Source organism: Propionivibrio sp., from assembly GCF_049316945.1.
Taxonomy (GTDB): Bacteria; Pseudomonadota; Gammaproteobacteria; order Burkholderiales; family Rhodocyclaceae; genus Propionivibrio.
In genome coordinates, this window is the sequence record NZ_JBMOJE010000020.1 from 1 (window position 1) to 53,419 (window position 53,419).

Sequence of the window (53,419 nt, forward strand, 5' to 3'; positions counted from 1 at the left end):
CGGGCGGTTAACTCAGCGGTAGAGTGCCACCTTCACACGGTGGAAGTCACTGGTTCGATCCCAGTACCGCCCACCATTTAATCAATGCGTTAATCTGTTTCCGTTGTGCCATTGTGGCGATGGGTAATGGGCTGAAAAGCCGCGCTGTTGCCAGGTATGACCATCAGGAATGGCACAGTTTTTATGCAATGCGAAAGTCGCTAGTTCAATCAAGAACAGCGTGCCAGTAAAGAGAAGGCTCACAGCGATGTGAGCTTTTTTTCTTTTACGGACAGGTTTTGTGCAGGGGCGCGTTGCTGCCACGGTGGATGTAGCCGCACCCTCTTCTCGGGTCTGCCGATCTCCTGATAACTTACAGCCTATCCCGGCACCCATCCGGGCAAGCGGCAGTCGCGAAGCTGGCCGAACCAACCGAGGCCCACCTGCGCCTGATGGGTTCTGGAGAAAACCGACCGGCCCGATCACGTTTTGAAAATGGCACGCTTGGCCATATTGAATCCGGGTAATCCAGGAACTGTTCAATCCGATCCGTGCTCCAAGATGAACAAAGGCGGTACGCGGCTGATGACGCCTAGCACGTTGATAGCGTTTGGCGCTCAGGCACGTTTCATTCGGTTGCTGAAGACATTTACATGGAGTGGGGAGAGATGAAGCGGAAAATGGAATCGCTTGGCAAGACGACCCGATGGGATGATTTGCCGGTGGGGTCATAGATGTGTGGGCGGTTTGCTCTAAAGGAAACTCGTGCCGAACTGATTGCACATTTCGGCCTGGACGAATGCGCCGGTTTTTCCGCACGTTACAACATACCACCAGGCGCCGACATCCCCGTGATCAGGCAGTCGCCGGAAGGTAAGCGCGTTCTGCGCCTGTTGCGCTGGGGGCTGGTTCCGCGATGGGCGGTTGACCCAGCCATTGGGGCCAGATTGAGCAATGCACGGGGCGAGACCGTCGCGGAAAAATTTGCGTTTCGGTCATCTTTTCAGTCTCGGCGGTGTTTGATTCCGGCGTCGGGGTTTTTCGAATGGCAGGCGCTGGATAGGATCAAACAGCCATTTTTCATCAGCCTGAAGTCAGGCGAACCGTTGGCGATGGCCGGACTCTGGGAATCCTGGAGGGCGCCGGATGGTTCGATTCTAAGAACCACGTGCGTCGTAACGACATCAGCCAATGATTTGATCGCACCGATCCATGATCGAATGCCTGTGATTGTTGCGCCCGAGCATTGGTGTGATTGGCTTGAAGGGACGGTTGAGAAGGCCTCGGGGTTGGTTGCTCCATTCTCGGCTTCGGAAATGCAGGCTTGGCCGGTACATCGGCGGGTGGGCTGGTCTGGAGAAAAAGAAAAGGAACTGATTGAGCCATTCGGCAGCAATCAGTCTTGTCCTGCCATTCCATTAATTTGAAACCTTTCGCATCACTTTTCAGAATTCACAGGGAACAGGCGGCTCGAATGATTCGCTCAGTCCTGGCTTCATCGAGTTCGGCGTGGCCCCCCAGGGCAGAATTCCCATGATTGCGCAACGCTTGCATGATGCGCGGAACGGCCCCGCTGTCGGAAATGTCGGTATCGCGCAAATGCAAGGGCATGTTCACGCTGCGGTACAGTGCTTCGATCGCGGCAATCGTTGCTTCGGCAGTCGGATTGCTCAAGCCGAACACGTTGCGCCCCATCTGCTCCAATTTGGCACCCTTGGCCCTGATCGTTTCGCGTAGCAGCGACGGCTGCAGGATCGACAGGGTGCGCGCGTGGTCAATGCCATAGAGCGCGGTCAACTCCACGGCCATGCGGTGGGTCGCCCAATCCTGCGGGACGCCGACCCCGATAATTCCGCAGAGGGCCTGGTTGGCGGCCCACATCAGATTTTGCGTCCAGCCAGTTTCACGGCGTTGATCAAAGCTGTCCGCCAGCGTCTTCAGTGCGCGCATGACCGCTTCGCCATATCCGTCCTGCACCAACGCCCCCACAGGGTAGGTCAGGTATTGTTCGCAGACATGAACGAAGGCGTCGACCAGACCGTTTTCCAACTGACGGTCCGGCAGGCTGGCCATGACCTGCGGATTCAGGATAGCGAAGCGCGGGCGAGCGGGCTGAACGTAAAATACCCGCTTTTCATGCGTCGCCGCACGCGTAACCACGGCGCCCGCATTGGACTCCGAGCCGGTTGCCGGCAGGGTGAGCACGACACCGACCGGCAAGGCCTTCTCAACCACATGCTTGCCGCTGACGATGTCCCATCCGTCCCCCTCGTAGAGCGAAGCCGAGGCAACGAATTTCGCGCCGTCACTGACCGATCCGCCACCAACAGCAAGAATGAAATCCAGATTTTGTGCACGGACAATGTCGACCGCCCGGTCAAGCGTTTCGAGCGTTGGATTCGCTTCGACACCGCCAAATTCGACCACTTGGTAACCGCTCAGAATTTGGGTGATCTGTTCGTAGATGCCATTACGTTTGATCGACCCAGCGCCGTAGAGCATCAGTACTTTCGCATTGCGCGGGATCAACTCACTCAGCTTGGCAAAGCTGTCAAGCCCGAAGTGAACCTGGGTCGGGTTGTGGTAGCAAAATTCGAACATGTGCTGCATGGAGAAGCTCCCTGTCACAGTTGTTGCAAACTCAGTCCCGCCGCTTTACCGCGGCTGCAGGTCAAGCCCGGAGCTGAAATAGGTCTGATTCCTGTTTACCGTGCGAATGGCCAGCATTAACTCTTCACCAACCGCCATCTTGGCGACGTAGCCAAGGGCGCCAGCTTCGATCATTTCGGCAATCCGTAGCGGGTCGACATGGGCCGACAGGCCGATGACTTTCATCTCGGGGTGGCGGGCGAGTAGTTGTCGCGTCGTTTCAATGCCGCTCAGGCCAGGCATGCTCAGGTCCATGCACACCACCTCCGGGCGGCTTTCGCCAATCGCTTCGAGGACGGCGTGGCCGTTTGCCGCTTCGCCGACGATTTCAATATCGGGCGCCATTTCCAGAACCATGCGTAGCGCACTGCGGAATATCATATGGTCATCGGCCAGCAGTATGCGTATTTTCATGGCGCTCTCCGCTCTGTTGCTTGAATGATGAAGGCCTGCAAAGCTTCAATCTGCAGTGGTTTGTAATGTACGGCGATGCCTTGGTCGGCCATGCTGCGGATCAATGCCGGATCGGTGTCGCCGGTAATCAGCAGTGCCGGCAGATCGCTACCAAAAGCGTCTCTGGCCGCCTCGATTACGGCGAATCCGGTTTCCGAGTTGGCCAGGCGATAATCCGAAATCACGATATCCGGCCTCCGATCCCCCAGGCGGTCAAGCAGTTCATTGCCGCTTGTTGCCGCCTCAACATCCACCAGACCAGCCCGCCCACCATCAAGCTCAGGAAAATCATGGCGATCAGCATGCGCTGCTGCATGCCGCGGATCGGTGCAAAGGCTTCTTCGGTGGGCATTACGGCAGACATGATCCAGCCTGCGGCGGGGATACCTTTGGCCGAAGCCAGCGTTTCCACACCAAGTGGATTGACGATGACGGCAGAGCCTTCATAGCCATTGATGAAGCGGTCGATCAAGGGGTTGATGCCGGGGGCGGGTTGTACTTCCATGATGCGGCTTTTGTCGGTTGCGGTGACAATCAAACGGTGCTGGGGATCGACAAGCAGATAACCGCCGGTTTTGGCGTAGCGGCTTGCCATAATGCCATCCAGAAAATTGGGACGGCCCAACTTGATCACGCCTTCGAGCGAACCGATGACTTTTCCCTGGGCATTGCGAATGGGCACCGCCAGGCCAATCAGCGGACTTTTCAGTTGGTTGTCAAGGAGTGGGCGGCTAATCGACGCTTTGCCTTCTTTGAGTGCGGTGGCTACATTTTCGGCGAACATATAATTGCCCCCGAGCCGTTGCGCCGACGCGGGATAATCTGCAATCGCCGTGCCATCAAGGCCATGGGCGATGATGCCGCCGTTAAACAGCGTGTGCAGCAGTGTGTGCTGGTCGATCAATGCCTGCATTGCCGCGGGCCCTTGCTGCATCGGTTGCATGGCCGAATCCGCCGCATTTTCCAGCGCTTTGAGGCGGTTATCCATTTCATTGTTAATCTGAGCAGCAATCAGGGACACGGTAGAGAACTGTTGTTCGCTTGACAGGCCCTCCATGTCCTTGCGCAACACCTGGGTGGAGTAAAACGACAGCGACCATAGGCACGCCAGAAAGATGGCCAGCGTGCCGAGGGCGATTCTGGTTTTAAGGGACTGCCTGGGAGGTTCAAGCGACGGCATGTTGTTTTCTCCTTTTTGATACCGCTTGCAAGAAGCTGGAACGTCATCAGTTTTCTGATCGGGTTAGTGTGAAAGTCGCCAGAGCGACTCTCGAACCTCCCCTCGCCCGCTGGGATAACCAGCGACTTGGCTGCCGTCTTTTGGCAGCTTAGTCGAGTGGCTAGTAGTTTCATCAGAGGGGTCGGGGGTGAGGGAAACGGGCAGGATTTTCATAATTTGGGGCGCCTTGCAAAGCCATGCCCGTTAGCTGCGGATGCGGACCAAAAACATGTATAAACTGTATAAATCCAGTCAGGTATTAGAAATACTTGTTAACTGGTATTTTATCGGAAAATGCCGATGGATTCTTAACGTGAAAGTCGCTAGCGCGACTTTCAAGGTAATGACATCGAATGCGCCTTGCCTCGTTTCAACCACCGTCGCAGAAAATGCCTGCCTTAAAAGCCTGGCGAGGTCATTATGAAGCCGCTTTACTTTCATCATATTGCTTTTGTATTTCAAGCTTGAATCCGCCATGGCTTTGCTTATACTGGAAATTCTTTAAATGACAGGAGGTTTTTCATCATGAAGAAAAAACATTTTTCTCCTCACGGTTATTCGGCAGGTCGCGCGATCAACCGCCGCGTCGATTGAGAGGGAGATCGTTATGGGACTTTTTTCTTTTATCAAGGAAGCGGGCGAGAAACTTTTCGGCCACGGCGAGGCGCAGGCTTCTCAGTCCGATCCGGCGGTCGCCAATGCGTCAGCGGCAAATGCCATCAAGGATTACATCGCCAGGATGAATCTATCCGCCGAGGAACTGTCCGTAGGGTTCGACGGTGCGAGCGGAACGGTTACCGTCGCTGGCAAGGTCGCCACCCAGGCAGTCAAGGAGAAAATTCTGCTGTGTTGCGGCAACGTGGCCGGCGTGGTGCAGGTAGAGGACCAGTTGACTGTTGCCGAAGCCGCTGCTGAACCGCAGTTTTACACCGTGGTGCGAGGCGACACCTTGTCGAAAATCGCCCGGGAATATTATGCTAACGCCAATGACTACATGAAGATCTTCGAAGCCAACAAGCCGATGCTTGCCCATCCGGACAAGATTTATCCCGGACAGGTGCTGCGCATTCCCAAGTAGGTCTATCTGCCGTTTGGCAACAGATACTTGATGCAGGAAGTTTTGTTGCTGTTTGAACCAAGGATTGGCCATGAGATGGCATGTAGCTTCCTGGGGGGCCAAGATCGTCAGTTGGCCTCTCAAGATCAAGCTGGCCTTGTTCGGCGTATTGATCTTCGTGCTCTGCATCGGCGCCCTGGCCTGGTATGTGGAGGATAGCCTGCGCGATGACTTCGAACAGTTGATCGCCGAAGAGCAGGCAACCGCGGCCGCCTACGTCGCTCGAACACTGGATGTCGAAGTTCGGCTTCGGATCGATACCCTTTCTGCCCTGTCCAGGCGGATCGCTCCGCTTCTCACAAAACCCGCGCCTGTTCTGGATGCCTACCTGACCGAACAGGTGGTGGCGATGAAGATTTTTACCAGGGACATCTTTGTCATTTCAAAGGCCGGGATCCGCATTGCCGAGGCGCCTATTCGCGGCAATGTCGGGAGTTCGTATGTCAATGCAAACTACTTCACGAAGATCATGGCGACCGGTAAGCCTGATGTAAGGGCTTTACTGGCCCGCTCTCCCCGTAAGCCATTCATTCTCGTGTGCGTACCCATTCCGGGGGATGGCAGCGCTGTCGCTGGAGTCCTGTGCGGAACGGAAATCATTGCCTCAGGTAGCCACTTTCATCTGGCCGAGGAGGTCCGCAATGGCAAGACCGGCGGCTTTCATGTCATCTCGCCCGAGTTGGGCATCTTCATTGCAAGCACCGATACAACGCGCGTCCGGCAGCCTATTCCATCGTCCGGCACCAATCAGCTATTCGACCGTCGTCTTCAGGGATATCTGGGGCCGGACATCGGCGCTGACTCGAAAGGCGTCGAAATCCTCAGTGCGGCCGCCCGTACTTCGGTGGCCGACTGGATCGTCGTGGCCTATTTGCCGACAGATGAGGCTTTTGTTCCGGTGCGCGGGGTGGCCGCTCGAATCTACGGCGGGGCCATGCTGATTGCGCTATTTGCCGGACTTCTTCTCTGGCTGGCGCTGAAGTATGAACTTGCGCCGCTCGAAGTTGCGGCTCGACGAATGGGGGAGTCAGGAAGTAACGCGGGAAGTAACGCAGGAAGTGATGCGGGTAGCGGCGCCGTCGTCCTGGAGCCGTTGCCGATTGAAGGCAGCGGAGAAATCCGTCTGCTTTTCGCCAACTTCAATCGTTTGCAGGCTTTCATTGCTGAACAGAACGACACCATCCGCCGCGAACGCGATCAGCTCGAAACGGCTGTTGCCGAACGAACCCGTGAACTCGTTCTGTCGAACGCCGATCTGAATGTCCGTTCGCAGGAGGTTGAGGATCTCTATAACCATGCCCCCTGCGGTTACCACGCACTCAACCCGGAGGGTATCTTCCAGCGCATCAATGACACAGAACTGGACTGGCTGGGCTATGCGCGCGAGGAACTGGTCGGCAAGATGCCCTTTACGCAACTGATTTCCTCGGCAAGCCAGAAGATGTTCACCACCTACATCGCGGCATTCAAGAAGACCGGTTCCGAGCGCAACCTGGAAATTGACCTGATCCGCAAGGACGGGAGCGTCATGCCCACGGTGTTGAGTGCGCGGATGATCCTGGATGGTGACGGGAATTTGATTTCCATACGCTCCACCCTCTTTGACAACACGGAAAGGAAAGAACTGGAGTCCGCCTTGCGCAAGAGCGAGGCGCTGCTGCACGGGGTGCTGGATAACACCCCGGCGCTCATTGGTTACTGGAACCGGGAACTGATCAACGAATTTGCCAACCATTCCTTCAAGGCAGTGTATGGCCTGCGGCCGGAGGAGGTCCGGGGCCGCCACTTGCGGGAGGTGGTCGGCGACACGGCCTTCGAACTGAGCCAACCCTTTATCGCCGGTGTACAGCAGGGACAACCCCAGTCCTTCGAGCGTGAACTTGTTGATTGGCGCGGCAAGAGCCACTGGGTCCAGGTCAATTACATTCCGGACCGGAGTGGCAATGCAATCAGGGGGCATTTCTCCCTTGTCTCCGACGTCACGCCCCTCAAGGACAAGGAAAGGCAGATTGCGGCGCTGAATGTTGAACTGGCGAGGCGTGCCGATGAGGCGGAAAGTGCAACGCGGGCGAAGAGCGTTTTCCTGGCCAACATGAGCCACGAAATCCGCACGCCGATGAACGCCATCGTCGGATTTACCCACCTGCTATGTCAGGAAGTTACCCTGCCTGACCAGGCCGACAAGCTCAGAAAGATTGCCGCCGCCGCCGATCATCTGCTGCGTGTGATCAACGATATCCTCGATATCTCCAAGATCGAGGCCAGTAAACTGGTTCTGGAAAGAATCGATTTCGATCCCGAAACGCTGCTCACCAACATTTCATCCATGGTGCTTGAACGCGTCCGCGAGAAAGGCCTGGAACTTGTCATCGAAACCGATCCCGGGCTTTGTCTCCTGAACGGCGACGCCAACCGCCTTGGCCAGTGCCTGCTGAACTATCTTGGCAACGCGGTCAAGTTTACCGAGCGCGGTACGCTGGTCTTGCGCACCCGTCTGGTCGAGGAAAGTGCCGATAATGTGCTGGTTCGCTTTGAGGTCCAGGATTCCGGTATCGGCATAACTCCCGAACACCAGTCGCGTCTGTTCCAGGCGTTTGAGCAGGCCGACAGTTCGACGACCCGGCGTTTTGGCGGAACCGGCCTCGGTCTGGCGATTTCCAGGCACCTGGTCGAGTTGATGGGAGGCGAGGTCGGGGTCGAGAGCAAACCCGGCGTCGGCTCCACTTTCTGGTTCACCGCACGGCTCGGCCGTGGTCAGGCATGTACGCGTCCCCTGTTGCCGAACCCCGATTTACGCGGTCGCCGAATACTGCTGGTCGATGATAACGACGCTGCCCGCGAGGCTCTGGGGTCGATGCTGCGCAGCATGAGCTTCAACGTCACGCCGCTGGCCTCCGGCACAGACGCCGTGGCTGAAGTCGTTCGCGCCGCGGCGGTTGACGATCCCTACGAGATCATCTTGCTCGACGAGAAGATGCTGGTCATGGATGGCCTTGCTACCGCCCGGGAAATCCGTCGTCTGGGCTTGGAGCCACCGCCTGGGCTGGTCATTGTCAGCACGGCGGGTGGTGACGAATTGCGCAAGTCGGCAGCGGAAGCCGGTATCGATGATGTCCTGGTCAAGCCGGTCAGTACCTCGCGCTTGTTCTCCACCATAATGCGCTGCCTGGGCGCCGAGCTTGACGAGTTGCCGGCCGCGCCCCTGACCGCTTCGCCGCTGGCGTCTCTGCTCGGGACGATCGCCGGCGCACGTATCCTGCTGGCCGAAGACAACGAGATGAACCAGGAAGTGGCGACTGAGTTGCTGACCAGGGCCGGCTTCGTTGTCGAAGTCGCGGCCAATGGCCGGATCGCTTTGGAAAAGTTGCAGCAGGCCGACTACGACATCGTCTTGATGGATATGCAGATGCCGGAGATGGACGGCATTACGGCGACGCTGGAAATTCGCAAATTGCCTCTTTTCAAGGACTTGCCGATCGTGGCCATGACGGCCAGCGCGATGCAGGGCGACAAGGACAAATGCCTTGCCGCCGGCATGCAGGATCACGTTGCCAAGCCGATCGAGCCGGATGATCTGTGGCGTTCCCTGTTGAAGTGGATCAAGCCGAGGGCTTCTTCTGTTTTGGCTTCGGCGGCAAAGGCTCCGGCTGCGCAGGTGTCGGCCGACAGTGCCAATAGCGGGGGCGAGATTCCGAGCCGGATCGCCGGACTGGATACAGTGCTGGGATTGAAGCGCGCGCTGGGCAAGAAGGCGCTGTACCTCTCCATGCTGCGCAAATTCATCAGCGTCCAGGCAGCGGTGCCTGCGCAGATCACCAGCGCTCTCGATGGCAACGACTGGCAAACGGCCGAGCGCCTGGCCCATACGCTCAAGGCAACGGCCGCGAACATCGGAGCGAGCGTGATTCAGGAAATCGCTGCGCGTCTCGAAGCCGCAATCAAGGCGCACGAAGTGCGCCCTCTGGTCGATGCCTTGGTGGTCGAGGTGGAAAAGCCGCTGGCGGCCATGGTGACGGCGATGGTGACAGGACTGCGGGAAAACCTTCCCGATGACGAGGCCGTTACTATCCAGGCCACCATCGATCCGCAACAGTTGCAGGAAGTCTCAGCGCGCCTTGCCGCCTTGCTTGCCGACGACGATTCCGCCGCGACGGATGTGCTTGAGAAAAACGCGGCGCTCTTGCGCACTGCGTTTGGCATTCACTTTCGTGACATCGACGCAGCGGTGCACCGTTTTGATTTCGAGGTGGCACTGAGCGCACTTCAGGCAGCGGTTGCGGTCCAAGCGCTGGCCAATCATGGTGAGGAGAATAAATGAATTCGCTCGACTATCCCGTCCGGGCAACCATCCTCGTGGTGGACGATACGCCGGAAAACCTGGACCTGATGAGTTCGCTGCTCAAGGACGACTACAAGGTCAAGGTCGCCAATGGTGGCGAGAAGGCACTGCGCATCGCCCAGGCCGAGAACCCGCCCGACCTTATCCTGCTTGACATCTTGATGCCGGGAATGGATGGCTACCAGGTGCTCGATGGCCTCAAGCACGACCCGCGAACACGCGACATCCCGGTCATCTTCCTGACCGCCAAGGCGGAAGTCGAGGACGAGAAGATGGGCCTGGAGTTGGGGGCCGTGGATTACATCACCAAGCCGATCAGTGCGCCCATCGTGCTCGCCCGCGTCAAGACGCAGCTTGCGCTCAAGGCCGCCGCCGATTTCCTGCGTGACAAGGCCGCGTTTCTTGAAGAGGAAGTCGCCAAGCGCACTCGCGAAGTGCGAGCGATCCAGGATGTGACGATTCTGGCGATGGCATCACTGGCGGAAACACGCGATTCCGATACCGGCAACCACATCCGTCGGACGCAATACTACGTCAAAGCCCTGGCCGAGCACCTGAAAACCACCCCCCGTTTCGCGTGGTTCCTCACCGAGGCAAATATCGACCTGCTCTTCAAGTCGGCTCCGCTGCACGATATCGGCAAGGTCGGTATTGCCGATCGAATCCTTCTCAAACCCGGGCATTTCGACTCGCAGGAATTTGAAATCATGAAGACCCACGCGGCGCTGGGGCGCGATGCCATCGCCCATGCCGAGAAATCGCTGGGGGCCGACGTCGGGTTCTTGCGGATGGCCAAGGAGATTGCCCTGTCGCACCAGGAAAAATGGGATGGCAGCGGCTATCCGGAGGGGCTCTCCGGCGATGAAATCCCGATTGCAGCCCGGCTGATGGCCATCGCGGATGTCTACGACGCGCTGATCAGCCGGCGAGTCTATAAGGAGGCGATGCCGCACGAAAATGCTGTGCAGATCATCGCCGATGGCAAGGCCTCGCATTTCGACCCGGACATGGTCGACGCCTTTCTCCTGATTCACGAAGAGTTTCGCGCCATCGCCAGGCGTTTCGCCGATTCAGATTCCGCGCTTGAGTCGGTGGCAAAACGAACTGATCAGGTGGCCGGCAACTGAGCGGGCAGCGGACCGAGCAGCCCAGGTTTGGCAAAGCGGATCAGAACCCGGCGAACGTACTATCTGATATCGCACGACAAGCTGCTCTGCAACCTGCAAGTAAAGGCGATCTACAAGGTATAGTCTTGAAGGTTGCCGTATTCATTGGCTCTCCGACTGGCAGCGTTGCAGATCGCCTATCGGTGAGGCTTGCAGCCAGATATCAGTGCGATGTCCCCGCATCGCGCGAGATCTTGTTCCACGGATTGTCTTTCCAAACCGGCTTGCTGGCCGGGATGCGCTTCACATCTGCAGTATGGGCATTGATCGAACGCCCAGACTCCATCTACTATGTTTGCTTCTCAACCCAGAAGTCCGATAGCCATGAGCCAGTCTCAGCCTCCGCCGCGAACAGGCACCGTTTACCTGGTCGGTAGTGGCCCTGGCGCCATCGACTTGCTGACCGTGCGCGCCACCCGGCTGATCGGCGAAGCAGACGCTGTCGTCTATGACCACTTGATTGCTGAAGGCGTCCTTGGTCTGGCACGTGCCGACGCCCTGAAAATCTATGCCGGAAAGGAAACCTCAAAGCACTCAATGCCGCAAGGGGAACTCAATCTGTTGCTGGTACGACTGGCGCGCGAGGGAAAAAAAGTGGTGCGCCTGAAGGGCGGAGACCCGTTCATTTTCGGACGCGGTGGCGAGGAAATCGAAATCCTGTTCGAATTCGGCATCCCCTTCGAGGTCGTTCCCGGGGTGACAGCCGCTGCCGGCTGCGCTGCCTATGCCGGCATTCCGCTGACGCATCGGGATCATGCCCAGGCAGTGGTTTTCGTCACCGGCCACCTGCGCGACGGCACCGTCAATCTTGACTGGCCGGCTTTGGCGCGGCCAAATCAGACGGTGGTTTTCTACATGGGAATTGGCGGCATCGGCGAAATCTGTCGTCAGATGATCACCCACGGCCTGCCGGCAACGCAGCCGGCCGCGGTGGTCCAGAACGGTACGTCAAGTCGCCAGCGTGTCATCACCGCCGACCTGAGCACTTTGCCCTCCAGGGTGACAGAAGCCGGCATCAGCTCTCCGGCCCTGATCATCGTCGGTACGGTGGTCAGCCTGCAGAAGAAGCTGGCCTGGTTTGGTGCAAGAGTTAGCTCTGGCGGTCAGGAAGTCCGCGATTAGCGTCGTAGTATTCTGCCAAGAGATACATCGGATCTTCGTAGAGTGATTCAAGACGCCGTTGGCGAGCAGCACAGGCTTACGCTGACCGCCTACATCCTTTCCGGGACAGTTGGAACTGCGGCGCGCACCAGGCATCGCCGGTGCCGCTCGTCGACTCGGGTGGCAAACCACTCGGTGGTGAGTTTGCGAGTGATCTTGGGGCTGTGCAGCACTATTCGTGGAATCAGCGCACGCGGCAGTGGTTGCCGTTCCAGCCTGTCGGCAAGCTCGAACATCCGTGTGTAAAGTAGGGTGCGGTCAAACTCCTGGCTGCCCCCCTGCTCAAGCGCACGACGAATCGCTTGATGATTCATGTCAAGCGCCTTGCTGATCGAGCGCACGGCAAGTTCTGTGCTGCCGGGTTTGGCGGTATCGTCATCACCCTGGCGAAGCAGATCCCCGTCGAGATCGAGGGGTTTGCCCGAGGCCAGGCTCGCCGCATTCTGGAACGCGGCGTTGCGGCTCGCGTAGCGGCCGGCGTTGAAATCTGCGAAGCGGTAGATAAGTTTGTCGTAGGTGGCCGGATAACCGAGCAGGTGGGCGATGCCGAAGTACATGCCGCCGCGGCGCGTGAATACCTCGTGGCGGATCGAATTCGTCGTGCTGAACGGGTAAGGGTGTTCCTGCACGTGCCGCTCGGCGAAGGCGATGCTTACCTGCATCGCACCGCCGGTACGTACAGGATTCCAGTCGGCTAACAGGCGTTTACCCAGCGGCACCATAGCGATGAAATCCTCGAAAATCTCGCTCAGTTCCCTCTCTGTCGTGACCGCGTCGATGCGTTCGCCGTAACTTTTTCCGGTGGGCGACGATAGCTTCAGCGCCACATGCACCGCAAACTTGGGCACGCCGAGGCGCTCCGCCCGACGGTCGATCTCCTCCCAGGCGATGCGTCCCAGGTTCGGAACTGAAGGATCGGCGCGAACGGACGATTCCTGTTCGGTCACGGCGATTACCGCACAGATATTCTGGAGATTCGGTTTGATTTCAAGCGCTACAAACGCGGCATGGATGTCGACGGCCCAGCCCGGGCGATCGACCGTATTGGTCGGCAGCAAGCTCGCGATCTGGGCTCGCATATCCACCGGCCGTGGCGGTAAAGGCTCGGGTTGGGGTCTGTCACTGGCGCACCCGGCAAGCGTCGCGATGCCCAGGATGGCAAGCCAGGTAAAGGCGCGCAAGGACGTTGATACATAAAAGGGAGGTCTCGGTGTTGGGCGCATATGGAATAGAACGACTAACAAATGTGGCGGCCTGCTGTAGCGCAAAACAAGTGCAGAGGGGTACAGGGCTGGCCGTCGGAAGCAAGCCGGATGTATTGGAACAAACCCGGACAGAGTGAAACATTCTGCAGGGGGTTGCCGTTCAATACTCCTTGGTGTCGGTCCACATGCTGGGGTTGAACCGCACCACCCGGTTGCGGCCTTCTTCCTTGGCCCGGTACAAGGCGACATCGGCATACTTGACGGTCTGCCAGAAGGTGTCGCTGTCGGTGGGGAAATCGGCAATGCCGATCGAGATGGTTTTCTGGATGACCACGCTACCCACCTGAGTCTTGATGCTTTCCACGGCGACGCGGATGTTTTCGGCGACGCGGTCAGCATTATCGCCTTCTGCGTCCTGCAGGATGATGAGGAATTCTTCTCCACCGTAACGGATCACCATGTCAGAGGAACGAACGGTCTGCTTGAGCACTTTGGCCAGCGCTTTCAGAACGGCGTCGCCCGCGTCGTGGCCATGGGTGTCATTTACCATCTTGAAGTAATCGAGATCGAGCATCAGGATGGCCAGGTGAGCTTTTATCCGATGCACGTTGGCGACCAGAGTCTCGACATATTCTTCCAGGAAACGGCGGTTGTTCAGGCCGGTCATCGGGTCGCGCAGGTTGGCTTCGCGCAAGGTTTCCATCAACCGCTTGGTTTCCAGCACTGGGGAGGCCTCGCGCAGATAGACGTTGACGTAGGGTTCGATGGCGATGAGTCGGTGCCGATCACCGTGAGCAGCAACCAGTTGCAAAACGCTGCCCACCGCGCCGGACTGCATGATCGGAATGCAGATGTGCTGGTATTCCGAGTCTTCCGGTGGCTTGAACGAGTAACAGATGGCCGGGTTGGTGACGCCATCGACCACATGCCCTGTACGCCGGGCTCGGCAGGCTTCCGGACGAATCAGGATTTGCGGATCGCACCAGCGACAGTTGCCTCCGAACTGACCGTCGACAATCACGGCTTCCATCTGGTGCTTGTGGTGATTGAGTTCATAGATGGAAAATTCTTTGACTTTGAATTCGCTGTTCAGGGTCGCCGAGAGACGCTGGTAGATTTCGCTCTTGGTCTCGTCTTCTTCGATGGCCTGCTTGAAATGCGCTGCCTTGGTCAGGCCATCGACCATATCGATGGTGGCGGTCAGAAGGTTTTCATCCGGCGAGGGCGTGCGGCCGGTGAGGCGGGCGACGTTCTTGCCGATCCGGTTCAGACCGTCGTCAAGGAAGGTCAGCAGGCGGTTCATGTCGGCCGCGATATGGCCTATCTCGTCGTTGGTGTTATGTTCCACATGCGACTTGAAATCTCCCTCCAGGGCTTTGTGCACGGCCGTTTCCACCGCATGCGCCGTCGTCGAGACCGGTTTGAGCATGCGTCGCACCAGTACGATGAGCAGTATCCCGAAAAAAGCCACGGCGCCGACGATGCCGCTGATGGCCCACAGCGCCTTTTCCTTCAGGGCGTTGATCGACATGGTGATGGTGATTGCCCCGAGCACCGCACCTTCCTCGACCTGGTGGCATTGCAGGCAGTTGGGGGTGCCGCTTGATGAGGCGATGTAGGGGAACGTTCCACGAAAGACAAGATCGTTGCCGATATCGGAAATTACGAAATGAGGTTTCCCGAGTCGCAGTACATCACGGTCGCTACTGTCAGCTTCCGACTCTTGCATGAGTCCCTTGCCGAACTGTTGCTCGACGAGGGGAGAACGAATGACCCGGGCAGACTTGAGTCCCTGGACTTCCAGCAATCGCTTTAGGAATCCTTCCCGTTTGCTGATGGTGCCATTGATCATCGATTCGGTGAGATGCACGCGCACGATCTCGGCGGCGGTGCGCATGTGATCGGAAGCAGTATCCAGGGAAAAGTTGCGGAAGGCATACAGGCTGATGGCGACCAGCGCCACGATCAGCAATCCCACAATGCCGGCAAAGAAAAATGTGACTTTTGCGTTTAAATTCATGAAATGTCGCCAGTGCCGAGAATTATTCGGAATTCTGCAGATTATGCCTTCTCAGATAAGCCCTATCTACAAAAATGTTTTTCGGGTTTGTCGGGCGGGCAGAGCCTGTTGTGTTTTTGTGACAATATCCGACGCAATGCTATCTGAAAGGTTGGTTCTTCCCTGCGCAAGGAAGAAAACTCCGAGATTACCGGGGCAGGAAACAATACGGTCAGCCTTCAGCCACCCGCTTGGCGATGTGTGCCAGTGCTTCCTCAACCTGATCGATCAGAATCAGGCACAGGTCACCGGGTTTCAGATCGGCGAGCGCGCTGTCGATGGCCACGAATTCGCCATGAATTTCCCTGATCTCCGTGGTGCGCTTGGCTTTTCTAAGGCCCTGCTGCAGCAGGGCCAGGACTTCACCATCGGCGCGCCCACGTTGACATTGATCCTGATAAAGCACGACCTGGTCGAACGCGTCGCCGAGAATTTCGGTCTGCTGGCGGATGTCTTCATCGCGCCGGTCCCCGGCGCCACTGATGACCACTGAGCGACGTGTGCTCGCCGTGGCCGGCATGTTGTCGATGGCGCTGACCAAGGCCTGGATCGCGTCCGGGTTGTGGCCGTAGTCGGCGATCAGCGTCGCGCCACGGTAGTTGAAGAGGTTGAAGCGGCCAGGGGCGCTTTGGGCGTCGTTAACAAAGCTGGCCAGACCGGCACGAATGATCGCCCAGTCGATGCCTAGTGCCCACCCAGCGCCGGCTGCAGCCATTGCGTTTTCGATCTGGAAGCCGATGGCGCCATTGGCGGTAACCGGGATTTCAGCCAGCAGAATGCGTTGCTCGAAGCCGCGCTCGGAAGCGACGATCGAATCATCGTCGAGGTAAACCACACGTTTGCCCTGCGCACGATGCATGGCCATTACCGGATGGTTGCGGTCGCAGGCAAAGAAGGTGACTTTGCCGGGACAGGCGTCGGCCATGCGTACCACCATCGGGTCGGCCGCGTTGAGAACGGCGACACCGGTTTCCGGTTTGACATTGCGCACAATGACGCGCTTGACGACGGCCAGATCATCGACCGTGCTGATGTATGAGAGGCCAAGGTGGTCGCCCATGCCGATATTGGTGACCACCGCAACATTGCAGTAGTCAAACCCCAGGCCTTCACGCAGTACGCCGCCACGCGCAGTTTCGAATACGGCGGCATCGACGTCGGGGTGGAGCAGGACATTTTTTGCGCTTTTCGGGCCGCTGCAGTCGCCGGTATCGATGCGCTGGCCTTCGATATAGACGCCATCGGTGCTGGTCATGCCGACACGCAGGCCCTGGCTGCCGAGAATGCTGGCGATCAGGCGAACCGTCGTCGTCTTGCCATTGGTCCCGGCAACAGCGACCAGCGGGATGCGCGCATCGTCGCCTGGCGCAAACATGTTGGCGATAATCGCTTCGCCGACCGCACGACCTTTGCCGTAGGAAGGTTGCAGGTGCATGCGCAGACCCGGTGCGGCATTGAGCTCGACGACGCCGCCACCTTGCTCTTCGAGCGGGCGCAAGACGTTGTTGCATACGATGTCAACGCCGGCAATATCGAGGCCGATGGTTTGCGCGGCCGCCACGGCACGCGCCGCAAATTCTGGATGGACATCGTCGGTGACGTCGGTCGCCGTGCCGCCGGTGGATAGATTGGCATTGTTGCGCAGGATGACGCGCGCGCCTTTGGCGGGCACGGAGTCAGCCGTCAGCCCCTCGGTTGCGAGGCGGGCGAGGGCGATGTCGTCAAAGCGGATCTTGGTCAGCGACGTGGCATGGCCTTCGCCACGTCGCGGGTCGCTATTCACCAACTCGACCAGTTGCCGGACGCTGCGCACGCCGTCACCGGTGACTTGCGGCGGTTCACGCCGGGCCGCAGCGATCAGTTTGTTGCCGATGACCAGCATGCGGTAATCGTGACCGGGAATATAGCGTTCGACCAGTACCTCGTCGCTGATCTCGACCGCTACGGCGTAAGCGGCTTCAATCTGCTCGCGGCTGACGAGATTGACGGCGACGCCCTTGCCCTGGTTGCCGTCCTGCGGCTTGACGACGACCGCACCACCAATTTCGCAGGCGGCAGCCCAAGCGTCAGCCGCATTGACTACCGGACGACCGGCAGGCACCGGAACACCGGCAGCGTGCAACAGGTTCTTGGTTAATTCCTTGTCCTGCGCAATGGATTCAGCCACCGCGCTGGTCTGGTCGGTTTCGGCGGCCTGGATGCGGCGCTGTTTACTACCCCAGCCGAACTGCACCATGCTGCCTTCGGTCAGTCGGCGGTAGGGGATGCCGCGCGCAACGGCGGCGTAAACGATGGAACCCGTGCTTGGCCCGAGACGCACGTCTTCGTCGAGTTCACGCAGTCGGTGCAGTGCGTCGGTCAGATCGAAAGGTGTGTTTTCGACGGCTGCGTTGCACAGCGCTTGGGCAACTTCGAAAGCAAGGCGGCCGACGGCTTCTTCGCTGTATTCGACCACCACCTGGTAGACGCCGGGCTCCAGTGTTTGTGCCGTGCGGCTGAAAGTCACCGGACAACCGGCCTGCGCTTGCAGCCCGAGTGCGGCAAATTCGATGGCGTGGGCCATGGAAACGACCTCATCGCTGACGGTAGGCTGGAGCAGAGCAATCTCGGGGAAGCGTTCACGCAAGCGGGCTTCAAAACCAGGGATGTTGCCAATGGCGCGCTCGGTTTCAGTACAGGCGATGATGGCTTCAATCGCGGTATGCCGGCTCCACAGATTGGGACCGCGCAAGGCCCGGATGCGTGATATTTCCATAAACGTTTCCTCCAGGTTTTCAGTCACTCGGGATGTCTTGGCATCCGTGATCAGATCGTCGTTTTAGCCGCTGGCGTTGCCTGCTTCTTGATGTGTCTTGCTTATTCGACGAAGAATGTTTCTATTCCGGTGCGCATGACATCGGTCGAGATACCGAGAGCCCAGGCGGCTGCAACCGCCGCCAGAACATTCTCGACCTGCGGTTTGGCGTCACCGCCCTCGGTCAGCGGAATGTCTTTCAGCTTGGCCAGCGACACTTCATCCTTGCCACTGGCGAGCAGTACCCGCCCGTCGCGAACGATCACCGCGCGCTTGCCCTGCGCCCGATGTGCGGTGATGGCCGGCAACTCCGGGTCAAGCGCGAAGTAAATGACTTCACCATCGCACAGCGAAGACATCTCGACCAGCATCGGTTCCTTGGCGTTAAGTACCGCGGCACCCTTGGGCAGCACCAGGTCGATCTGGGTACGCAGAACGTTGTAAACCTGTTCCGGCGTTTCGATGTAGAAGCGGCCGGTGTGATGTTCAACATCGACATTGGTGATGACGCCCACCTGGCAACGGTCGTAGGCCAGCCCTTCGCCGAGGATGGCGTCGCTACCGTTCTCGAAGATGGCCGCTTCAATGGAGCGGTTCATCAGGATGCGGGTGGCCGCCTCCCATTTCGCACAGTCCCCTTTGTCAACCAGCCGGCGATCAAGGAAGAGCCCGTCGCTGCAGGCCAGTCCGGTGTGTTTTCCGGAAAGGGTGAGCAGCCGGGCGATGAGGCGGCAAACCATGGTTTTCCCGTAACTGCCGGTCACGCCAACGACCGGAATGCGGCCATCGTCACCATTCGGGAACAGGTGTTCGACGATGGCGCGACCGACCGGGCGCGGCCCGCCGTTGGCGTGTTTCAGGTGCATCAGCAGACCCGGGCCGGCATTGACCTCGACGATAGCGCCGCGCTGTTCGTCAAGCGGGCGTGAAATGTCTTCACAGACCAGGTCGACTCCGGCAATGTCGAGACCAACGATGCGTGCCGCGAGAGAAGCGACGGCGGCTACGCTCGGATGCACCAGGTCAGTCACATCAAGCGCGACGTTACCGTTGCGCTGAATCAGTATTTTCTGGCCGTCGGGCGCGATGGAGTCAGCGTGGAAACCTTGACGCTCGAGTTCCAGCCGAACCGCCGGGTCGTCTTCGAGAAGAATCAGGTTGAGCGGGCAGTTTTCCGTTGTGCCGCGCCGCGGGTCCGAATTGAGTTGATCGTCGATCAGTTTTGTTATGGTCGATTCGCCGTCGCCGGTCACGCAAGCCTCTTCGCCCCGGGCCGCCGCGACCAGCTTGCCGCCAACAACAAGCAGGCGATGCTCGTTACCAAGGATAAAGCGTTCGACGATTACCTCGCCGGCTTCGTCCAGCGCGAGTTGGTAAGCGGCTTCCACATCCTGGCGCGAAGTCAGGTTGGTGGAAACGCCACGACCATGATTGCCGTCGCGAGGTTTGACGACGACCGGAAGACCGATTTCTTCGGCGGCTTCCCATGCATCGTCCGCATCGACAACCAGCCGCCCCTCAGGAATTGGCAGGCCACAGGATTGCAGCAAAAATTTTGTCAGATCCTTGTCGCGCGAGATGGTTTCGGCGATGGCGCTGGTGCGGTCGGTTTCAGCCGTCCAGATGCGCCGGCTGCGTACGCCGTAACCCAGTTGCACGAGGTTGCCGGTGGATAGCATGCGAATTGCGGGAATACGCCGTTCCTTGGAGGTCGCCGCTTCGACGATGCAGCCCGTGCTGGGTCCGAGCAGTTTGCGATCGGCCATGTCGTGCAGACGTTCGACGGTGGTGGCGACATCGAAAGGTGTGTCCTCGATGGCGGCCATGACCAGTTCCCGGCCGGCTTCCAGGCAGGCACGGGTCACCTCTTCATGCCAGGCCCGGATGACCACCTTATACACGCCGCGTATCGAGGTCTGACGTGCCTTGCCGAAACCGCCGGGCATGCCGGCAAGGTTCTGCAGTTCGAGCGAGACGTGCTCAAGAATGTGCCCCGGCCAGGTGCCTTCTTCAAGCCGGCGTAAAAAACCGCCGCGTTCGCCGTAACTGCAGCGGTGCTCGATCAGAGAAGGCAGGAATTCTTTCAGGCGATCGACAAAGCCGGGCAGGGTGTTCGAAGGAAAGTCTTCCAGTTCCCCGATATCGACAATGGCCTCAATGACCGGACGGTAAGTCCAGATGTTCGGTCCGCGCAGATGGCGAATTTCGAGAAACTTGATGTCTTTCATTTTCGTGTCGTCAGTGTTGGCACAGTGGGCTGGCCGGTGAAATGAATAAAGGGCTGATTATCTTCCGATTAACGCTATTCGTGGCATTCCGCTTACGCTCAGAGGCTGTGAAAAAATTCTTGAACACCCACCGCAGAGGCGCAGAGGCGCAAAGGTTCCGCAGAGAAAACCTTTAAAAACAATGGGGTTCCTCTGCGCCTTTGCGCCTCTGCGGTGGATTTTTGATATTTTCACAACCTCTAAGGGAAAATAACCCGACCGGTGTTTTCAAAGGAAACGATCCAGAATCTTGCGGCTATGCTGGTCCAGCGCATAACGGTCGTGGATCAGGTAGTGAATGCCGTGGCTATCGGTGATCAGCAGCCCCGGCGAAGCCAGACGGCGGATATCTTCTTCACCCTTGAGAACAAGGTTGGTGTCGCCGTGATTGGTGATGACCTGCCAGGTGCTCGGTGTGGCAAAACTCGATACATTGATGATGCGGCTGATGACCGGCATGAACTCGCGGCTCGCCAGTTCGGCTTCGACCAGGGTGCGCAATTCGTCCGGCAGATCGCTCAACTGGTCAATCCAGGCCAATTCCGAACCGTGCGCGTCGACCAGCGCAATACCATGATCCGGCGAGGAAATAGGGAAAGCGCGTACCGGGACAACGCCTTCATGCAGTTCACCGTCTTTGCCGGTGAATAGCAGGCGACCGAAGGTGTCGCGGCCAAGCTGATAGTCAGGCGTGCTGTTCATTCTCGATCATCCCCGGAGCCTCTTTCAATTTCCACTCGGCTTAGTTCATCTTCGGTATCGACGTTGCGTGCCTGAGCCTGATACAGCCGGTAATAATGGCCTTCCTGCGCCATCAATTCATCATGATTCCCAACCTCGACAATACTGCCGCGATCCAGCACTACCAGGCGGTTGGCGTCGCGCAGGGTGGACAGGCGGTGGGCAATGGCGATGGTAGTACGGCCGCGTACCAGGTTGTCGAGGGCTTTCTGGATTTCCTTCTCGGTCGTCGTGTCGACCGATGAGGTGGCTTCGTCGAGAATCAGTATCTTCGGGTCGATCAACAACGCGCGAGCGATCGAGATGCGCTGGCGTTCGCCTCCGGAGAGGGCCTGGCCGCGTTCGCCAACCAGCGAGTCGTAGCCGTGGGCCAGGCGCAGGATGAATTCGTGGGCATGAGCGGCACGGGCAGCGGCGATAATTTCCTCGCGTGTCGCTTCCGGCTTGCCGTAGGCGATGTTCTCGGCAATCGTGCCGAAGAAGAGGAAGGGCTCCTGCAGAACAAGGCCGATGTTCTTGCGGTACTCGGCAACTGGCAGCGAGCGGATATCGACACCGTCGATCAGGATCGCACCTTCGGTCACGTCGTAGAAGCGGCAGATCAGGTTGACCATCGTGCTTTTACCGGAGCCGCTGTGACCCACCAGGCCGATCATCTCGCCCGGTTCGATTTTGAAGCTGATATCGCGGGTGACGCTGCGCGTGCCGTAACGGAAACCGACGTTACGCAGCTCGATACGGCCAGTTACTTTTGTTAGATGGACCGGATGGGCTGGTTCAGGGACGCTGGAAACGTGGTCGAGTATGTCGAAAATGCGCTTGGCACCGGCAGCGGCTTTTTGTGTTACGGAAACGATGCGGCTCATCGAGTCGAGACGCAGGTAGAAACGGCTGATGTAGGCCAGGAAGGCGGTGAGTACGCCGACGGTGATGTCGTTTTTCGAGATCTGCCAGATGCCGAAGGCCCAGACGATGAGCAGGCCGATTTCGGTGAGCAGGGTGACGGTAGGCGAGAACAGCGACCAGACCTTGTTGACCTTGTCGTTGACCACCAGATTGTGCTCGTTGGCCGCACGAAAGCGCGCCGCCTCGCGATTTTCCTGGGCGAAGGCCTTGACCACGCGGATGCCGGGGATGGTGTCGGCCAGCACATTGGTGACCTCGGCCCAGATGCGGTCGACGCGCTCGAAACCGGTGCGCAGCCGCTCGCGCACGACATGGATCAGCCAGGCGATGATTGGCAGCGGTAGCAGCGTGACCAGGGCCAGTTTGGGATTGATCGAGACCAGGATGCTGGTGGTCATGGCTATCATCAGCACGTCGGTGACGAAATCAAGGAAATGCAGCGAGATGAAGATGTTGATGCGGTCGGTTTCCGAGCCGATGCGCGCCATCAGATCGCCTGTGCGTTTGCCTCCGAAGTATTCCTGCGAGAGTTTCAGCAAGTGTTCGTAGGTGGTCGTTCGCAGGTCGGCGCCGATACGTTCGGAGACCAGCGCCAGAATATAGGTGCGTGCCCAGCCCAGCACCCAGGCCAGCAGCGCCGCACCGAGCAGTCCGGAGAGATAGAGGGTGACCAGCGCGGTGTCGATCGGCTTGCCGTTCTGATAGGGGATCAGCACCTTGTCCATCATTGGCATCGTCAGATACGGCGGAACCAGCGTTGCCGCTGTCGAAGCCAGCGACAGCAGGAATCCGGCAAGGAGCCGCCAGCGGTAGGGGTAGGCAAAGCGCCACAGCCGGAACAATGTCCACGTCGACGGTGGCGCGTGGATTTCCTTGCTGCACAGCGGGCACTCTTCCTGGCCGGCCAGCAGCGGCGTTTCGCAGTTCGGGCAAAGTGCCTGCGTCGGTGGCGGCGGGATTAGACCGGTGAGGCAAAAGGTGAGTTGCCGGGTGAAGTGCTCGATCAATCGCCCTGCGGCAATATCCCCGCCCAGCGTGTAGCGCCAGATGGCCAGCCGGTTGTTGTCATCAAGCAGTTCAAGACTGCCCACCCCTGAATGATCACTCCGCGTCAGCGTCAGTCCGGTGCGAAAAGCGTGGGTTTGCCAGTTGCCATCGTCAGCCGCTTTGGCGAGCAGTCTATGACTGGTAAGCACGACAACGCCGGGGGCAAATCGCAACTGGGCGTCAAGGTCAATCTCCAGCCAGGCCAGAACTTTTTCATCGCTGGCGAGTTGTGTCTCGACGGGTGCCTGCCATGCCGAGGGCAGGGGAATCAACGAAGTGCCTGGCAGCGTATTGTTGGCGATAGTGGGCGGCTGATTGCGGTTTGTCATTGTTGCGTTATTGTCGTGTGGGTATAACAGGGAGCGCCAAAGCGCGAGAGTATACCCGTCTTCTATCGTGTGCTGGTGCTGGACAGCAGAGCATTGGAAAATCGAGCTAGTGCTGCAAAGCGAATATAAATTGCGTGTTGTCGAGAAGGGCACGAAGAAACAACGATAGAAAGCTTTTCCAGAAGCCATGCCTGCAGAGCAAGCAGGACGGCCATCTTGAGCAGGACTGCCGTGGGAGCCTTTGTTTATGCGGATCTTGCGGCATGCACCGCTGGCATGGCGTATTGACAGCCTCGTAGCCCGGCAAGATTCCATGTGGTCAACAACGATTCTTATAAGCTATGCTTAAAGGCATAGTAGTAACCAAGTTCTGATTACGGATCTTTCCCAATGCACAATTTGCTCATGAAGTCATCCACACGTCTTGCCGCTCAAGTCATTCCACTCAAAAATTTTCTGATGCTTGCCGGCATTTCGCTTCCAGTCTTTGCTTTCCAGCCGCTGATTACTGACGATACGGGAACTCAGGGTGTCGGCGGCAATCAGCTTGAGCTTTCTTTTAATGAGGATCGTGCAAAACTGGCCGGCAACACTGACCGGATACGTAGCTTGCCGGTTGCTTATACTCGGGGATTGACCGATACAATCGATATTTTTGCCGGGATCAGCTACGCGAGGATTCATGCGGGCACCTCGGGTGATAGTTCCAGTGGCGCTGGTAATCCTGCTATAGGGGGCAAGTGGCGGTTCTACGAAAATGGAGAAAGCAAGACCAGTTTTGCGGTCAAGCCGGAAATTCTCTTCCCGGTCAGCTCTGACCGGGAAAGCGGCGGGCTTGGCACGGGCAAGACCTCGGGCAACTTGACGTTTATCCTTACCCAGGAAGTTCCATTCGGTGCCATACACTTAAATGCAGGCCTGGGCCGTGACCGTTTCCGCGATACCTTGATCAACCCTGATTTGACTAAGACGCGCGTCTCGATTGCTCCGGTATGGGATGTAACCGAACAATGGAAACTGGCACTGGATCTGGGGACGGAATCGGCTCGTGCAGGAGGAACCGGCGTTCGCTCTGATTTCGTGGAACTTGGCGCGATTTACTCGCCGAACAAGGATCTTGATTTCGCGGTCGGTTTCATTCACTCGGCCGACAATGACAGTCCGCGTACCACCACGGATACAGCCACTGCAGGCATTACCTGGCGATTCAAGTAAGCAGAAGACAACGCTCGTCACAAGCGGGTCGTGACAGGCTATCTGTTTGAATTTGCCCCCCTCTGACAAATTGACTGCATCTCGCATAAACGATGCTATAGCGGTCCTTCAAAGGTGGCACCAATGCTTGGACACTTCCAATTTTACTGAGGGCAGTTGATCCGGGCGTGTCAATTATTGCTTGAATGTCTTGTGACATTTTCGGCAACTGTCGTGAACAGCTTCGTAAGCTGTCGCCACTTGTTTTTCTTCGCCACTTTCGGCAGCCAGGACCAGGCGGTCAATGGCCTGTAAAAAGGCCTGTCGGTCCGCTTCGAAATGATCCGCCTCGCTCCAGACTTTGGCGGTGGCGTGGGTCGGCGGATAGTTCGTGTCGGTGCCAAAGTACTGCCATGGCCCATCCTTCAATTTGGCCAATTCCTTCGCCTGGACAATGAACCGATCTGCCTTGTACTGCTTTTCACGTAGTTGAATGCCCATCGGCTCAAAGGCAAGAAGGATTTTCTTGAAAGCAGCCCGACGATGATCTACCGGTTGGCCGGGGCGAGTATCTTGTGGTTCGCTACAGGCGGTCAGGGTTAGTGATATAAGGGCAGCGATCAGTATTGTTGGGTAGCGCATGGGGCCGTCCGGTCAATTTGAGGGAACGGATTATAGGCCCTTGTGGCGTGGAAAATGCTCTCTCTGACATGTGCAACTTCCCGGCAGCCCCCCCTCGAATCTGCAAATTTAGCCTATCTTGTGAGTCGGCATATTCATGGCATAACAGTTGACGACCCGGCACGAATCAAATAATCCCAATCCGGTTGCTGTTTATTTCACCACGAGTGGAGCTTTGTTTACAGGATGACGGAGTTCAAATGAAACTTAGACTGCTGTGGATAGCCTTTGCCTTGGCGACGGCAGCACAAGCCGCGTCGTTCGACTCAGGAACGACGCATCCGCCAGAGTTGGTGCCAGTGCAACAACAGGCGCAGGCGGCACGCTTGTCTTGCTGAACGAAGCCGTCCATATACTCAGCGACAAAGTGGGGCTACTGAAGCCAGGCGCCAATTTGGCTACTCACGCCAAGCCGGGTTATCTGTTGATCCTCGATAATAAGCATGACTCGGACCCTGTTCGAACGGGTGCCTGGTAAGGGACAGTCATCGAATCAGCCCTTTGACGATCCGTCGAATTCAATCCGCCCGGGCAGTTCATGAATTTGCAGGCCACTTATGGGAAACTCGTTATTTTCCAAGTCGTTGTATTTATGCCAAGGTAGTCCTGTCATGGACAGTTCCTCGAAAAGGGACTAGCCGGACAGATGGTTCGCTACCACTTTTTCGTCGTGACTTTCGATAGGTTCGCGCTCAACAACCTGGTCTTGGATAAGATTCAGGAGATTGCTCTGCACTGGCCACGGAATTCAGCATTACTGACGGAGTGTTGGTACAATTAAAAGTTCTTCTTGCATTTAGTCAGTGTATTGTCTTTTTCCTAACCTTTTCCTTTGTGGAGATTTGATTTATGGCTATCGAACGTACTCTTTCCATCATCAAGCCCGATGCAGTTGCCAAAAACGTTATCGGCAAGATCCTTTCCCGTTTTGAAACCAATGGTCTCAAGGTTATTGCCGCCAAAATGGCTTGGCTGTCGCCATTGGAAGCCGGTGAGTTTTACGGCGTGCATAAAGATCGTCCTTTCTTCAAGGATCTGGTTTCCTTCATGATCTCAGGGCCGGTAATGATTCAGGTGCTCGAAGGTGAAGACGCTATCGCCAAGAACCGCGAACTGATGGGCGCTACTGATCCGAAAAAAGCCGATGCAGGCACCATCCGCGCCGATTTTGCCGAATCGATTGATGCTAACGCCGTGCATGGTTCCGACGGTGTTGAAACCGCCAAGGGTGAAATCGCCTTTTTCTTCCCGGCCATGAACGTTTACTCCGGTCGCTAAGAGCACATCAGGAGAAGTGGGTGATGGGCGAGGAGGAAAACCGTTTGGTTTTTCGTGCTTCTAAATGAATTTCGAACGTTTGGCTTCTTTCTCCTGACTCCTCAAGATGTTAATCAATCTGCTCGATTTCGATTCTGCCGGCCTGACGGCCTTCTTTGCCAAACACGGCGAAAAGCCGTTTCGCGCCAGGCAGGTGCTGCGCTGGATACATCGTTTCGGGCAGAGTGATTTCGACGCCATGACCGATATCGCCAAGAGCCTGCGTGAAAAGCTCAAGGCGATGGCGGTTGTGCTGGCTCCATCCATCGTTTCGGACAAACTTTCCGATGACGGTACGCGAAAATTCCTGTTTGACGTCGGCGGCGGCAATGCCGTCGAAGCCGTATTCATCCCCGAGGATGATCGGGGTACGCTGTGCATTTCAACGCAGGCTGGCTGCGCTCTCGACTGTTCCTTCTGTTCGACCGGCAAACAGGGTTTCAACCGTAACCTGACGGTGGCCGAAATCATCGGTCAGTTGTGGCAGGCCAACCTTGCCTTGGGTGCCAGTCCGTCGGATGACCGAATCATCAGCAATGTAGTGCTGATGGGTATGGGCGAACCGCTCGCCAACTTCGAAAACACAGTGACCGCGTTGCGTTTGATGCTCGACGACAACGCTTATGGCCTGTCGCGTCGCCGTGTCACCGTGTCCACTTCCGGTCTGGTGCCAGTGATGGATCGTCTGGGCGAAGAGTGTCCGGTCGCGCTTGCCGTGTCGCTGCATGCACCGAACGACAAATTGCGCGACCAACTGGTTCCGATCAACCAGAAATACCCGCTGCGTGAATTGATGGCGGCCTGTGATCGCTATCTGCAAAAGGCACCACGCGATTTTGTGACTTTCGAATACGTCATGCTCGATGGGGTGAACGACTCTGATATTCAGGCGCATGAACTGCTAGCCCTGACACGCAATGTGTCATGCAAGTTCAACCTGATTCCTTTCAATCCGTTTCCGGGTTCGCCTTATCGTCGTTCGTCGTCCCCTCGGATCAGGCGCTTTGCAGAGATACTATTGGAAGCTGGCGTTGTCACCACCACACGCAAGACGCGTGGAGATGACATTGATGCGGCTTGTGGTCAGTTGGCCGGACAGGTGCTGGACAAGACGCGACGTACAGCACGTCGGAAGATCGATTTACACGAGGTCAGGACATGATGAAAGCCCTTCGCGGGTTATTTGCTTTTTTCTGTTTGGGTGCCTTGGCGCTGCTGGCGCTTCCCTCTGCGCTGGCTCAGAAATCCCTTCCTCCACCCGCAGATACACTTTCGTCAGCGGTTCCCAAAGATATCCACACACGGGCAAAACTGCATACCGAATTGGGATCGCTGTATTTTCAGAATGGCAACCTGATTGTTGCACTCGAAGAATTGACCATTGCCATCTCGATCAATCCAAACTATGCCCAAGCCTACAGTACGCGTGGCCTTGTGCTTTATTACATCAAGGAACTGGAATCCGCTGAAAAAGACTTTCAGCGCGCCTTGAACCTGGATGAAAAAGATCCTGAGATCAACAACAACTATGGCTGGTTTCTTTGTCATATCGGGAAAGAGAAGGAGTCCATTGCCTACTTTTTGCGTGCTATAAAAAGTCCCTTGTACCAAACGCCTGAAACAGCCTACCTGAACGCCGGGACGTGTTATTCCAGGATCGGCGAGTTGGCTCTAGCCGAGGAGTTTATCCGCAAGAACTTGCGTTTTTCACCTGATAATCCGCAAGCCCTGTTTCAATTGGCCAATATCAGCTACAAGCGTGGTAACTATGACGCAGCCAAGGAGCATCTGAAAAATGTGGTTCGTTTGAGCGATCCGGATGCGGAAGTGTTGTGGTTGTTATTACGGGTTGAACGCCGGTTGGGCGATCGTTCAGCCGAGAGTAGTCAGGCCGCACAGTTGCGGCGCAAATTTCCTGACTCACCTGAGTATCAGGAGTTTCTGAAAGGTAACTTCGAATGAGCGGGGCGAATGTTCCTTCGTGGCCATCGGATGATAAAGAGAGTGTCCAATTGGAAATGAATCGAACTCCGGAAGCGTCCACGGATCCCATGGAGCAGTTGGCGCTGAGCGTTGGTCAGCAACTGCGTGCAGCCAGGGAAGCAAAGGGTCTGGCTGCGGATGATGTTGCCAAGGCGATCAAGTTGAGCCTTCGTCAGGTTGAGGCGATCGAGGCAGACGATTGGCTGAGCTTGCCTTGCAATACGATCATCCGGGGTTTTGTGCGCAATTACGCACGACTGCTTGGTCTGAATCCTGATCTTCTGATGACCGCGCTTGATCGGCTGAAAATGCCGCAAGAACCTGAACTCGAGATGCCAATTGGACCCACAGTCAGCCTTCCAAAGGAGGGTAAGGTCAATCGGCGAGATTATGTCAGAGTGCTTTCTGGCCTGATCGTTCTGGTCTTGGCCGTGTCGGCCTACTTCCTTGTTTCAGAGGATTTATTACGATCGACATTGTCAGCGCTCAAAGCTGCAACCCAATCACGCGAAGTTTCCGCAGAAAAGGTTGTTGCCCCGGAGAAGGGTGAAGCCAAAGCGCCTGAGTCAGCCGTTGCTCCTCCAACGGGAACCTTGCTCGCGGATTCGTCAGCAACGCCCCCGGTTCCATCTCCACCTGTTTCCGCAGGCGCTCCGACGCCCAGCAACGGGTTGATGTTCAACTTCACCCAACCTTCATGGGTGGAAGTCCGTGATCGTAGCGGCGAGATCATTTTCTCGCAGTTGTGCCAGGCGGGAAGTCAGCGAGAAATTGAAGGCCAGCCACCGTTTGCGCTGGTCATTGGAAACTCCGAGCACGTGACCTTGCAATACCAAGGCAGGGCAGTTGATCTGTCCAAGCGCAGTAAGGATGGTGTAGCTCGCCTTTCCCTCGAATAGCATGAGTGATGTATCAATACCGCGCGAGCAATCAGTGAGCAGTCGTTCAGCAATGCGTCGGCCGACTCGCATTGTCAGAATCGGTCGAGTGACAGTAGGCGGCGAGTCGCCGGTTGTCGTCCAGTCGATGACCAATACCGATACTGTAGATATACTCAAAACAGCCATTCAGTGCGCTGAACTGGCGCGTGCCGGTTCTGAACTGGTGCGTATTACGGTCAACACGCCCGAAGCAGCCGCAGCAGTACCAAGGATTCGTGCGCATCTCGACAGCATGGGTGTTGATGTGCCGCTGATCGGCGATTTCCATTACAACGGTCATCGCTTGCTGACTGATCATCCCGGGTGTGCCCAGGCACTGGCCAAATACCGCATCAATCCGGGCAATGTCGGTCACGGCAAGAAGCGCGACGAGCAGTTTGCACAAATGATCGAGATTGCCTGCAAGTACGACAAACCGGTGCGCATCGGGGTGAACTGGGGCAGTCTCGACCAGGATCTGCTGGCGCGAATCATGGACGATAACGCCAATCGTTCCGAGCCGAAAGATGCCATCGAGGTGATGCGCGAGGCGATGGTGACTTCGGCACTCGAATCCGCCGCCAAGGCCGAAGAATTGGGCTTGCCAGGGGATCGCATCATCCTCTCGTGCAAGGTTTCCGGCGTGCAGGATCTGATCGCCATTTATCGCGAGTTGTCCCGGTGCTCCAACTACCCGTTGCATCTCGGGCTCACCGAGGCAGGGATGGGCTCGAAAGGCATTGTTGCTTCGACAGCTGCCATGGCCGTGTTGTTGCAGGAAGGCATTGGCGACACCATCCGCGTTTCGCTAACCCCCGAACCTGGCGGCAAGCGCACGCAGGAGGTGGTCGTTGCACAGGAAATGTTGCAGACAATGGGCTTGCGCGCTTTTACGCCGATGGTTGCCGCTTGCCCGGGGTGTGGCCGAACAACCAGCACCTTTTTCCAGGAGTTGGCCCAGTCCATCCAGGAACACGTTCGCAGCAACATGCCGCAGTGGCGCATCGAGTACGATGGCGTGGAAAACATGACGCTGGCCGTCATGGGTTGCATCGTCAATGGCCCCGGCGAAAGCAAGCAGGCCAATATCGGCATCAGTCTGCCGGGTACCGGCGAAGTGCCGGCGGCACCGGTCTTCGAGGATGGCGCCAAGACGGTCACGTTGCGCGGCGACAATATCGCTGAAGAATTTACCGCCATTGTGGATCGCTACGTGGCAAGAACCTACCAAAGAAAGTTCGCACCAAAATCATGAGTCAAAATATCCAGTCCGTGCGCGGGATGAACGACATCCTGCCGGGCGAGGCCGAGTTCTGGGAAATCTTCGAGGAAACCGTCCGTTCGTGGCTGAAGAGCTACGGCTACCGGCCGATCCGTCTGCCCATCGTCGAACCGACGCCACTGTTCAAGCGCGCTATCGGTGAAGTGACCGACATTGTTGAAAAGGAGATGTATTCCTTCATCGACAGCCTGAACGGTGAACTGCTGACGTTGCGTCCGGAAGGCACGGCCGGCTGCGTGCGCGCGGTGATTCAGAACAAGCTGGCGGCACAGCACCCGCAACGGCTCTATTACATGGGGCAGATGTTCCGGCACGAGCGACCGCAGAAGGGGCGCTACCGTCAGTTCAATCAGGTCGGTGTCGAGTCCTTCGGGTTTTCCGGCCCCGACATCGATGCCGAGCAGATCCTGATGGGTTCCCGGCTGTGGGACGATCTCGGGCTGGACGGCATCAAATTGCAGTTGAATTCACTGGGCCAGATGGATGAGCGCACCAGTCACCGCGCCGAACTGATTACCTATTTCGAGAAGCACGTCGATCTGCTCGATGAGGATGCCAAGCGTCGGCTTTACACCAATCCGCTACGCATTCTCGACAGCAAGAACCCGGCGATGCAGGAGATGATTTCAACGGCGCCCAATCTGATTAACCACCTTGGCGCTGAATCGATGGCGCATTTCGAAGGTGTGCAGCAGGTTTTGCGCGATGCCGGCTTGCCTTACGAGATCAACCCGCGACTGGTGCGCGGACTCGATTACTACAACCTCACCGTCTTCGAGTGGGTGACCGAACGTCTAGGCGCGCAAGGCACAGTCTGTGCCGGTGGCCGTTACGACGGCCTTGTCGAACAACTTGGCGGCAAGTCGACGCCGGCCTGCGGCTTTGCCATGGGCGTTGAGCGTCTGGTAATGCTGATTCGCGAATCGGGTGGCGAACCGGTGCTTGAAGGAATCGACGTTTATCTCGTGCATCAGGGCGAGGCGGCTTCGCGTCTGGCCCCTCGAGTTGCCGAAGGCTTGCGCGATCAGGGGATCGATGTGCTGTTCCACTGTGGTGGTGGAAGCTTCAAATCGCAGATGAAGAAAGCTGATGCTTCGGGGGCGACCTTCGCCGTGATTATCGGCGATGATGAGGCCAATGCTGGCGAGGTCACCCTCAAGCATTTGCGCGCCACCGGTGAACTGCAGAACGAACAGAAACGTGTCAGCGTCGACAGTGTCGCGGACGAAATCATGAATTCATTTTTGGATTGGGAAGAAGCTTAATGGCTACCTACGACCTCGAAGAACAGGAACAACTCGCCGAAATCAAGGTGTGGTGGAAGCAGCATGGCAGTCTGTTGATTAACGTTATTACGGCAGCCTCTTTGACTGTTATTGCCTGGCAGGGCTGGAGTTGGTATCAGCGCAATCAGTCAGTACAGGCCTCGATGGTCTACAACGTCCTGCAGAAAGCGGTTCAGGACAAGGATTCGCAACGGATCAAGGCGGCAAGTGGCGAACTGCTCGAAAAATTCGGCAGCACAACCTATGCGTCGCTTGGCGCACTGACAGCGGCCAAGACAATGATTGATTCGACTGACGCTAAAACCGCCAAGGTACAACTGCTCTGGGTTGTTGAGCATGGCAAGGACGAGTTTCGCGATCTGGCGCGTTTGCGTCTGGCTGCCGTGCTGCTCGATGAAAAGGCTTACGATCTGGCATTGAAGCAACTTGATGGTAGCGCCAGCCCAGGCTTTGAGGCGCGTTTTGCGGATACACGTGGCGATGTGCTCAGCGCACAGGGAAAGAAAGCTGAAGCACTTGGCGCCTATCAAACCGCACTGACCAAGCTTGATGAAGCTGACAAATCAGGCAAAGGGAAGAATTCGGCGCTGGGTCGGCAGGGGCAGGCCGCTGCCGTCTATCGCGAACTCCTGCAGCAGAAACTTGATTCGCTGGGCGGGAGCAAGCAATGAAGAAGTGCCTTGCCGCCTTTTTTATGGCGATTTCGCTTGCCGGCTGTTCGACACTGGATTCACTGAATCCCTTCGCCAGCAGCGGGCCGAAGATGGCCGAACTGCAGCCGATCAAGGCAACGGCCGAAGTGCGTGTCGTTTGGCGTGAAAGCGTCGGCAAGAGCGACGTATATGCTTTTACACCCGCTGTGGTTGGCTCAACCGTCTATGCGGCCAGCAAGGATGGCAATCTGATCCGCATTGATGACGGCAAGCTGGCCTGGAAGATCAACGCCGGACAACCGCTTTCCGGTGGTGTAGGTGCGGATCAAAGCATGGTAGTGGTTGGCTCGCCTAAAGGCGATCTGCTGGCTTTTGCCAGCGCCGACGGCAAACTGTTGTGGAAAGCCAAGGCGACCAGTGAGATTCTTTCCCCCCCCGCTTTGGGCGATGGCATCGTTGTCGTTCGCAGCGGAGACAACCGGTTGGCCGCGTATGATGCACTCGACGGCAAGCGGAAATGGATCTATCAGCGTCCAACGCCCGCGCTTTCGCTCCGTGTCACGTCCAGCCCCGTCATTGAAGGAAAATTTGTTTTCGCCGGTTTTCCCGGTGGCAAGCTGATTGCCGTCAGTACGTCCAACGGTGCGGCAATGTGGGACGGCACGGTTGCTTTGCCGAAAGGCTCGACCGAACTGGACCGTGTTGCCGATATCACCAGCGCTCCGGTTATCTCAGGGCGAACGATTTGCGCCGTCGCCTTTCAAGGGCGAGTTGCCTGTTTTGACCTAAGCAACGGCAATCTTGCCTGGGCGCGAGACATGTCGAGCGCGGTAGGCTTGGCCATTGATGGGCGCTACCTTTACGTTACCGATGACAAGGGTTCGGTGCATGCCCTCGACATGGCAAGCGGAGCCAGTCTCTGGAAGCAGGACAAGCTTTCCTTGCGCCGCGTATCTGCCCCCTTGACACGTCGTGGCCTGATCGCTGTAGCCGATGTTCAGGGTGTGGTGCATTTTTTGAATCGTGACGACGGATCTTTTGTCGCCCGCCTGACCACCGACGGCAGCCCGGTTATCGCACCTTTGCAGGCGCTGGGTAGCCTTCTGCTGGTGCAGACCAGTAACGGCGGTGTTTACGCCATCGAGGCGCAATGAAACCAATCATCGTTGTTGTCGGCCGTCCGAATGTAGGCAAATCGACACTTTTCAACCGGCTGACCAAAACGCGCGATGCCCTTGTTGCCGATATTCCGGGCCTTACGCGTGATCGTCATTACGGCCATGGCAAGCTGGGCAGCAAACCTTACCTGGTCGTCGATACCGGTGGCTTCGAGCCCCTCGCCAAAGACGGCATCATGCATGAAATGGCGCGCCAGACAGAACAGGCCATCGCCGAGGCGGATGCGGTCATCTTCGTTGTCGATGGCCGTACCGGAATAACTGCGCTCGACAAGGAGATTGCCAACAAGCTGCGCAAGGCGGAGCGACCGGTGTTTGTCACGGTGAACAAGGCCGAAGGCATGAACCAGGGCATTGTCATCGCGGATTTTCACGAGCTTGGATTGGGCGAGCCGTACGCCATCTCAGCGACGCACGGAGAGGGTGTGCGAGGCTTGATCGAACTTGTGCTCGATCCCTTTCCTGAACCTGAAGAAAGTGAAAACGAAAACGATGTTCTGAAGGTGGCGATTGTCGGGCGTCCGAACGTCGGCAAAAGCACGATGATCAATGCCCTGCTTGGCGAAGAGCGCGTCATTGCCTTCGATCAGCCGGGAACCACCCGCGATGCCATCTATGTTGATTTCGAACGCGGCGGAAAACACTACACACTGATCGATACGGCCGGTTTGCGGCGCAAGGGCAAGGTTTTCGAAACCATCGAAAAGTTTTCCGTGATCAAGACCCTGCAATCGATCGAGGATGCCCATGTGGTGATTCTTGTGCTCGATGCGCAGCAGGATATTTCCGATCAGGATGCCCATATCGCCGGGTTCATCGTTGAATCCGGTCGAGCGCTGGTGGTTGCGGTAAATAAGTGGGACGGTCTTGATCCCTATGTCCGGGATCAACTCAAGGGTGATCTCGAAGCCAAGTTGAAGTTTCTGGATTTTGCCAATTTTCACTATGTCTCAGCGCTCAAGGGGCAGGGGCTGGAGCACGTTTTCCGTTCAGTTGATGCCGCCTACAAGGCGGCTACGACCGATTTGTCGACTCCACAATTGACGCGAACATTGATAGACGCAGTTGCCAAGCAGTCGCCGCCGCGTAGCGGGATTTTCCGCCCCAAGCTGCGCTACGCCCATCAGGGTGGGCGTAACCCGCCAGTCATCGTTATTCACGGCAATGCGCTGGACAAAGTTTCAGATTCGTATCGTCGCTATCTTGAGCATGTGTTCCGCGAAGTATTCAAGCTACAGGGAACACCACTGCGCATCCAGTTCAATGTTTCAACGAACCCCTTTGCTGATCGCAAAGCGCCCGAACAAAATCGGCGCAAACCGAAAGCTGAAGAAAAACCAAGGCCAAAAACCAAAGTGCCGGTCAAGCCCAAGCCTGAGGCAACCTCAAGAGCAAAGCCAAGACCAAAGGCCAGATCGACATCGGCCTGATTATTCGGGTTTGTATGGCAAACATGATAAAAATCAATTAAGCTACCCGGCCATACACCAACAATGAACATGGAGTTCTAACCATGAGTAATAAAGGGCAACTGTTACAAGACCCCTTCCTTAATGTGCTGCGCCGCGAGCACGTGCCAGTTTCCATCTATCTGGTCAATGGCATCAAACTGCAAGGCCAGGTTGAGTCATTTGATCAGTACGTCGTTCTGCTCAAGAATACCGTTACCCAGATGGTTTACAAGCATGCCATCTCGACGGTGGTGCCTTCGCGTCCGGTCAGCATCCAGCAGGATGGAACCAGCGAGGACTGATCTGTCTTCACCTTGCTTTTCCAGCCACTCACTAAAATGGGGGGGTGTCTCGATAGATAACCTGCGAACGAGCCTTTGTTCGCGTCTTTCGTGAATGGCCTGAATGCTTGAACGTCCAGCCTCGGGCGAACGTGCTGTCATAGTTCAGCTTGATTTTGGTGGCGACGATGTCGCCGATCAGCTTGAAGAGGTACGCCAACTCACTGAATCGGCCGGAGCCAGGGTCTGTGCAGAGGTTTTCGGCCGGCGACAAAGTCCCGATTCAGCGACTTTTGCTGGCAAGGGCAAGGTGCAGGAAGTGGCTGCCGAAGTTGCAGCACACGAGGCCGATCTGGTCATTTTTAACCACGAATTGTCACCCGCCCAAGAGCGCAATCTTGAGCGTACGCTGCAATGCCGAGTGATCGACCGCACCAGTCTGATTCTCGACATCTTTGCGCAACGTGCGCAGAGTTCGGAAGGCAAGTTGCAGGTTGAACTGGCGCAACTCGATCATCTAGCGACTCGTCTGGTTCGTGGCTGGACCCATCTGGAGCGTCAAAAGGGTGGGATCGGGCTGCGCGGTCCGGGGGAAACCCAGCTCGAAACTGATCGCCGCTTGCTCGGCAAGCGGGTCAAGCTGCTCAAGGAACGGCTGGTCAGGCTCGAACGCCAGCGCGGAGTACAGCGCAAGGCTCGCGGGCGCGGCGAGGTCCTGAACGTTTCCATCGTTGGCTACACCAATGCCGGTAAATCAACACTTTTCAATGCGCTGACCCATGCCGGTGCGTATGCCGCCAATCAGCTATTTGCAACGCTCGACACAACCTCGCGCAAGCTCTGGCTCGGCGAGGCGGGGAATATTGTCATTTCCGACACGGTCGGTTTTATCCGCGCTCTGCCTCATGAATTGGTGGCAGCCTTTCATGCGACGCTGGAATCGACATCCCAGGCCGATCTCTTGCTGCATGTTGTTGATTCGGCCAGTCCGGCGCGTGACGACCAGATTGCCGAAGTCGATAAGGTTCTCGCTGAAATCGGCGCCAGCGAGGTGCGGCAAGTGATGGTGCTCAACAAGCAGGATCTGACAGGGCTGCCGCCGGCCGTCGAACGGGATGAGTATGATAGAATCGCCCGCGTTCGGGTGAGTGCGAAATCTGGCAATGGTTTGCCGCTGCTGCGCGAGGCGTTGACCGAGATTGCACTTGAGAAACTACCCATTGCGCGAGATCGGCCGAAGAACGGTGACGATTCGCTCAACCCTGATACTATTTTGGATACAGATTTATCCCTATGATTTCAAGCATTGGAGTACTCATGTCGCTCAATGACCCGCAGTGGGGCAATCGCGGTAATGACAGCAGTGGTGGCAATAAAGGTGGTAAGCGACCGAATCAGGGGCCTCCCGACCTTGAAGAATTGTGGCGCGACCTTAATCGTCGCATCTCTGGAATGTTCGACAAGAAGGGTGGTAGCGGCAATGGAGGTGGCAACCGCCCGCCGGTCGAGTTCAACACCAAATTTCTGGGGGGCGGAATCAGCTTGCTCGTCGGTCTGGTCGTGCTGGTCTGGCTGGCCAGTGGCTTTTATATTGTTGATGCATCGCAGCGCGGCCTTGTTTTGCAGTTCGGCAAGTATAAGGAAAGCACCGAGTCCGGTTTGCGCTGGCGTTTGCCTTACCCGATCCAGTCGCATGAACTGGTCAATATTTCAGGCGTACGTACGATTGAAGTCGGCTATCGCGGTAGCGAGAAGAACAAGGTGCTCAAGGAAGCACTGATGCTGACGGATGACGAAAATATCATCAACATCCAGTTTGCCGTTCAATACATACTCAAGGATCCAGTTGAGTATGTCTTCAATAATCGCACACCCGATGACGCTGTAATGCAAGTAGCCGAAACGGCAATTCGCGAGATCGTCGGCAAGAACAAGATGGATTTCGTGCTGTACGAGGGGCGCGAGCAGATCGCGGTCAAAGCCTCGACCCTCATGCAGGAAATTCTTGATCGTTACAAGACCGGCATCCTGATTTCAAAGGTAACGATGCAAAACGCCCAACCTCCCGAGCAGGTGCAGGCGGCATTTGATGATGCCGTGAAAGCCGGCCAGGATCGTGAGCGACAGAAGAACGAAGGGCAGGCCTACGCCAACGATGTGATTCCGAAGGCCAGAGGGACGGCTGCACGTCTGATGCAGGAAGCAGACGGTTACAAGCAGCGTCTGATCGCAACCTCCGAGGGCGATGCCAGCCGCTTCAAGCAGATCAATGCCGAGTATGCCAAGGCGCCTGAGGTGACGCGCAGTCGCATGTATCTGGAAACCATGCAACAGGTCTATTCCAGCACCAGCAAGGTGATGGTCGATGCCAAGGGGCAGGGTAATCTGCTCTATCTGCCGCTCGACAAGCTGATGCACGCTGCCGGGGCATTGGCCGCGTCTCCTGAAAGTGTCGGTAGCAGTGCCGAGATGCCGGCGCAGGTTCGCTCTGGATCCGTGGTATCCAACGAGACGCCGCCACAGGTGGTGGATAAGACTGAAGCACGTTCGCGTGATGCCTTGCGCTCACGGGATCGGGAGGTTCGATAATGAAAGCCGGTTTGAATTTCACGGCCGCTATCATTGCGGCGGTATTGGTTGTTCTTGGCGCGTCAATTTTTACCGTTGATCAGCGGCAACATGCCATCATTTTCCAGCTCGGTGAGGTACGCGATGTCATTGCCGAACCCGGGCTGTACTTCAAATGGCCGATGATCCAGAACGTCCGTTATTTCGACAAGCGTATTCTCACGCTCGACAGTGCTGAGCCGGAACGCTTTATTACCTCGGAAAAGAAGAATGTGCTGGTCGATTCATTTGTCAAATGGAAGATCGTTGATCCACAGCTTTACTACATCTCTGTTGCCGGAGACGAAGCGCGAGCCAAGACACGCCTGTCGCAAACGGTAAATGCGGGTTTGCGCGAGGAATTCGGTAAGCGCACTGTTCATGACGTGGTATCGGGTGAACGCGACAAAATCATGGAGCAGATGCGTGAAAAGGCGGATCTCGATGCGCGCAAGATCGGTGTGCAGATTATTGATGTCCGGGTGAAGCGTGTTGATCTGCCGACGGAAGTGAGCGAATCGGTCTATCGCCGTATGGAAGCAGAGCGCAAGCGTGTGGCTAACGAACTACGTTCGGAGGGTTCTGCAGAAGCCGAGAAGATCCGAGCCGATGCTGACAAGCAGCGCGAGGTGATCGTCGCCGAAGCCTACCGCGAAGCGCAGAAGATGAAGGGCGAGGGGGATGCCAAGGCGACTGCTACTTATGCTCAGGCCTTCAACCAGAATCCCGAGTTTTATTCCTTCTATCGCAGTCTCGAAGCCTATCGCAACAGCTTCAAGAGCAAGAGTGACATCATTGTCGTCGAGCCCAATTCCGATTTCTTCAAGTACATGAAGAGTGTTGGCCGAAGCGGCGAAAAAACGGGTAAATGACCCATAGTCTGCTTATTGCTTTTGCCTTGATGCTGGTGCTTGAGGGTTTGATGCCTTTTCTTGCTCCCAGTGCCTGGCGTGAGACATTTCGCCGTCTGATCCAGCTTACTGATGGACAGATTCGTTTTATCGGCCTGACTTCGATGCTGGCCGGATTAATTTTGCTGATTGTTTTCAGATGAACTGGCTGTTACCCGAATATATTGCTGACGCATTGCCTCAGGAGGCAGCCAGGATTGAGCAGCTCCGTCGCTCGGTGCTTGACCTCTTTCGTGTGCATGGCTATGAATTAGTCATGCCGCCCATGCTTGAATACCTTGACTCCCTGCTCACCGGATCAGGTTCCGACCTGACGCTACGCACCTTCAAGCTGGTCGACCAGCTTTCCGGACGCACACTTGGCTTGCGTGCCGACATAACTCCCCAGGTCGCTCGCATCGATGCGCATTTGCTCAATCGTCAGGGCGTGACGCGCCTTTGCTACTGCGATAGTGTTCTGCATACGCTGCCTGCCTCTCAGGCATCGAGCCGGGAGCCGATTCAGCTTGGCGCAGAACTCTACGGGTTCGCCGGCATTGAGGCCGATATTGAAGCGATTCGTCTGCTGGCCTTGGCGTTAAAAACGGCTGGTACGCCCGCTTCCCGTATCGATATCGGTCATGTCGGGGTGTTCCGTGCGCTAGCCCATGCCGCCGGCCTAAATGCCGATACCGAGACGAAAATCTTGCAACTCCTGAAAGTCAAGGACATTCCGAGTCTGCACGATTGTTGCGCCAAAATTGCCGAACCCTATCGTTCCGCCCTCTTGCGTTTACCTGAACTCTATGGCGGCGGAGATATTCTCGAATCCGCCGCCCGTGAATTGCCTGCGCTGCCCGAAATAGCCACGGCGCTGGAAACAATGCGACAGTTGCTGTCTGCCATGCCAGACTTGCCTTTGTCCTTCGATTTCGCTGATCTGCGGGGATATCACTATCACAACGGGGTTGTGTTTGCCGCCTATTACCCCGGCTTTCCCAGCGCCATTGCACTCGGTGGCCGTTATGACGGTGTTGGCAAAAATTTCGGCCGTGCTCGTCCGGCGACCGGCTTTTCGATGGACTTGCGTGAAGTTGCCCGCTTGGCCGCAAGTGAAAAACCAGCGTGTGCAATTCTGGCCCCGTATTCGGCGGCAGATCCGGCATTGGCTGCTCGGGTTGCTATCTTGCGTGAGCAAGGCGAGGTAGTTGTCGAACTCTTGCCGGGAGAAACGCATAGCGAGGGACCTCTATGCGACCGGCGTCTGGTTGAATATAACGAGCAATGGATCACTCAAACAATTATCAGGGATTGATTTGAAAAATGGCTAAGAACGTCGTAGTAGTTGGCACGCAGTGGGGCGATGAAGGCAAGGGCAAGATCGTCGACTGGTTGACCGATCACGCGCAGGGTGTGGTGCGCTTTCAGGGTGGTCACAATGCGGGTCACACGCTCGTCGTCGGAGAAAAGGTCTACAAGCTCAACCTGGTACCCTCCGGGATTGTTCACCCAGGCATCAACTGCTATATAGGCAACGGTGTCGTACTGGATATTCACCACCTGCTTTCGGAAATCAAGGAATTGGAAGCCGGTGGCATCGAAGTGCGTTCGCGTCTCAAGATCAGCCCGGGCTGCCCGCTTATCCTTGGCTACCACTCGGCACTGGATCAAGCTCGCGAGGCGGCCAAGAGTGCTGGCGCCAGGATCGGCACCACTGGCAAGGGAATAGGGCCGACTTACGAAGACAAGGTTGCGCGTCGCGCTCTTCGTGTTTACGACCTTTTCTATCCCCAGCGTTTTGCCGAAAAGCTCAAGGAAAACCTCGACTATCACAATTTTGTTCTGACCCGGTATCTGGGTGCCGAGGCGGTCGATTACGAAACAGTTCTCACGCAGGCGATGGCCGACGCTGAATTGATCAAGCCGATGGTTGTCGATGTTTCCGCCGCACTGTACGCCGCCAACAAGACCGGCCAGAACCTGCTTTTCGAAGGTGCGCAGGGTGCCTTGCTTGACATCGACCATGGCACTTACCCTTTCGTTACCTCGTCGAATTGCGTTGCCGGGCAGGCATCAGCTGGAGCGGGTGTCGGTCCGGGCATGCTGCACTACGTACTGGGTATCACCAAGGCCTACTGCACCCGCGTTGGCGGCGGGCCTTTCCCGAGCGAACTCGATATCGAGACAGCAGGTGTCCCCGGGAATCAGATGTCACAGAAAGGGCGTGAGTTTGGAACCGTTACCGGACGCAAGCGTCGCTGCGGATGGATCGATATGCCTGCGCTCAAACGCTCAATTCAGATCAATGGAGTGACCGGATTGTGCATCACCAAGCTCGACGTGCTTGACGGTCTTGCCGAGTTGAAGATCTGTACCGGTTACAAGTTATATGGAAAAATTATCGACTTGCTGCCGATGGGATCTGATGAAGTGGCTGATTGCGAACCCATTCTGGAGAGCATGCCAGGTTGGACTGAATCCACGGTGGGTGCGACCACGCAGGAAATGCTTCCTGCCGCAGCACGTGCTTATCTCACGCGTATTGAAGCATTGTGTGAAATCCCGATCGACATAATATCGACTGGGCCGGAACGTAATGAGACAATTTTACGCCGTCATCCATTCGCGTGAATTGACTGACTCATAACAGGCGCGTTGGTGTTCAGGAAAGCCGGCATTCTGCCGGTTTTTTTTCATTCTGGGCACAAGATTCGCGGTTAACCAGTCCCATCCCCGGACTGAAGAAGATTATTTTCGGGAAGATAATCGACAACCACCTTGCTCTGTAAGTGGTGTTCCGCATGAACATTCCTGTTCGTGCGCGACGAGAATCCAGAAATTCGCCCCGAAGGCACGGCTTCCTGTTGCATAGTCCGAAAAATATTTCTCATAAAGAAATTGAACCACTCCGGAAATCGGAACTCAAAACAAAAAATAATAATAAGTTTGAAATACTGCCCACTGTTTAGCTTGGTACTTGGTACTCAAACGGTGCGGTCGTGTGTGCAGGGAACCAAATAAACGGCAAAGGAAAGTCAATGGAAAATTTACTCCAACCCAGTGAAAGTCCCTTTCTCCTCAAGTTTGACGGCAAGATGACCTATCCTTTTTACCGGGAGTTGGAAGAGAGAGTTACCGACGCGATGCAACGTTACAAATGCCTGGAAATTGATCTCTCGGAAGTCAGCGAGATTGATCTTTGTGGCCTCCATCTGGTCGGATTGCTACAAAGCGCCGGGGTGATTGTTGCCGCTTCGCCAATCGTCGAACAAGCGTCCAGGAACCTTTTTTCGACGCTCCGTTCTGCTGCCCTCGGCCGTGCAGTAAGAAGTGAGCGCATGGCCAAGATCCAGGCAAACGAATCGCGAACAAGATAGGGCTTTTTCCGGCGCCTACTCCTGGCGGCATGGAACTGGAGGTGTATTACGAGGATCTGCGGCAGTCCAGCCTTGCCACGGCGCAATCCAGCAATCCTGCAATCACCATGCGCTAGGCGAATAGCCAGGATCTCGCATTCACTCCACGATGACCGCCGTGCCACTGGCCGTCACCATCAGCATCCCGTTTTTCTCGCCAAGGACTTCGTAGTCGATATCAATGCCGACGACGGCGTTTCCGCCGAATTCATGCGCTTGTTCTGAAAGTTCTTCGAGCGCAATTTGGCGGGCATGCCTTAGTTCCTTTTCGTAAGCTCCAGAACGTCCGCCAACCAGGTCACTGATGCCGGCAAACATGTCTTTGAGCAAGTTGACGCCGATCACGGCTTCGCCGGCAACGATGCCGCAGTATTTCTTGATGTGCTTGCCTTCAATTGAGGGTGTAGTGGTCAGTTCCATGAGGCCTCCAATCAATAAATGGTCTTTTATTCCGGTGTATCCGTCGTGCGCAGAAATTCGACAAGTTCCAACACCCTTTTCTCAGGGGCATAGGCAATGTGCAGAAGAAGCTGAACAGGCATTGGGATATTTCTGCCTGATTCGTAACGAGAACTACCTGACTGCGTCAGCCCCAGCTTTTTCCAGAATGCAGTTTGATTCAGCCCCAGCTTGTGACGATGCGCTCTGGCGGCGGCACCATCGGTCAAAAACAGTTTTGGCAATTTCATGGTATATCCAATCAAAATCAAAGTAACTAAAAAATCAATCTTGGATAATTCTAACATTACTGTGGGCTCGCCCCGCTATCACCACGTAACTCCCACAGGGCGATCCAGCGCAGGCATGCCTATTATTCGTTTCTCATGCCATGCGCTTCGCGTAACGCTTCAGCCAGTTGAAACACCGACATCGCGTAGAAGCTCGACCGGTTGTAGCGCGTGATTACGTAGAAATTATCGAATCCGACCCAGTATTCAGTCGGCTGATTGGGGGTCACAAGGTCGATCAATGCGGCTGGTCGTTCAGCCAGTCCTTCGGAATTTCCTGCAGCAAATACGCCCTGTTTCGCCAATTCCTGCAACGGAGCAGCCGGTTTGATGCCAGCAGCGATCAGCGCCGTCGGGTCGCCTTCCACTCTGGCCGGCAGGGCAATCGGGGCCTTCGCTTGCCAGCCGTGCATGTTGAGAAAGCGGGCGACGCTGCCGATGGCGTCGGTGTTGCTTTGGCGCAGATCGATGCGGTCGTCGCCGTCGAAATCCACTGCGTATTTTCGCTGGCTGCTCGGCATGAACTGGGGAATGCCGATGGCGCCAGCGTATGAGCCCTTGATCTCAAGCGGACTGACGCCGTTTTCCCTTGCCAGCAGCAGGAACTGTTCGAGCTCGCTACGGAAAAACGGGGCGCGCGGCGGATAGTCGAAAGCCAGCGTGGCCAGCGCTTCGAGAACGCTGAAGCTGCCCATGTTGCGACCGTATTCGGTTTCGACGCCGATGATGGCGACGATGATTTCCTGCGGGACGCCGTAGATGGCCTCGGCCCGTGCCAGTTCGGCCTGGTTTTCCTGCCAGAAGCGGGTGCCGTTGCTGGTGCGTCGTTCGTTGACAAAGCGCACCCGGTAGCGCTGCCAGGAACGTTGCAGTTCCGGTACCGCCGGCGGCCGGATGGCGCGCAGCACGGTGGCGTTGGAATGAATGCTGGCGAACTGGCGGGTCAGGTGGGCAACATCGAATCCATGTTGTTCGTGCATGTCGAGGATGAAGGCGCGAACTTCGGACGCTTCGCTGAACGGCGGGGTGCGGGGTTGCGTCTTTGCGGCGTGGCCGTTGAGCGGAGCCATTCCAACGAGAACGCCGAACAGCAAGGTGGCTAATTTATTACTCAATTCCTTTTTCTCCATGATGAAGGCAGTGGTTGTGGCCGCAGTTGGGTAAGATGCCGTGTGCATGACTTCAGTTCTTGCAGTTGTTCCGCGTCGCCGGAGCCGTAGTGCAGGTCGGCAAAATGGCCCGCCGCTTCTCTGGTCAGTGCGCCCAGTTCCGGTCGTTCACGCGCGACACGAGAGGCGAAATCCAGTGGACCTTCCCAGTCTGCGCGGATAATTCCAAACCTCTTGAGCCGGTTGCAGAAGCATTGCCAGGCGCGCAGTGCGGGGGGCGTCCTGCTGCGCTGATGGAGCGTCCATAACGTGACGATCAGTAGCGCGATGCCGCATAGCGTCGCCAGCGCGGCAGTCATTTTTCGCCAATCGGGTTCGCCGAATCCGAGTCTGGAAAGCACCTCTCGCTGACGTTGCGGATTGTACCCGAGCACCCACTGATTCCAGGTGTTGTTTGCTGCTTCCCAGCGGTTGCGAAGGTCGCGCAGCCAGTCGCTATCGATGCGGATCAATGCCGGTAGCGGGTCTCCGGCGGGCAGTGCGGCTTCGATTCCCCGTTCGATCCGCGAGGGAGCGACGGCCGCGGTCGGATCGACCCGAACCCAGCCCTTTTCGGCCAGCCAGATTTCGGCCCAGGCGTGAGCGTCGGACTGGCGCACCGTGAGATAGCCGTCGACCGGATTGATCTCTCCGCCCTGATAGCCGGTCACCACACGCGCTGGCACACCGGCGGCACGCATGAGAAAGACATAGGCAGAGGCGTAGTGTTCGCAGAACCCGCGCCTTGTGCTGAACAGGAAGTCATCGGCCGCATGCTGGCCGAGCAGTGGTGGACGCACGGTGTAAAAGAAGGCTTCCTGCTGGAACAGGCGCAACACGGCGTTGGAAATCTGCTCCGGTGACTCGAGTTTTTCCCGCCACGATTCAGCCAACTCGCGGGAACGCGGATTCAGTCTGGGCGGTAGCCGCATCGCCTGTTGCAGCACGGCAGGTGTTTCCTGCCGATTAGCAATAAAGTCGATTGACGAGGTGAAAGCGAAACGTGCCCGGCTGCGTATCGGCTCTTTGGCGAGGGTTTCAAGTGTCGGGAAAAGCGCGCTATCTTCCGGGAGTGAGAGCGGCAGGTCGAGAGCCAGCAGCCAGCGCTGGTTGTGCGGTTCGAGCGTGGTGACATAGCTGACGGTCTTGCCCTTACCTTCGACAACAGGCGGCTGGCCTGGCCTCCGGGGATCCGGTGCACGGGCACGCCAAGTCTGGCCATCATAGTCATCGAACACCGGGCCGCGCCAGTAGAGACGTGATTTTTCCGGGGGCGCGCCGGAAAACTGGACACGGAAGGCGATGGCGCCTGACTGGATCAGGTTATTCAGCGAGCCCGGTGACATCCGGTCGGAAAGGCCGGTGAGCCCGGAATAGGCGTCCTGTGGCAGACCCCAGAGCGGGCCGGAGACGCGCGGGAAGAGCAGGAAGGCAATCAGCATGAAGGGAATGGCCTGCGCCAGCAGGAGACCGGCGTAACGCACAATGGCGCTAATCGGTTGGGCACCGCCGTAAAGCCGGAGGAGCGTGGCCGTGAGCAGCGTCGCGGCACAGAGCAGCCACAGCCCGGTCGGTATGCTTTGCGAGTAGAAATAATGCGTGAGCAGCAGAAAGAACCCTAGCATGACGACGACCATGGAGTCGCGGCGGGTTTTCATTTCCATCGGCTTGAGGGCCATGAACAAGACCAGCAGAGCGACGCCAGCATCCTTGCCGAATAAAGTACGAAACTGCCAGCCGATGCCGGCGACACTGGCAACCACCAGGAGCGTCAGTAGCCAGCGGGCGGGCAGGCGGGCGTTCTGATGCCAGAGCCAACTACGCCAGATAAGCGCGCTACTGACGAGCAGTGTCAGCCAGAGCGGGAGATGGCCGGCGTGCGGGGCCGCCGTGGCCACAGCCACCGCCAGCAACCACGGGATGGCGCTGTGTTCGAGCGCTGCCGTTGACTTGGCGGGCGGTTTAGCTGGTTTTTTCGCCATACAAGGCCAGCACTTCGAGGCAGGTGTCGCGATGGATGTTTCCCTGATCCGGCGCGAGTTCGCGGCCGGGCAGGCGCAGACCGTAGCGGGTTTGGCTTCGCTCGGCGGCGATCACCCAGCCAGTGAGCAGGGAAATCTTCGTTTCCAGCGTGCTGGAGGCCGGTGTCAGCGACAAGTCGAGCCAAAGTTCTTCGGCTGCGCCACCGGCGAATTGCTTGATCAGCAGCGGGCGGTTATCGAAATCGCGCGCCACGGCTTTCCAGGCGATGTGCCGCGGCGAGTCATTCGGCTGACGCTGGCGCAATCCAGTAAAGTCTTCCTGACCGTTGTCGCCCTGCCGCTGTCCGCTGTGCGATACGGCCGAGGGGGGCGGCAGGGGCGTCTCGATCGGCCTCGGATAGACCAGGCAGGAAAGCCGTGGGTGCGGGTAGCTCCAGGCGTGAAACAGGCCAAGCGGATAGCATGTCGAGAGCGTGATGCGACCAGGGTCAAGGCGGCCACGAACTTTGGCCGGGCAGGGAATGGCAATCATGGCTCGTTCCCCGGCCGGGATGTCGAGCGAGACGCTTTCCTGTTTTTCGAAGGCCAGATCAAGCGAACGGCGAGCTTGCCGATGCGTGTTTTCAAGAAGCATCTGGAAGTTCGCGATCTCTCCGGTAAAGACAGGGTCTGCCCGGCCCGGGCTGAGACGCAGTGCAACCAGGTTGCGGAAGGTGTGCACCATGGCCACGACGCCCAGACCGGCGAGCAGAAAAACCAGCGCGTGGCCGAGACTCAGGTTGTAATTGATGGCACCAAGCAGCATGACAACCAGAACAATGGCAAAAAGCAGTCCGGTGCGCGTCGGGATGATGAAGATTCGACGCTGGGTGAGGACAATGGGCAAGTGTTCGTCACGACCAAAGCGGAACAGCCATTGCTTTAGCTGCGGGATGAGGGGCATCAGGCAACCGGGGTGGCGTGGATCAGGTTGGCGATATCCTCGGGGCGGGCATGATTGGCGCTATTCACCAGACGTAGCCGGTGACAGGCAACGCCAGGCAGGACGGCCTGCACATCTTCCGGCAGAACCATGGTCCGTCCGTCGATGAAAGCCCAGGCGCGAGCGACGGCGAGTAGCGCGAGGGCCGCACGCGGGCTCAGGCCGTGGATGAACTTCGGGCTGTTGCGCGTGGCTTCGATCAGTGTCTGCAGATAGTCGAGCAGGGCCGGTGAGACATGGACGGCAGCCGCCTGTCTTTGCAGCGGGATGAGTTGATCGGGCGAGAAGCAGGCGGCCAGCGCCGGCAACTGTTCGCGTCGGCCACCGCCTTCGAGCAATGCCCGCTCGGCGTTGTGATCCGGGTAACCGAGTTCGATACGCAGCAGGAACCGGTCAAGTTGCGATTCGGGCAGCGGAAAGGTGCCGATCTGGGTCGAGGGATTCTGCGTGGCAATCACGAAGAACGGCTCGGGCAAAGGGCGTGTTTCGCCATCCAGGGTGACCTGCCGTTCTTCCATTGCTTCGAGCAGGGCGCTTTGAGTTTTCGGCGTGGCGCGATTGATCTCGTCGGCCAGCAGTACCTGCGAGAACAGGGCGCCGGGGAGAAACCTGAATTCATTGCGTTCGCGGTCGAAAATCGAGATGCCGATAACGTCTGCCGGCAGCATGTCGCTGGTAAATTGAATGCGTGAGAACTGCAGGCCAAGCAGACGAGCCAGGGTATGCGCCAGGGTGGTTTTGCCGACGCCGGGCAGGTCTTCAATCAGCAAGTGGCCGCGCGCCAGAAGACAGGCCAGAGCGAGCCGAATCTGCCCTTCCTTGCCGAGAATGATCCGGTTGGCGGCAGCGATGACTTCGGTGATGGTTGATGGTTTTCCGGTTGCTTGCATGGCGGATGGTTTGAATGGTTGTCGTAATGGAGTGATTGGGCTGATAATGAGAGACGATCAGGGGAGTGATTTTTACCTATTTTAGGCTGAATCCCGTCTCTATAAACGTCAGGGAGACAACAGTGACAAGTACTGCCTTCATTTCACACCGCGACTTTTATTTGCATGACATGGGTTCTTTCCATCCGGAAAGTCCGGCGCGTTTAAGCGCGATCAACGATCATATGATCGCCCAGGGGCTTGATCATTATTTTGTTCATTACGACGCTCCACTGGCGACTTTTGAGCAACTGATGCGCGTGCATTCCGCATCACATCTGGAACGTTTGAAGCGTAGTTCTCCGGCACTGGGTGTTGTTCACCTTGATCCGGATACGGCCATGAATCCGCATACCTGGCAGGCCGCATTACGGGCGGCGGGGGCAGGGGTGATGGCCGTTGATCTGGTGATGGGGGGCAAAGTCCAGAATGCCTTTTGTGCCGTCCGCCCGCCAGGTCACCATGCCGAGCGGTCGAATGCGATGGGCTTCTGTTTCTTCAACAACATCGCCGTTGCTGCATCGCACGCACTCAAGGCGCATGGTCTTTCGCGGCTGGCTATTGTCGATTTCGACGTTCATCATGGCAATGGAACCGAGGACTGCTTCAAGAACAACAATCAGGTGCTGATGGTTGGCTTGTTCCAGCATCCGTTTTATCCCTACAGCGGCACCGACAACCCGGCGCCCAACATGCTCAATGTGCCGCTTGCCAGCGGGACGAACAGCGAAGAGTTTCGCCAGATGGTAAGTGATGTCTGGCTGCCAAGCCTTCGCGATTTCAAGCCTGAGATGATTTTTATCTCGGCAGGTTTTGATGCCCACCATGAAGACGATATGGGCAGCCTGAAGCTGCATGAAAAGGATTACACCTGGGTGACCGAGCAGATCAAGGACATTGCCGAGGAGACAGCGCAAGGGCGAATTGTCTCGATTTTGGAGGGGGGCTATGTTCTGTCGGCACTGGCGCGTTGCGTTGGCGCTCACATCAAGGTTCTGGCAGGTATCTGAGTGGCTTTCCCCAACCCCCATGTCAGCCGGTTTTCGATAACTGCGTTTAACGTGGTCTGTCGGTACTCCTTCGGTTAGAATCGCAGGCTTAACTTTTTGGTGCTTTACACATGAACATGATTACTGGATCCATTGTTGCGATTGTTACTCCGATGCACGAGGACGGAAGCCTTGATCTGGGCGGCATGCGCCAACTTGTCGACTTTCATGTGCAGGAAGGTACCGACGCCATAGTCGTCGTCGGCACCACCGGTGAATCGCCGACTGTCAATATCGAAGAACATCACCAGTTGATCCGGCTGGTTGTCGAGCAAGCCGCCGGCAGGATTCCGGTAATCGCCGGGACAGGAGCCAATTCAACGGCTGAAGCCATCGAGATGACGCATTTCGCCAAGCAGGCGGGCGCCAACGCCGCGCTGTCCGTCGTGCCTTACTACAACAAGCCGACCCAGGAAGGCATGTACCAGCACTTCCGGGCGATTGCCGAGGCGGTGGATATTCCTGTCATTCTCTACAATGTTCCCGGTCGTACCGTAGCCGACATGAACAATGACACGGCCTTGCGCCTGGCCCAGATCCCGAATATTGTCGGCATCAAGGATGCAACCGGAAGTATTGATCGCGGCAGCGAGTTGATTGCCCGTGCGCCGGAAGGTTTTGCTATCTATAGTGGCGATGATCCCAGCGCTTGTGCTTTGATTTTGCTGGGTGCCCAAGGCAATATTTCAGTGGTGGCCAACGTTGCGCCGCGTTTGATGCATCAAATGTGTTCGGCGGCCCTGAAGGGCGATCTGATCAAGGCGCGTGAATTGAATTTCACCATGCTCGGTCTGTATCGCCAGATGTTCTGCGAGGCTAATCCGATCCCGGTGAAGTGGGCGTGTCAGCAACTCGGCCTGATCAAGGAAGGTATTCGCCTGCCATTGACGGCCTTATCCCCAGAGTGCCATGAGCGTGTTCTCGTGGCCATGCGTCAGGCGGGTTTGCTGGTTTAATTTCAGGCTTCCAGGAATAACCGATGAAATTTGTTGTTTTGCGTCTGACGCTATGTTCTTTGGCGGTAATGCTGGCCGGTTGCAGCAGTATCGGTCTGGAATCCAAGAAAATTGACTATAAATCAGCCTCGACCGTAAAGGTGCCGACGCTTGAGATTCCTCCAGACCTGACCTCGCCAGCACGAGATGATCGCTTCGCGGTGCCGGATACTGCTGGAAAGGGGACGGCAACCTTTTCGGCTTATTCCGGTGAACGCTCGCCGCAGGCGCGGGCGCAGCAACAGAGTGATGTTCTGCCGCAAGTAGATAAGGCGCATATAGAGCGCTCGGGGAATCAGCGCTGGCTTGTCGTGGCGGAAACGCCGGACAAGCTTTGGGGGCCGGTCAAGGATTTCTGGCAGGAAACGGGTTTCCTGATCAAGCTTGAATTGCCTGAAGCCGGTGTGATGGAAACCGACTGGGCAGAAAATCGGGCCAAAATCGGTCAGGACATGCTGCGAAATTTACTGGGTAAAGTTCTCGATTCGCTTTATTCGACAGCCGAACGCGACAAATTCCGCACGCGGCTTGAACCCGGTACGGTGCCGGGTACCACGGATATTTTCATCAGCCATCGCGGCATGTATGAAATCTACGTGACCGAGGGAAAGGATCAGACCAAGTGGCAGCCGCGAGAGCCGGATCCGGAACTTGAGGCGGAAATGCTGCGTCGCTTGATGGTGCGCTTCGGGAGTGATCAAAAGCGAGCGGATGCTCAAATTGCCGCATCAAAAACCAAACCAGTCGATCGAGCCAAGTTGTCGCGCGGCAATGACGGTGCCGGTACGCTCGAGGTACAGGAGTCGTTTGACCGTGCCTGGCGTCGTGTCGGGTTGGCACTTGATCGTGTCGGTTTCACGGTCGAGGATCGTGATCGCTCGAAGGGGTTGTACTTCGTTCGCTATGTCGACCCGGAAACCGATGGGCAGAAGAAAGACGATGGTTTCCTTTCCAAGCTGGCATTCTGGAAGGGGGCGACACCCAATTCCCAAACGCGCTACCGTATCTTCGTCAAAGACAGTGGTGGTTTGACGACAGTGCAGGTGCTTTCCTTCGAGGGCGGTATTGACCAGTCAGAAACTTCAAAGAAGATCCTGAGCTTGCTCTACGACCAGTTGAAGTAGTAGTTTTCTCTGTCCGGCGTTGTCCGGACTAGAACAGGAAAGCCCGGAAAATTCCCGGGCTTTCTTCGTGGACCTGCTGCATTTTCCGGCATGAATGCCACCGGACCCCTGAGTCAGGCGATTGCCGGCCGTGCCCGGATGGCCTGCAGACAAGCCTCAAGGCCGCCTTCGACGATATGGGACGGGATCGCCAGCATGAGGTTGCAGGGGAGATTGAAGTTTTCGATGAGCATTCCCTGGCCGTCTGTCAAAGGGGCGCCTGGTGCTGGAAGGGCACATTGTCCGTGGGCGATTTCGACGCGTTTGGCCAACGTATCAAGGCGTGTTACATAACCGCAGATTTTCTTGCCCAGCGCCAAGGCGTAGCCCAGTTCGAAGGCCGTTCCCGAATCCGGTTCTGACCCGCGAAACGGATCGAGATTGGCAACGACAATCTGTGCCTTGCGAATCATGGCGATGTTGGCCTGAAAGATGCGCTCGGGTTCATCTTCTCCATGATCGATTGGTAGCAAGGGTTTGAATCCGTACCGGAGGCAGAGTTCCCGGGCAGATTCTGCCCATGCCAAGACGTCAGGACGAAAAACATCGGGGCCAGCAAGATAGATTTTCATAATGCAAGAATGAGGTTGGGAGATTCGTTACGGGGATAATTGATCGCGCAGCGCAGCATGGCTTTGGACCGCTGCATGACTGACTGGATACGAGATCATACCCTCTTGATCGCTTGGGTGGACGGAAAGCCTTCAGTTCGTCGGCACGCAATCAACCCAAGCTCAGCGGCCTGATTCAGGCACCGATCGACGCACAGAAACTTTCTCCGTCACGCCGGCCGAGGTCGTAGGTGGACTGCACCGCTGCATCATTGGTGTAGTCCCAGGCAGCAACCGGAATCGGCTGCGATGGCTGAACGTAGGTTCGGCCGGGGATCGATGGCAGCGTTGTGAATTGGCGGGTGAGCAGCACCAGAGTTTGGCCGTGCTGTTCTGCCTCGTCGTCCATCGGCACGTTGCTGACCAGGCCGCCATCAAGGAGAGCGATGCCGTTGCGTCGAGCCTGTGGCGTCAGGGGGGGTGTGCAGGAAGAAGCAATGATCAGGTCGGCCAGCGAGTCAGGCGTGAAGCATTCGCGAACCGAGATGAACAACGGCTTGAAGCCGATGCGGCAGCCGATTGAAGAATGGACAAACTCATCACCCACCGCATCAATGCCGGTGGCAATCATCCCCAGTAACAACGCCATGCCCGGAGACGCCCAGCTTGGCGGACATGAAATGAGGACATTGATCTCAGGCCCCTGGTGCAAGCGTGCCAGTGCCGGTTCGTTGATACTTCCCAGTATCGCTTCGCGGTACATGTTGCCGTGCGGGAAGACGGGTTGCTCGCGCAGCAGGTTGCGCAGGTTGAAGTTGCTGCCATTGGCCGCAAGGGATTTTTTGTAGCGACGGAAACCCTTGTCAAAGGTGCCCGCGAACAGCGCGCAGGCAATCGCCGAACCGGCGCTGACCGCATTAACCCGGCTCGGTCTGAGCCTTAAAGCCGCCGCCGCCACGGACCAGAAACCCGCCTGCCAGAAGCAGCGATTGCCGCCTCCGGCGAAGACGACGTTTTCATAATGAACGGTATTTTCAGTCACGAATGATCGTGCAGAATTTCGCTGGCGGTAGTTCATGCCGCGCATCGGAAAACCCACCGTTGGACAATGACTTTTTACCGCATGCTCAGAGAACATGGAATTGGCTCCCCCGATAATCACTATCAATTTACTGACCGAGAACTGTTGTGAAATCGTAGGTCTTTGCCGACCGGGCGGAAATACCGCAACTGCCTTATTCTGCATAAGCTGATATCGGTATTGCCGGTAAGGAACGGCTACGAAATAACTTCCCGATTTTATCTTCTCACCTGCATTGATC

The 53,419-nt window shown here is 56.9% G+C and carries 46 protein-coding genes and 1 tRNA gene; 28 read left to right on the top strand and 19 right to left on the bottom strand.

The window, feature by feature from the left end:
• Window position 1 precedes the first annotated feature (1 nt).
• Together ACOYNV_RS06670 and ACOYNV_RS06675 are read left to right on the top strand one after the other, a co-directional pair.
• Window positions 2-76, top strand: a tRNA-Val gene (locus ACOYNV_RS06670).
• Window positions 77-713: 637 nt separating this feature from the next.
• The gene (locus ACOYNV_RS06675) at window positions 714-1,406 is read left to right on the top strand and encodes an SOS response-associated peptidase (RefSeq protein WP_422898974.1); all 693 of its coding nucleotides are present in this window, start codon (window positions 714-716) and stop codon (window positions 1,404-1,406) included.
• Window positions 1,407-1,431: 25 nt separating this feature from the next.
• Here ACOYNV_RS06675 and ACOYNV_RS06680 read toward each other — a convergent pair whose 3' ends face one another.
• The 4 genes from ACOYNV_RS06680 to ACOYNV_RS06695 are packed head-to-tail and all read right to left on the bottom strand — an operon-like array spanning window position 1,432 to window position 4,150.
• Window positions 1,432-2,589, bottom strand: a complete 1,158-nt coding sequence (locus ACOYNV_RS06680) for an iron-containing alcohol dehydrogenase (protein ID WP_422898975.1) — start codon at window positions 2,587-2,589, stop codon at window positions 1,432-1,434.
• A gap of 45 nt (window positions 2,590-2,634) precedes the next feature.
• Window positions 2,635-3,042 (bottom strand): response regulator, encoded by a 408-nt coding sequence (locus ACOYNV_RS06685; protein ID WP_422898976.1) that lies wholly within the window; start codon window positions 3,040-3,042, stop codon window positions 2,635-2,637.
• A complete protein-coding gene (locus ACOYNV_RS06690) occupies window positions 3,039-3,266 on the bottom strand; it encodes a hypothetical protein (RefSeq protein ID WP_422898977.1) in 228 nt (75 codons plus the stop codon). Before ACOYNV_RS06690 ends, ACOYNV_RS06685 begins: the two co-directional genes overlap by 4 nt.
• Window positions 3,263-4,150 carry a cache domain-containing protein gene (locus ACOYNV_RS06695; protein ID WP_422898978.1) on the bottom strand — a complete coding sequence of 296 codons (888 nt, stop codon included), beginning with the start codon at window positions 4,148-4,150 and terminating at the stop codon, window positions 3,263-3,265. The genes ACOYNV_RS06690 and ACOYNV_RS06695 overlap by 4 nt, the downstream gene beginning before the upstream one ends.
• 757 nt (window positions 4,151-4,907) lie before the next feature.
• On the opposite strand from ACOYNV_RS06695, the gene lysM reads away from it, so the two are divergent.
• The 4 genes from lysM to cobA all read left to right on the top strand — a co-directional run bounded on the left by lysM (window position 4,908) and on the right by cobA (window position 12,044).
• Window positions 4,908-5,378 (top strand): peptidoglycan-binding protein LysM, encoded by a 471-nt coding sequence (gene lysM / locus ACOYNV_RS06700; protein ID WP_422898979.1) that lies wholly within the window; start codon window positions 4,908-4,910, stop codon window positions 5,376-5,378.
• A gap of 70 nt (window positions 5,379-5,448) precedes the next feature.
• Window positions 5,449-9,735 (top strand): response regulator, encoded by a 4,287-nt coding sequence (locus ACOYNV_RS06705; protein WP_422898980.1) that lies wholly within the window; start codon window positions 5,449-5,451, stop codon window positions 9,733-9,735.
• Window positions 9,732-10,883, top strand: coding sequence for a response regulator (locus tag ACOYNV_RS06710; protein WP_422898981.1), 1,152 nt, complete (start codon window positions 9,732-9,734; stop codon window positions 10,881-10,883). Before ACOYNV_RS06705 ends, ACOYNV_RS06710 begins: the two co-directional genes overlap by 4 nt.
• A 363-nt stretch (window positions 10,884-11,246) precedes the next feature.
• A complete protein-coding gene (cobA, locus tag ACOYNV_RS06715) occupies window positions 11,247-12,044 on the top strand; it encodes a uroporphyrinogen-III C-methyltransferase (RefSeq protein ID WP_422898982.1) in 798 nt (265 codons plus the stop codon).
• An 89-nt stretch (window positions 12,045-12,133) separates the two neighbouring features.
• Here cobA and ACOYNV_RS06720 read toward each other — a convergent pair whose 3' ends face one another.
• The 6 genes from ACOYNV_RS06720 to ACOYNV_RS06745 all read right to left on the bottom strand — a co-directional run bounded on the left by ACOYNV_RS06720 (window position 12,134) and on the right by ACOYNV_RS06745 (window position 23,431).
• Window positions 12,134-13,162: a DUF1615 domain-containing protein gene (locus ACOYNV_RS06720; RefSeq protein WP_422898983.1), complete on the bottom strand. Its 1,029-nt coding sequence runs from the start codon at window positions 13,160-13,162 to the stop codon at window positions 12,134-12,136.
• A gap of 286 nt (window positions 13,163-13,448) precedes the next feature.
• Entirely contained in the window at window positions 13,449-15,308 is a 1,860-nt protein-coding gene (locus ACOYNV_RS06725; RefSeq protein WP_422898984.1) for a diguanylate cyclase, read from the bottom strand.
• 211 nt (window positions 15,309-15,519) lie between these two features.
• Window positions 15,520-18,102: a cyanophycin synthetase gene (cphA, locus tag ACOYNV_RS06730; RefSeq protein WP_422898985.1), complete on the bottom strand. Its 2,583-nt coding sequence runs from the start codon at window positions 18,100-18,102 to the stop codon at window positions 15,520-15,522.
• A 101-nt stretch (window positions 18,103-18,203) separates the two neighbouring features.
• Window positions 18,204-20,369 (bottom strand): cyanophycin synthetase, encoded by a 2,166-nt coding sequence (cphA, locus tag ACOYNV_RS06735; protein WP_422898986.1) that lies wholly within the window; start codon window positions 20,367-20,369, stop codon window positions 18,204-18,206.
• A gap of 267 nt (window positions 20,370-20,636) precedes the next feature.
• Window positions 20,637-21,110, bottom strand: coding sequence for a DUF1854 domain-containing protein (locus ACOYNV_RS06740; protein ID WP_422898987.1), 474 nt, complete (start codon window positions 21,108-21,110; stop codon window positions 20,637-20,639).
• The gene (locus ACOYNV_RS06745; protein ID WP_422898988.1) at window positions 21,107-23,431 is read right to left on the bottom strand and encodes an ABC transporter ATP-binding protein; all 2,325 of its coding nucleotides are present in this window, start codon (window positions 23,429-23,431) and stop codon (window positions 21,107-21,109) included. The genes ACOYNV_RS06740 and ACOYNV_RS06745 overlap by 4 nt, the downstream gene beginning before the upstream one ends.
• 390 nt (window positions 23,432-23,821) lie before the next feature.
• Here ACOYNV_RS06745 and ACOYNV_RS06750 point away from each other — a divergent pair, with 390 nt between their 5' ends.
• Window positions 23,822-24,646: a transporter gene (locus ACOYNV_RS06750; RefSeq protein ID WP_422898989.1), complete on the top strand. Its 825-nt coding sequence runs from the start codon at window positions 23,822-23,824 to the stop codon at window positions 24,644-24,646.
• A gap of 174 nt (window positions 24,647-24,820) precedes the next feature.
• Here the strand turns inward: ACOYNV_RS06750 and ACOYNV_RS06755 are convergent, their stop codons facing one another.
• The gene (locus ACOYNV_RS06755; protein ID WP_422898990.1) at window positions 24,821-25,267 is read right to left on the bottom strand and encodes a c-type cytochrome; all 447 of its coding nucleotides are present in this window, start codon (window positions 25,265-25,267) and stop codon (window positions 24,821-24,823) included.
• Between the two features lie 239 nt (window positions 25,268-25,506).
• Here ACOYNV_RS06755 and ACOYNV_RS06760 point away from each other — a divergent pair, with 239 nt between their 5' ends.
• The 18 genes from ACOYNV_RS06760 to ACOYNV_RS06845 all read left to right on the top strand — a co-directional run bounded on the left by ACOYNV_RS06760 (window position 25,507) and on the right by ACOYNV_RS06845 (window position 42,531).
• Window positions 25,507-25,644 carry a hypothetical protein gene (locus ACOYNV_RS06760; RefSeq protein WP_422898991.1) on the top strand — a complete coding sequence of 46 codons (138 nt, stop codon included), beginning with the start codon at window positions 25,507-25,509 and terminating at the stop codon, window positions 25,642-25,644.
• A gap of 511 nt (window positions 25,645-26,155) precedes the next feature.
• Entirely contained in the window at window positions 26,156-26,584 is a 429-nt protein-coding gene (gene ndk / locus ACOYNV_RS06765) for a nucleoside-diphosphate kinase (protein WP_422898992.1), read from the top strand.
• Window positions 26,585-26,690: 106 nt separating this feature from the next.
• A complete protein-coding gene (gene rlmN / locus ACOYNV_RS06770) occupies window positions 26,691-27,785 on the top strand; it encodes a 23S rRNA (adenine(2503)-C(2))-methyltransferase RlmN (protein ID WP_422898993.1) in 1,095 nt (364 codons plus the stop codon).
• Complete coding sequence (gene pilW, locus ACOYNV_RS06775) at window positions 27,782-28,585, top strand: type IV pilus biogenesis/stability protein PilW (protein ID WP_422898994.1); 804 nt, start codon at window positions 27,782-27,784, stop codon at window positions 28,583-28,585. Before rlmN ends, pilW begins: the two co-directional genes overlap by 4 nt.
• A 56-nt stretch (window positions 28,586-28,641) precedes the next feature.
• A complete protein-coding gene (locus ACOYNV_RS06780; RefSeq protein WP_422899018.1) occupies window positions 28,642-29,505 on the top strand; it encodes a RodZ domain-containing protein in 864 nt (287 codons plus the stop codon).
• Window position 29,506: 1 nt separating this feature from the next.
• A complete protein-coding gene (ispG, locus tag ACOYNV_RS06785; RefSeq protein WP_422898995.1) occupies window positions 29,507-30,781 on the top strand; it encodes a flavodoxin-dependent (E)-4-hydroxy-3-methylbut-2-enyl-diphosphate synthase in 1,275 nt (424 codons plus the stop codon).
• Window positions 30,778-32,073 carry a histidine--tRNA ligase gene (gene hisS / locus ACOYNV_RS06790; protein ID WP_422898996.1) on the top strand — a complete coding sequence of 432 codons (1,296 nt, stop codon included), beginning with the start codon at window positions 30,778-30,780 and terminating at the stop codon, window positions 32,071-32,073. The genes ispG and hisS overlap by 4 nt, the downstream gene beginning before the upstream one ends.
• Window positions 32,073-32,765 carry a YfgM family protein gene (locus ACOYNV_RS06795; protein ID WP_422898997.1) on the top strand — a complete coding sequence of 231 codons (693 nt, stop codon included), beginning with the start codon at window positions 32,073-32,075 and terminating at the stop codon, window positions 32,763-32,765. Before hisS ends, ACOYNV_RS06795 begins: the two co-directional genes overlap by 1 nt.
• Complete coding sequence (gene bamB, locus ACOYNV_RS06800; RefSeq protein WP_422898998.1) at window positions 32,762-33,901, top strand: outer membrane protein assembly factor BamB; 1,140 nt, start codon at window positions 32,762-32,764, stop codon at window positions 33,899-33,901. The genes ACOYNV_RS06795 and bamB overlap by 4 nt, the downstream gene beginning before the upstream one ends.
• Window positions 33,898-35,355: a ribosome biogenesis GTPase Der gene (gene der / locus ACOYNV_RS06805; RefSeq protein WP_422898999.1), complete on the top strand. Its 1,458-nt coding sequence runs from the start codon at window positions 33,898-33,900 to the stop codon at window positions 35,353-35,355. The genes bamB and der overlap by 4 nt, the downstream gene beginning before the upstream one ends.
• An 83-nt stretch (window positions 35,356-35,438) precedes the next feature.
• Window positions 35,439-35,678, top strand: coding sequence for an RNA chaperone Hfq (gene hfq, locus ACOYNV_RS06810; RefSeq protein WP_422899000.1), 240 nt, complete (start codon window positions 35,439-35,441; stop codon window positions 35,676-35,678).
• A gap of 103 nt (window positions 35,679-35,781) precedes the next feature.
• The gene (hflX, locus tag ACOYNV_RS06815; RefSeq protein ID WP_422899001.1) at window positions 35,782-36,954 is read left to right on the top strand and encodes a GTPase HflX; all 1,173 of its coding nucleotides are present in this window, start codon (window positions 35,782-35,784) and stop codon (window positions 36,952-36,954) included.
• Window positions 36,955-36,974: 20 nt separating this feature from the next.
• Window positions 36,975-38,246, top strand: coding sequence for an FtsH protease activity modulator HflK (gene hflK, locus ACOYNV_RS06820; protein WP_422899002.1), 1,272 nt, complete (start codon window positions 36,975-36,977; stop codon window positions 38,244-38,246).
• Entirely contained in the window at window positions 38,246-39,136 is an 891-nt protein-coding gene (gene hflC / locus ACOYNV_RS06825) for a protease modulator HflC (protein WP_422899003.1), read from the top strand. Before hflK ends, hflC begins: the two co-directional genes overlap by 1 nt.
• Window positions 39,133-39,318: a DUF2065 domain-containing protein gene (locus ACOYNV_RS06830; protein ID WP_422899004.1), complete on the top strand. Its 186-nt coding sequence runs from the start codon at window positions 39,133-39,135 to the stop codon at window positions 39,316-39,318. Before hflC ends, ACOYNV_RS06830 begins: the two co-directional genes overlap by 4 nt.
• Window positions 39,315-40,469, top strand: coding sequence for an ATP phosphoribosyltransferase regulatory subunit (locus ACOYNV_RS06835; protein WP_422899005.1), 1,155 nt, complete (start codon window positions 39,315-39,317; stop codon window positions 40,467-40,469). Before ACOYNV_RS06830 ends, ACOYNV_RS06835 begins: the two co-directional genes overlap by 4 nt.
• 8 nt (window positions 40,470-40,477) lie before the next feature.
• The gene (locus ACOYNV_RS06840; RefSeq protein ID WP_422899006.1) at window positions 40,478-41,785 is read left to right on the top strand and encodes an adenylosuccinate synthase; all 1,308 of its coding nucleotides are present in this window, start codon (window positions 40,478-40,480) and stop codon (window positions 41,783-41,785) included.
• 407 nt (window positions 41,786-42,192) lie between these two features.
• On the top strand, window positions 42,193-42,531 hold the full coding sequence (locus ACOYNV_RS06845) for an STAS domain-containing protein (protein ID WP_422899007.1): 339 nt from the start codon (window positions 42,193-42,195) through the stop codon (window positions 42,529-42,531).
• 138 nt (window positions 42,532-42,669) lie between these two features.
• Here the strand turns inward: ACOYNV_RS06845 and ACOYNV_RS06850 are convergent, their stop codons facing one another.
• The 6 genes from ACOYNV_RS06850 to ACOYNV_RS06875 all read right to left on the bottom strand — a co-directional run bounded on the left by ACOYNV_RS06850 (window position 42,670) and on the right by ACOYNV_RS06875 (window position 48,300).
• Window positions 42,670-42,990, bottom strand: a complete 321-nt coding sequence (locus tag ACOYNV_RS06850) for a heavy metal-binding domain-containing protein (RefSeq protein ID WP_422899008.1) — start codon at window positions 42,988-42,990, stop codon at window positions 42,670-42,672.
• Window positions 42,991-43,016: 26 nt separating this feature from the next.
• Window positions 43,017-43,316, bottom strand: a complete 300-nt coding sequence (locus ACOYNV_RS06855) for a helix-turn-helix domain-containing protein (RefSeq protein ID WP_422899009.1) — start codon at window positions 43,314-43,316, stop codon at window positions 43,017-43,019.
• A gap of 65 nt (window positions 43,317-43,381) precedes the next feature.
• On the bottom strand, window positions 43,382-44,413 hold the full coding sequence (mltB, locus tag ACOYNV_RS06860; protein WP_422899010.1) for a lytic murein transglycosylase B: 1,032 nt from the start codon (window positions 44,411-44,413) through the stop codon (window positions 43,382-43,384).
• A complete protein-coding gene (locus tag ACOYNV_RS06865; protein WP_422899011.1) occupies window positions 44,410-46,428 on the bottom strand; it encodes a transglutaminase TgpA family protein in 2,019 nt (672 codons plus the stop codon). The genes mltB and ACOYNV_RS06865 overlap by 4 nt, the downstream gene beginning before the upstream one ends.
• Window positions 46,409-47,371 (bottom strand): DUF58 domain-containing protein, encoded by a 963-nt coding sequence (locus tag ACOYNV_RS06870; RefSeq protein WP_422899012.1) that lies wholly within the window; start codon window positions 47,369-47,371, stop codon window positions 46,409-46,411. The genes ACOYNV_RS06865 and ACOYNV_RS06870 overlap by 20 nt, the downstream gene beginning before the upstream one ends.
• Complete coding sequence (locus ACOYNV_RS06875) at window positions 47,371-48,300, bottom strand: AAA family ATPase (protein WP_422899013.1); 930 nt, start codon at window positions 48,298-48,300, stop codon at window positions 47,371-47,373. Before ACOYNV_RS06875 ends, ACOYNV_RS06870 begins: the two co-directional genes overlap by 1 nt.
• Window positions 48,301-48,422: 122 nt before the next feature.
• On the opposite strand from ACOYNV_RS06875, the gene ACOYNV_RS06880 reads away from it, so the two are divergent.
• From ACOYNV_RS06880 to bamC, 3 genes are all read left to right on the top strand, one after another.
• Window positions 48,423-49,349: a histone deacetylase family protein gene (locus ACOYNV_RS06880; RefSeq protein ID WP_422899014.1), complete on the top strand. Its 927-nt coding sequence runs from the start codon at window positions 48,423-48,425 to the stop codon at window positions 49,347-49,349.
• A 116-nt stretch (window positions 49,350-49,465) separates the two neighbouring features.
• The gene (gene dapA / locus ACOYNV_RS06885) at window positions 49,466-50,344 is read left to right on the top strand and encodes a 4-hydroxy-tetrahydrodipicolinate synthase (protein WP_422899019.1); all 879 of its coding nucleotides are present in this window, start codon (window positions 49,466-49,468) and stop codon (window positions 50,342-50,344) included.
• Window positions 50,345-50,367: 23 nt separating this feature from the next.
• A complete protein-coding gene (bamC, locus tag ACOYNV_RS06890; protein WP_422899015.1) occupies window positions 50,368-51,507 on the top strand; it encodes an outer membrane protein assembly factor BamC in 1,140 nt (379 codons plus the stop codon).
• A gap of 113 nt (window positions 51,508-51,620) precedes the next feature.
• Here the strand turns inward: bamC and ACOYNV_RS06895 are convergent, their stop codons facing one another.
• Both ACOYNV_RS06895 and ACOYNV_RS06900 read right to left on the bottom strand, forming a co-directional pair.
• Window positions 51,621-52,118, bottom strand: coding sequence for a nucleoside 2-deoxyribosyltransferase (locus ACOYNV_RS06895; protein WP_422899016.1), 498 nt, complete (start codon window positions 52,116-52,118; stop codon window positions 51,621-51,623).
• 175 nt (window positions 52,119-52,293) lie between these two features.
• The gene (locus ACOYNV_RS06900) at window positions 52,294-53,139 is read right to left on the bottom strand and encodes a patatin-like phospholipase family protein (RefSeq protein ID WP_422899017.1); all 846 of its coding nucleotides are present in this window, start codon (window positions 53,137-53,139) and stop codon (window positions 52,294-52,296) included.
• Window positions 53,140-53,419: the final 280 nt, after the last annotated feature.

Coding starts and splice junctions, on each gene's coding strand:
- ACOYNV_RS06675 (WP_422898974.1), top strand. CDS start 714: ATGTGTGGGCGGTTTGCTCTAAAGGAAACTCGTGCCGAACTGATTGCA.
- ACOYNV_RS06680 (WP_422898975.1), bottom strand. CDS start 2,589: ATGCAGCACATGTTCGAATTTTGCTACCACAACCCGACCCAGGTTCAC.
- ACOYNV_RS06685 (WP_422898976.1), bottom strand. CDS start 3,042: ATGAAAATACGCATACTGCTGGCCGATGACCATATGATATTCCGCAGT.
- lysM (WP_422898979.1), top strand. CDS start 4,908: ATGGGACTTTTTTCTTTTATCAAGGAAGCGGGCGAGAAACTTTTCGGC.
- ACOYNV_RS06705 (WP_422898980.1), top strand. CDS start 5,449: ATGAGATGGCATGTAGCTTCCTGGGGGGCCAAGATCGTCAGTTGGCCT.
- ACOYNV_RS06710 (WP_422898981.1), top strand. CDS start 9,732: ATGAATTCGCTCGACTATCCCGTCCGGGCAACCATCCTCGTGGTGGAC.
- cobA (WP_422898982.1), top strand. CDS start 11,247: ATGAGCCAGTCTCAGCCTCCGCCGCGAACAGGCACCGTTTACCTGGTC.
- ACOYNV_RS06720 (WP_422898983.1), bottom strand. CDS start 13,162: ATGCGAGCCCAGATCGCGAGCTTGCTGCCGACCAATACGGTCGATCGC.
- ACOYNV_RS06725 (WP_422898984.1), bottom strand. CDS start 15,308: ATGAATTTAAACGCAAAAGTCACATTTTTCTTTGCCGGCATTGTGGGA.
- cphA (WP_422898985.1), bottom strand. CDS start 18,102: ATGGAAATATCACGCATCCGGGCCTTGCGCGGTCCCAATCTGTGGAGC.
- cphA (WP_422898986.1), bottom strand. CDS start 20,369: ATGAAAGACATCAAGTTTCTCGAAATTCGCCATCTGCGCGGACCGAAC.
- ACOYNV_RS06740 (WP_422898987.1), bottom strand. CDS start 21,110: ATGAACAGCACGCCTGACTATCAGCTTGGCCGCGACACCTTCGGTCGC.
- ACOYNV_RS06745 (WP_422898988.1), bottom strand. CDS start 23,431: ATGACAAACCGCAATCAGCCGCCCACTATCGCCAACAATACGCTGCCA.
- ACOYNV_RS06750 (WP_422898989.1), top strand. CDS start 23,822: ATGCACAATTTGCTCATGAAGTCATCCACACGTCTTGCCGCTCAAGTC.
- ACOYNV_RS06755 (WP_422898990.1), bottom strand. CDS start 25,267: ATGCGCTACCCAACAATACTGATCGCTGCCCTTATATCACTAACCCTG.
- ACOYNV_RS06760 (WP_422898991.1), top strand. CDS start 25,507: ATGAAACTTAGACTGCTGTGGATAGCCTTTGCCTTGGCGACGGCAGCA.
- ndk (WP_422898992.1), top strand. CDS start 26,156: ATGGCTATCGAACGTACTCTTTCCATCATCAAGCCCGATGCAGTTGCC.
- rlmN (WP_422898993.1), top strand. CDS start 26,691: ATGTTAATCAATCTGCTCGATTTCGATTCTGCCGGCCTGACGGCCTTC.
- pilW (WP_422898994.1), top strand. CDS start 27,782: ATGATGAAAGCCCTTCGCGGGTTATTTGCTTTTTTCTGTTTGGGTGCC.
- ACOYNV_RS06780 (WP_422899018.1), top strand. CDS start 28,642: ATGAATCGAACTCCGGAAGCGTCCACGGATCCCATGGAGCAGTTGGCG.
- ispG (WP_422898995.1), top strand. CDS start 29,507: ATGAGTGATGTATCAATACCGCGCGAGCAATCAGTGAGCAGTCGTTCA.
- hisS (WP_422898996.1), top strand. CDS start 30,778: ATGAGTCAAAATATCCAGTCCGTGCGCGGGATGAACGACATCCTGCCG.
- ACOYNV_RS06795 (WP_422898997.1), top strand. CDS start 32,073: ATGGCTACCTACGACCTCGAAGAACAGGAACAACTCGCCGAAATCAAG.
- bamB (WP_422898998.1), top strand. CDS start 32,762: ATGAAGAAGTGCCTTGCCGCCTTTTTTATGGCGATTTCGCTTGCCGGC.
- der (WP_422898999.1), top strand. CDS start 33,898: ATGAAACCAATCATCGTTGTTGTCGGCCGTCCGAATGTAGGCAAATCG.
- hfq (WP_422899000.1), top strand. CDS start 35,439: ATGAGTAATAAAGGGCAACTGTTACAAGACCCCTTCCTTAATGTGCTG.
- hflX (WP_422899001.1), top strand. CDS start 35,782: ATGCTTGAACGTCCAGCCTCGGGCGAACGTGCTGTCATAGTTCAGCTT.
- hflK (WP_422899002.1), top strand. CDS start 36,975: ATGTCGCTCAATGACCCGCAGTGGGGCAATCGCGGTAATGACAGCAGT.
- hflC (WP_422899003.1), top strand. CDS start 38,246: ATGAAAGCCGGTTTGAATTTCACGGCCGCTATCATTGCGGCGGTATTG.
- ACOYNV_RS06830 (WP_422899004.1), top strand. CDS start 39,133: ATGACCCATAGTCTGCTTATTGCTTTTGCCTTGATGCTGGTGCTTGAG.
- ACOYNV_RS06835 (WP_422899005.1), top strand. CDS start 39,315: ATGAACTGGCTGTTACCCGAATATATTGCTGACGCATTGCCTCAGGAG.
- ACOYNV_RS06840 (WP_422899006.1), top strand. CDS start 40,478: ATGGCTAAGAACGTCGTAGTAGTTGGCACGCAGTGGGGCGATGAAGGC.
- ACOYNV_RS06845 (WP_422899007.1), top strand. CDS start 42,193: ATGGAAAATTTACTCCAACCCAGTGAAAGTCCCTTTCTCCTCAAGTTT.
- ACOYNV_RS06850 (WP_422899008.1), bottom strand. CDS start 42,990: ATGGAACTGACCACTACACCCTCAATTGAAGGCAAGCACATCAAGAAA.
- ACOYNV_RS06855 (WP_422899009.1), bottom strand. CDS start 43,316: ATGTTAGAATTATCCAAGATTGATTTTTTAGTTACTTTGATTTTGATT.
- ACOYNV_RS06865 (WP_422899011.1), bottom strand. CDS start 46,428: ATGGCGAAAAAACCAGCTAAACCGCCCGCCAAGTCAACGGCAGCGCTC.
- ACOYNV_RS06870 (WP_422899012.1), bottom strand. CDS start 47,371: ATGCCCCTCATCCCGCAGCTAAAGCAATGGCTGTTCCGCTTTGGTCGT.
- ACOYNV_RS06875 (WP_422899013.1), bottom strand. CDS start 48,300: ATGCAAGCAACCGGAAAACCATCAACCATCACCGAAGTCATCGCTGCC.
- dapA (WP_422899019.1), top strand. CDS start 49,466: ATGATTACTGGATCCATTGTTGCGATTGTTACTCCGATGCACGAGGAC.
- bamC (WP_422899015.1), top strand. CDS start 50,368: ATGAAATTTGTTGTTTTGCGTCTGACGCTATGTTCTTTGGCGGTAATG.
- ACOYNV_RS06895 (WP_422899016.1), bottom strand. CDS start 52,118: ATGAAAATCTATCTTGCTGGCCCCGATGTTTTTCGTCCTGACGTCTTG.